The sequence below is a fragment of the Halanaerobium sehlinense genome, assembly GCF_055379485.1.
Window position 1 is genome coordinate 807,400 of sequence record NZ_AP042442.1, and the last position, 57,671, is coordinate 865,070.

59 protein-coding genes (2 of these 59 only partly in view) are annotated in these 57,671 nt (G+C 32.9%); 43 read left to right on the forward strand and 16 right to left on the reverse strand.

Translation table 11 applies throughout. From position 1 onward, the window contains the following. Both ACZ446_RS03910 and ACZ446_RS03915 read left to right on the forward strand, forming a co-directional pair. Positions 1-355: the final stretch of a diacylglycerol/lipid kinase family protein gene (locus ACZ446_RS03910; protein WP_464393830.1), read on the forward strand. It extends 566 nt beyond the left edge of the window; the window shows 355 of its 921 coding nt (coding positions 567-921); its start codon lies beyond the left edge, outside the window; it ends in the stop codon at positions 353-355. 137 nt (positions 356-492) lie between these two features. After that, positions 493-894, forward strand: coding sequence for an arsenate reductase ArsC (locus ACZ446_RS03915; RefSeq protein WP_464393831.1), 402 nt, complete (start codon positions 493-495; stop codon positions 892-894). Between the two features lie 90 nt (positions 895-984). On the opposite strand, the gene ACZ446_RS03920 is transcribed toward ACZ446_RS03915, so the two are convergent. After that, a complete protein-coding gene (locus tag ACZ446_RS03920) occupies positions 985-1,476 on the reverse strand; it encodes a hypothetical protein (protein ID WP_464393832.1) in 492 nt (163 codons plus the stop codon). Between the two features lie 216 nt (positions 1,477-1,692). Here ACZ446_RS03920 and ACZ446_RS03925 point away from each other — a divergent pair, with 216 nt between their 5' ends. From ACZ446_RS03925 to ACZ446_RS03945, 5 genes are all read left to right on the forward strand, one after another. Next, entirely contained in the window at positions 1,693-3,267 is a 1,575-nt protein-coding gene (locus ACZ446_RS03925; protein WP_464393833.1) for a PAS domain S-box protein, read from the forward strand. Between the two features lie 17 nt (positions 3,268-3,284). Beyond that, on the forward strand, positions 3,285-5,054 hold the full coding sequence (locus tag ACZ446_RS03930; RefSeq protein WP_464393834.1) for a flagellar assembly protein A: 1,770 nt from the start codon (positions 3,285-3,287) through the stop codon (positions 5,052-5,054). A gap of 128 nt (positions 5,055-5,182) precedes the next feature. Then, positions 5,183-5,647 carry a S1 RNA-binding domain-containing protein gene (locus ACZ446_RS03935; RefSeq protein WP_464393835.1) on the forward strand — a complete coding sequence of 155 codons (465 nt, stop codon included), beginning with the start codon at positions 5,183-5,185 and terminating at the stop codon, positions 5,645-5,647. A 67-nt stretch (positions 5,648-5,714) separates the two neighbouring features. Continuing rightward, entirely contained in the window at positions 5,715-6,362 is a 648-nt protein-coding gene (locus ACZ446_RS03940) for a DUF3298 and DUF4163 domain-containing protein (protein WP_464393836.1), read from the forward strand. Between the two features lie 193 nt (positions 6,363-6,555). Beyond that, positions 6,556-7,812, forward strand: coding sequence for a Y-family DNA polymerase (locus ACZ446_RS03945; protein ID WP_464393837.1), 1,257 nt, complete (start codon positions 6,556-6,558; stop codon positions 7,810-7,812). Here ACZ446_RS03945 and ACZ446_RS03950 read toward each other — a convergent pair whose 3' ends face one another. After that, positions 7,813-8,142: a YolD-like family protein gene (locus ACZ446_RS03950; protein ID WP_464393838.1), complete on the reverse strand. Its 330-nt coding sequence runs from the start codon at positions 8,140-8,142 to the stop codon at positions 7,813-7,815. A gap of 269 nt (positions 8,143-8,411) precedes the next feature. Between ACZ446_RS03950 and rfbB the strand changes: the two genes are divergently transcribed. The 8 genes from rfbB (at position 8,412) to ACZ446_RS03990 (ending at position 16,177) form a co-directional block, all read left to right on the forward strand. Beyond that, on the forward strand, positions 8,412-9,383 hold the full coding sequence (gene rfbB / locus ACZ446_RS03955; protein WP_464393839.1) for a dTDP-glucose 4,6-dehydratase: 972 nt from the start codon (positions 8,412-8,414) through the stop codon (positions 9,381-9,383). Positions 9,384-9,520: 137 nt separating this feature from the next. Further along, positions 9,521-10,411 carry a LysR family transcriptional regulator gene (locus tag ACZ446_RS03960; protein ID WP_464393840.1) on the forward strand — a complete coding sequence of 297 codons (891 nt, stop codon included), beginning with the start codon at positions 9,521-9,523 and terminating at the stop codon, positions 10,409-10,411. Between the two features lie 18 nt (positions 10,412-10,429). Next, on the forward strand, positions 10,430-11,593 hold the full coding sequence (rffA, locus tag ACZ446_RS03965; protein WP_464393841.1) for a dTDP-4-amino-4,6-dideoxygalactose transaminase: 1,164 nt from the start codon (positions 10,430-10,432) through the stop codon (positions 11,591-11,593). A gap of 3 nt (positions 11,594-11,596) precedes the next feature. After that, positions 11,597-12,346 carry a glycosyltransferase family 2 protein gene (locus tag ACZ446_RS03970; protein WP_464393842.1) on the forward strand — a complete coding sequence of 250 codons (750 nt, stop codon included), beginning with the start codon at positions 11,597-11,599 and terminating at the stop codon, positions 12,344-12,346. 68 nt (positions 12,347-12,414) lie between these two features. After that, complete coding sequence (locus ACZ446_RS03975; RefSeq protein WP_464393843.1) at positions 12,415-13,659, forward strand: ATP-grasp domain-containing protein; 1,245 nt, start codon at positions 12,415-12,417, stop codon at positions 13,657-13,659. 22 nt (positions 13,660-13,681) lie between these two features. Then, positions 13,682-14,653: an ABC transporter substrate-binding protein gene (locus tag ACZ446_RS03980; protein ID WP_464393844.1), complete on the forward strand. Its 972-nt coding sequence runs from the start codon at positions 13,682-13,684 to the stop codon at positions 14,651-14,653. Further along, entirely contained in the window at positions 14,643-15,413 is a 771-nt protein-coding gene (locus ACZ446_RS03985) for an ABC transporter permease (RefSeq protein WP_464393845.1), read from the forward strand. Before ACZ446_RS03980 ends, ACZ446_RS03985 begins: the two co-directional genes overlap by 11 nt. Then, on the forward strand, positions 15,410-16,177 hold the full coding sequence (locus tag ACZ446_RS03990; RefSeq protein WP_464393846.1) for an ABC transporter ATP-binding protein: 768 nt from the start codon (positions 15,410-15,412) through the stop codon (positions 16,175-16,177). The genes ACZ446_RS03985 and ACZ446_RS03990 overlap by 4 nt, the downstream gene beginning before the upstream one ends. Here the strand turns inward: ACZ446_RS03990 and ACZ446_RS03995 are convergent. Beyond that, positions 16,134-17,771 (reverse strand): ArnT family glycosyltransferase, encoded by a 1,638-nt coding sequence (locus ACZ446_RS03995; RefSeq protein WP_464393847.1) that lies wholly within the window; start codon positions 17,769-17,771, stop codon positions 16,134-16,136. The two genes, ACZ446_RS03990 and ACZ446_RS03995, sit on opposite strands and share 44 nt — an antisense overlap. A gap of 287 nt (positions 17,772-18,058) precedes the next feature. Here ACZ446_RS03995 and ACZ446_RS04000 point away from each other — a divergent pair, with 287 nt between their 5' ends. From ACZ446_RS04000 to ACZ446_RS04025, 6 genes are all read left to right on the forward strand, one after another. Beyond that, complete coding sequence (locus ACZ446_RS04000) at positions 18,059-18,979, forward strand: sulfurtransferase (protein WP_464393848.1); 921 nt, start codon at positions 18,059-18,061, stop codon at positions 18,977-18,979. Between the two features lie 149 nt (positions 18,980-19,128). Continuing rightward, positions 19,129-20,031, forward strand: coding sequence for a rhodanese-like domain-containing protein (locus ACZ446_RS04005; RefSeq protein ID WP_464393849.1), 903 nt, complete (start codon positions 19,129-19,131; stop codon positions 20,029-20,031). Positions 20,032-20,445: 414 nt separating this feature from the next. Further along, positions 20,446-21,633 carry a dicarboxylate/amino acid:cation symporter gene (locus ACZ446_RS04010; RefSeq protein WP_464393850.1) on the forward strand — a complete coding sequence of 396 codons (1,188 nt, stop codon included), beginning with the start codon at positions 20,446-20,448 and terminating at the stop codon, positions 21,631-21,633. A 22-nt stretch (positions 21,634-21,655) separates the two neighbouring features. Beyond that, positions 21,656-22,333, forward strand: a complete 678-nt coding sequence (locus ACZ446_RS04015) for a helix-turn-helix transcriptional regulator (protein WP_464393851.1) — start codon at positions 21,656-21,658, stop codon at positions 22,331-22,333. Between the two features lie 75 nt (positions 22,334-22,408). Continuing rightward, positions 22,409-23,623, forward strand: a complete 1,215-nt coding sequence (gene ilvA / locus ACZ446_RS04020) for a threonine ammonia-lyase (protein WP_464393852.1) — start codon at positions 22,409-22,411, stop codon at positions 23,621-23,623. 46 nt (positions 23,624-23,669) lie between these two features. Beyond that, entirely contained in the window at positions 23,670-24,050 is a 381-nt protein-coding gene (locus ACZ446_RS04025; protein ID WP_464393853.1) for a RidA family protein, read from the forward strand. 90 nt (positions 24,051-24,140) lie between these two features. Here ACZ446_RS04025 and ACZ446_RS04030 read toward each other — a convergent pair whose 3' ends face one another. The 6 genes from ACZ446_RS04030 to ACZ446_RS04055 all read right to left on the reverse strand — a co-directional run bounded on the left by ACZ446_RS04030 (position 24,141) and on the right by ACZ446_RS04055 (position 30,859). After that, the gene (locus tag ACZ446_RS04030) at positions 24,141-24,929 is read right to left on the reverse strand and encodes an ABC transporter ATP-binding protein (RefSeq protein WP_464393854.1); all 789 of its coding nucleotides are present in this window, start codon (positions 24,927-24,929) and stop codon (positions 24,141-24,143) included. A gap of 44 nt (positions 24,930-24,973) precedes the next feature. Then, positions 24,974-26,044, reverse strand: coding sequence for a taurine ABC transporter substrate-binding protein (locus ACZ446_RS04035; protein ID WP_464393855.1), 1,071 nt, complete (start codon positions 26,042-26,044; stop codon positions 24,974-24,976). 38 nt (positions 26,045-26,082) lie between these two features. Further along, positions 26,083-26,946, reverse strand: coding sequence for an ABC transporter permease (locus tag ACZ446_RS04040; RefSeq protein WP_464393856.1), 864 nt, complete (start codon positions 26,944-26,946; stop codon positions 26,083-26,085). A gap of 295 nt (positions 26,947-27,241) precedes the next feature. After that, positions 27,242-28,939 (reverse strand): FAD-dependent oxidoreductase, encoded by a 1,698-nt coding sequence (locus ACZ446_RS04045; RefSeq protein ID WP_464393857.1) that lies wholly within the window; start codon positions 28,937-28,939, stop codon positions 27,242-27,244. Positions 28,940-29,020: 81 nt separating this feature from the next. Next, positions 29,021-30,280, reverse strand: coding sequence for a YeeE/YedE family protein (locus ACZ446_RS04050; RefSeq protein WP_464393858.1), 1,260 nt, complete (start codon positions 30,278-30,280; stop codon positions 29,021-29,023). Between the two features lie 327 nt (positions 30,281-30,607). Continuing rightward, positions 30,608-30,859 (reverse strand): hypothetical protein, encoded by a 252-nt coding sequence (locus tag ACZ446_RS04055; protein WP_464393859.1) that lies wholly within the window; start codon positions 30,857-30,859, stop codon positions 30,608-30,610. A gap of 50 nt (positions 30,860-30,909) precedes the next feature. On the opposite strand from ACZ446_RS04055, the gene ACZ446_RS04060 reads away from it, so the two are divergent. Then, positions 30,910-31,071 (forward strand): hypothetical protein, encoded by a 162-nt coding sequence (locus tag ACZ446_RS04060; protein ID WP_464393860.1) that lies wholly within the window; start codon positions 30,910-30,912, stop codon positions 31,069-31,071. A gap of 26 nt (positions 31,072-31,097) precedes the next feature. On the opposite strand, the gene cysK is transcribed toward ACZ446_RS04060, so the two are convergent. The 4 genes from cysK to ACZ446_RS04080 form a co-directional block, all read right to left on the reverse strand. Continuing rightward, positions 31,098-32,015 (reverse strand): cysteine synthase A, encoded by a 918-nt coding sequence (gene cysK / locus ACZ446_RS04065; protein WP_464393861.1) that lies wholly within the window; start codon positions 32,013-32,015, stop codon positions 31,098-31,100. 88 nt (positions 32,016-32,103) lie between these two features. After that, positions 32,104-33,111, reverse strand: a complete 1,008-nt coding sequence (locus ACZ446_RS04070; protein WP_464393862.1) for an aliphatic sulfonate ABC transporter substrate-binding protein — start codon at positions 33,109-33,111, stop codon at positions 32,104-32,106. Between the two features lie 24 nt (positions 33,112-33,135). Next, a complete protein-coding gene (locus ACZ446_RS04075; protein ID WP_464393863.1) occupies positions 33,136-33,894 on the reverse strand; it encodes an ABC transporter permease in 759 nt (252 codons plus the stop codon). Then, positions 33,875-34,666: an ABC transporter ATP-binding protein gene (locus ACZ446_RS04080; protein WP_464393864.1), complete on the reverse strand. Its 792-nt coding sequence runs from the start codon at positions 34,664-34,666 to the stop codon at positions 33,875-33,877. The genes ACZ446_RS04075 and ACZ446_RS04080 overlap by 20 nt, the downstream gene beginning before the upstream one ends. A 191-nt stretch (positions 34,667-34,857) precedes the next feature. On the opposite strand from ACZ446_RS04080, the gene ACZ446_RS04085 reads away from it, so the two are divergent. The 11 genes from ACZ446_RS04085 to ACZ446_RS04135 all read left to right on the forward strand — a co-directional run bounded on the left by ACZ446_RS04085 (position 34,858) and on the right by ACZ446_RS04135 (position 45,335). Beyond that, positions 34,858-35,307, forward strand: a complete 450-nt coding sequence (locus tag ACZ446_RS04085) for an RrF2 family transcriptional regulator (protein ID WP_290766597.1) — start codon at positions 34,858-34,860, stop codon at positions 35,305-35,307. 78 nt (positions 35,308-35,385) lie between these two features. Continuing rightward, positions 35,386-37,320, forward strand: a complete 1,935-nt coding sequence (locus ACZ446_RS04090) for a copper-translocating P-type ATPase (RefSeq protein ID WP_464393865.1) — start codon at positions 35,386-35,388, stop codon at positions 37,318-37,320. Positions 37,321-37,520: 200 nt separating this feature from the next. After that, complete coding sequence (locus tag ACZ446_RS04095; RefSeq protein ID WP_464393866.1) at positions 37,521-39,365, forward strand: heavy metal translocating P-type ATPase; 1,845 nt, start codon at positions 37,521-37,523, stop codon at positions 39,363-39,365. 66 nt (positions 39,366-39,431) lie between these two features. Then, positions 39,432-39,647, forward strand: a complete 216-nt coding sequence (locus ACZ446_RS04100; protein WP_464393867.1) for a cation transporter — start codon at positions 39,432-39,434, stop codon at positions 39,645-39,647. 121 nt (positions 39,648-39,768) lie between these two features. After that, on the forward strand, positions 39,769-40,410 hold the full coding sequence (locus tag ACZ446_RS04105; protein ID WP_464393868.1) for a Crp/Fnr family transcriptional regulator: 642 nt from the start codon (positions 39,769-39,771) through the stop codon (positions 40,408-40,410). A 137-nt stretch (positions 40,411-40,547) separates the two neighbouring features. Then, entirely contained in the window at positions 40,548-41,195 is a 648-nt protein-coding gene (locus tag ACZ446_RS04110) for a class I SAM-dependent methyltransferase (protein ID WP_464393869.1), read from the forward strand. A gap of 82 nt (positions 41,196-41,277) precedes the next feature. Beyond that, positions 41,278-41,487: a heavy-metal-associated domain-containing protein gene (locus ACZ446_RS04115; RefSeq protein ID WP_464393870.1), complete on the forward strand. Its 210-nt coding sequence runs from the start codon at positions 41,278-41,280 to the stop codon at positions 41,485-41,487. Positions 41,488-41,671: 184 nt separating this feature from the next. Then, on the forward strand, positions 41,672-41,800 hold the full coding sequence (locus ACZ446_RS04120) for an LDCC motif putative metal-binding protein (RefSeq protein ID WP_464393871.1): 129 nt from the start codon (positions 41,672-41,674) through the stop codon (positions 41,798-41,800). 72 nt (positions 41,801-41,872) lie between these two features. Next, positions 41,873-44,359 carry a heavy metal translocating P-type ATPase gene (locus ACZ446_RS04125; protein WP_464393872.1) on the forward strand — a complete coding sequence of 829 codons (2,487 nt, stop codon included), beginning with the start codon at positions 41,873-41,875 and terminating at the stop codon, positions 44,357-44,359. A gap of 54 nt (positions 44,360-44,413) precedes the next feature. Continuing rightward, entirely contained in the window at positions 44,414-44,689 is a 276-nt protein-coding gene (locus tag ACZ446_RS04130) for a metal-sensitive transcriptional regulator (RefSeq protein ID WP_089656057.1), read from the forward strand. A gap of 103 nt (positions 44,690-44,792) precedes the next feature. Next, the gene (locus tag ACZ446_RS04135) at positions 44,793-45,335 is read left to right on the forward strand and encodes a hypothetical protein (RefSeq protein WP_464393873.1); all 543 of its coding nucleotides are present in this window, start codon (positions 44,793-44,795) and stop codon (positions 45,333-45,335) included. 90 nt (positions 45,336-45,425) lie between these two features. On the opposite strand, the gene ACZ446_RS04140 is transcribed toward ACZ446_RS04135, so the two are convergent. Continuing rightward, on the reverse strand, positions 45,426-45,863 hold the full coding sequence (locus tag ACZ446_RS04140) for a Dps family protein (protein WP_464393874.1): 438 nt from the start codon (positions 45,861-45,863) through the stop codon (positions 45,426-45,428). A 236-nt stretch (positions 45,864-46,099) separates the two neighbouring features. Between ACZ446_RS04140 and ACZ446_RS04145 the strand changes: the two genes are divergently transcribed. Then, complete coding sequence (locus ACZ446_RS04145) at positions 46,100-47,590, forward strand: TrkH family potassium uptake protein (protein ID WP_464393875.1); 1,491 nt, start codon at positions 46,100-46,102, stop codon at positions 47,588-47,590. 88 nt (positions 47,591-47,678) lie between these two features. Next, on the forward strand, positions 47,679-47,963 hold the full coding sequence (locus ACZ446_RS04150) for an ATP-binding protein (protein WP_464393876.1): 285 nt from the start codon (positions 47,679-47,681) through the stop codon (positions 47,961-47,963). 80 nt (positions 47,964-48,043) lie between these two features. Here ACZ446_RS04150 and htpX read toward each other — a convergent pair whose 3' ends face one another. Next, positions 48,044-48,880 (reverse strand): zinc metalloprotease HtpX, encoded by an 837-nt coding sequence (gene htpX / locus ACZ446_RS04155; RefSeq protein WP_464393877.1) that lies wholly within the window; start codon positions 48,878-48,880, stop codon positions 48,044-48,046. Between the two features lie 209 nt (positions 48,881-49,089). Between htpX and ACZ446_RS04160 the strand changes: the two genes are divergently transcribed. From ACZ446_RS04160 to ACZ446_RS04180, 5 genes are all read left to right on the forward strand, one after another. After that, positions 49,090-49,842: a hypothetical protein gene (locus tag ACZ446_RS04160; RefSeq protein WP_464393878.1), complete on the forward strand. Its 753-nt coding sequence runs from the start codon at positions 49,090-49,092 to the stop codon at positions 49,840-49,842. 34 nt (positions 49,843-49,876) lie between these two features. Next, positions 49,877-50,215, forward strand: a complete 339-nt coding sequence (locus tag ACZ446_RS04165; RefSeq protein ID WP_464393879.1) for a phenylpyruvate tautomerase MIF-related protein — start codon at positions 49,877-49,879, stop codon at positions 50,213-50,215. Between the two features lie 17 nt (positions 50,216-50,232). Beyond that, positions 50,233-51,198, forward strand: a complete 966-nt coding sequence (locus ACZ446_RS04170) for a zinc transporter ZntB (protein WP_464393880.1) — start codon at positions 50,233-50,235, stop codon at positions 51,196-51,198. A 73-nt stretch (positions 51,199-51,271) separates the two neighbouring features. After that, a complete protein-coding gene (locus tag ACZ446_RS04175) occupies positions 51,272-52,702 on the forward strand; it encodes a nicotinate phosphoribosyltransferase (RefSeq protein ID WP_464393881.1) in 1,431 nt (476 codons plus the stop codon). A gap of 48 nt (positions 52,703-52,750) precedes the next feature. Then, entirely contained in the window at positions 52,751-53,836 is a 1,086-nt protein-coding gene (locus ACZ446_RS04180) for an ADP-ribosylglycohydrolase family protein (RefSeq protein WP_464393882.1), read from the forward strand. Between the two features lie 62 nt (positions 53,837-53,898). Here ACZ446_RS04180 and ACZ446_RS04185 read toward each other — a convergent pair whose 3' ends face one another. Next, positions 53,899-54,783, reverse strand: a complete 885-nt coding sequence (locus ACZ446_RS04185; protein WP_464393883.1) for a LysR substrate-binding domain-containing protein — start codon at positions 54,781-54,783, stop codon at positions 53,899-53,901. A 151-nt stretch (positions 54,784-54,934) separates the two neighbouring features. Between ACZ446_RS04185 and ACZ446_RS04190 the strand changes: the two genes are divergently transcribed. The 3 genes from ACZ446_RS04190 to ACZ446_RS04200 all read left to right on the forward strand — a co-directional run. Beyond that, positions 54,935-55,954 carry a YeiH family protein gene (locus ACZ446_RS04190; RefSeq protein WP_464393884.1) on the forward strand — a complete coding sequence of 340 codons (1,020 nt, stop codon included), beginning with the start codon at positions 54,935-54,937 and terminating at the stop codon, positions 55,952-55,954. A gap of 56 nt (positions 55,955-56,010) precedes the next feature. After that, entirely contained in the window at positions 56,011-56,997 is a 987-nt protein-coding gene (locus ACZ446_RS04195; RefSeq protein ID WP_464394371.1) for a YhdH/YhfP family quinone oxidoreductase, read from the forward strand. A 277-nt stretch (positions 56,998-57,274) separates the two neighbouring features. Next, positions 57,275-57,671: the 5' portion of a DUF305 domain-containing protein gene (locus tag ACZ446_RS04200; RefSeq protein ID WP_464393885.1), read on the forward strand. 161 nt of this gene lie beyond the right edge of the window; the window shows 397 of its 558 coding nt (coding positions 1-397); its start codon is at positions 57,275-57,277; the stop codon falls past the right edge of the window.

Here is a 57,671-nt window from a genome sequence, read left to right on the forward strand (position 1 = left end):
TATGAAAATAGAGGCTGATAATGAACTAGTTTATCAGGGGAAAATAAATACTGCAGTCGTAGCCCACGGCATGTATTTTGGTGGAGGAATTAAAGTTGCTCCAGAAGCAGATTTATATGGCAGCAGTTTAAATTTAGTGCTGCTCAAAGACTTTTCTAAATTGGGAATAATACTAAATCTAATTAAAGGCTATCAGGGAAATCACCTTTCACATCCTTTAGTTGAATCACATCAGGCTAAAGAAATTAAAATTACAACAAAAGAGGAAGTAAGGTTAGAATTAGACGGTGAGTCTGTTGGATTTTGTGATGCCTGCTTTAAAATTTCCGATAAAGAAATATCTGTTTTAATTTAATGTTAAATTAATGTTAAATTTGCTTATAACTTTTGACTTAAAAATAATGATGGTATAAGCTTATAAAAGAGTTAACCAGTTTTAAATTTTAATAATAGTCAAAAAGAAATCAGTTTATTAAAAGGGAGAGATAGTTAATGAAATATAAGGTTGCTTTTGTTTGTGTTGGTAATTCTTGCCGCAGTCAGATGGCAGAAGGTTTTGCAAGAGAATATGCCGGAGATATACTAGATGTTTATAGTGCGGGAACTGATCCTTCTTCAGAAGTTAAGCCAAATGCTGTTAAGGCAATGAAAGAAAAAGAAATTGATATCAGTGATCAGTATCCAAAATTATTAGAGGAAATACCTTCCGAGTTAGATATTTTAATTACTATGGGCTGTGGAGTTGAGTGTCCATATATCCCCTGTAAATTTAGAGAAGATTGGGGTTTAGATGATCCTGATGGTCAGCCAATGGAAGTTTTTAGAGAAACCAGAGAAATTATTGATCAAAAAGTTAAAGATTTAATTGAAAAAGTAAGAAATGGTGAAATTTAAAAACAGTGTTTTTTAAATCACATATTGAGTAAAAAAACCGGCCAGAGTATTCTGGCCGGTTAGTTATATGTTTTATTTGTCAAATGACATTTACCAATTATTAACTAAGTTACCTGTTACAGTAGCTCCATTTTCAATAGTAAATGTTTCTTTAGCTGCTTTATTTTCAAAGTACACATTACCTTCAACAGTAAATCCAGTTGTTAATTTGAAATTCTCAGCTGAAACATAAACATCTCCTACAAAGATACCAGCTTTAAATCTTGCATTAGGACTTGCAACAGTAATACTTGGAGCTTCCAGAGTATATCTGTCAGTTACATTATGGTCATCATCCTGGTCATAAAGAGCTAACTTACGGTCAACTTCACCTCTGTTTTCATAAGTACCTTCTAAAACTATCTCTTCATCAACACTTAAGTCTTGCTGAATAATTAAGATCCATGATTCTTCTACAGCTGTCATTAAGCTGTCCTCATCAACAACCCGAGAAGCAGATGAAACTGTGTCCTGAGCACTTACTGTTGGAGCAACTAATAGAGCTGCTACCGCAATCATTAATACAATTGTTTTGATTTTCATAAATAAATCCTCCTTTGAAATATTATTAATTTACTCAACTTAATTATATATTAACATATATGTGAAATTTGTGTCAAGTATTATTAGAAATTTATTTTCATTTTTATAATCTATTTTGATTTTAAAAAGGAAAGCTGTCACGAATATAGAATATAATAATGTAAGATGCCTTTATAAAGATATTTTCAGTATGTAAATTTAATTAGAGGTGATATTGTGGAAAAACTTATAGAAATAACTGAATTAAGAAAAAGATTTAAATTAGAACTGGATATAATAGCTAAATTCTTTTCTACTAAAAAACTAAAAATATCAGTTTTAACTCCAGAAAATGAACTTAAAGTCTTTAAACAGCAGAATGATGATTTTGAGAAAACAGTAAAGAAAATTAAAGTTCCTGAAAGCCTTTATAAAAAGATTTTAGAGAGAGAAGAAACTGAAATCAAAGATATTTTAGCAGACTATTTAAGTGACTTTAAAAATAACTTAGTCTTTTTTAAAGTTGCAGCTGCAGAATATATCTATATTGTATATTTTCCTGTGGAAAAAGAATTAAAAAACCACAATCCTGATTCTATAAATCTTTTTAAAAAACAATTAAAAGCTTTATTGGAAGATATATATATTCATGAAAAAGTAAAAGATAATTTAAGTGAGAAGGATTTAGAAAATAAAGCTTTAAAAAAAGAAAAATATATTACAGCATCTGCTCTGGACTCTGTTCCTGGTAATATTTCTATCCTAGATAAAAATGGAATGATTGTTTATACAAACAGTTCCTGGGATAAGTTTGCAGCAGAGAATGATATTTTACCTCAGAATGTGGGGGTAGGAGAAAACTACCTTGAAGTATGTAAAAAAGCCACAGCAGAAGGTGATTTGCTTTCTACCAGAGCTTATAATGGAATCATTTCAGTTTTAAATGACAATCAGGATAGTTTTGTTATGGATTATCCCTGTCATTCTCCAGTAGAAAAAAGATGGTTTAGAATGTATGTGTCTTCCTTTAAAGGTATAGGTTCATATGAAGTAATGATTTTACATCAGAACATTACCAGAGAAGTTTTAGCTGAAAAAAATTTTGAAGATATTTTAAATAAATTACCAGCAGCTATTTTGAAATTTGATTCTGAAAAAAAGCTTGTCTATTTTAATGAAAAAGCAATGAATCTGCTGAATCTAAATGAAAATAATTTAGGACGTCAGTCTATTGATTTAAAAATAGCAGGTAATAGTGAAGATAGATTTATGGATAAACTTAATTATGCTGCAGATAACAAAAAAAGAATAGAATTTAAAGTATTAATCGAAAATAATAATCTAGCAAGTTATTACAGCAACTATCTGATTCCAGAGTATGAAGAAGATAATTTAAAAACAATTACTTCAATAATTCCAGAAGATGAGTTAAATAAAAAAATAAAAAATAAAAAAATAAAGCAGACAAACCAATATCTTCAATTTTTCAATAATTTTCCCTATGCTTCAGTTTTGCTTAATATTGAAGAAAAAATAATTAATGCTAATAAAGAGTTTTGTTTGCTTTTTGGATATGAACGAGATGAATTAAACAATAAAAAACTTGATGACTTGATAGTTTCTGAAGGTAAAAATGAAACTGCTAGAAAACTATCTCATCTTGTTTTAACTGGAACTCAGGTTGAAAAACAGGTTGTCAGAACAAACTCTCGGGGTGAAAAGCTTAATTTGAAATTGATTGCCTTTCCTGTGCTTTTGAGTAATCAAAAAATGGGTATATTTGCTGTTTATAAAAAAATTAAAAGTTTTTGATTTAGGAGGTGGTTTTTTTGGAAAGTAAAGATGGAATTGTTTGTCTTGAAAACGGTAGTCTGACTATTACCAATCCGGTTGGATTGGGAAGATATCCCCGTATTACCGCCGGTGAAAATGTTGATATATATATTGATGGAAGTAAAGAAAATAACGAAATAGTAGTCAGTCAAGATGTAGAAAATTTAATTGAGTTTAAGATTAATAATACAAGAAAAATAAAAAAACTAGATATAGAAATTACTGAAGATAAACTAAAGTCATTTTTAATAATCAAGCTTATTCCAGAACAGATTTTAGAAATTAAAGATAAAGAGCCAGCAAATCATATTAAAGTTGAAACTAAAAGTAAAGAAAAAGTTTTTCCTAAAGTAAATAAAGAAGAAGTAATTGAACTTTTGAATGAAAATGATATAAATTATGGGATAAAAGATAATTATCTTAGTCGGATCCTTGAAAAAAGTGGAGATTTAAGTGGTAAATATTTAATAGCTGAAGGAAAAAGTGCGGAACCGGGTCAAGACTCCGAAATCATAAAAAGTGAAAAATATAAAAAGAAGAATGAAAACTTATTTAATGTTATTGATTCGATTGACAAAGGAGAAACTATCTGCTACAAAAAAGAAGCAGTTCCAGGAAAAGCGGGGGTTAATGTTTTTTCAGAAAAAATACCTCCTTCCCCTGTTAAAGATTTAAAGCTGAAAGCAGGCAGGAATGTTCAGCTGACACCAGATGGTTTAAAAGCAATTGCTTTAGCAGGAGGTCAGCCCAAATTAATCAGGAAAGCTTCTACTGTAGAGGTACATATTTATAAACAGTATATAATCAAAGGAAATGTAGATAAGTATACCGGTAATATTAAATATGATGGTGATTTACTGGTTAAGGGAGATATTAATGATTATTTTAATGTAGAAGTAGGTAATGATTTAAAAGTTCAGGGGAATGTTGCAAATGCTGAGGTTAAAACTCAAGGAGATCTTTATGTTAACAATAATATTATAGCAAGTAAATTATTTATTGGTAATTATCTGGAGCAGGAAATTGTAGTCTCTCTTAAAAAAATCATTAGCCATTTAGAAAACCTAAAAAAAGCGATGGAAGAAATTCTAGGAGAAGCCAATAAAAGAAAAATGGATATTAAGAATTTTAGAACTGGAAAAGTTCTAAGACTGTTAATTGAAAACAAATTCACTGAACTTAAAAAATTAATTTTAAACACAAAAAAAGGAATAAATAATTGTCAGCAGCTGAAAGAATATTTTGAAAAAATAACACCATATTTTAATAACATGGCTAACTTAGAGCGAATTGAAGATGACAGGATTCTTTATAAATTTAAAGATGATTTAGCAGAATTTATTGATCAGAGTCTAAATCAAAAAGGTATTTTAAATATTTATGCTGGTTATATACAAAATTCCGAGATTAGTATAGGTGGATCAGTAATTATAAATCGCCTTGGTTGTTATAACTCAACTATTAAAGCTAAAAAATCTATAATTGTAAAAAGCAGATCTGGATTTTTAAAAGGCGGCTCTTATCAGGCAGAAGAAATAATTTTTACTCAGGAAGCAGGAAGTAAACTCAGTAAAACATATTTTAGAGTTGGAGAGCAAATATTTATTAAACAGGCACTTGGAACTTTAATAATCAATAGTGATAAAGATCGCCAAATAATTGAAAGGGGAAGAAAAAATATAAATTATAGATTAGACGACTTTGGCCAACTAAAAAGTGTAAGTAATTTACCTAATATTAATCAATATCTTTTGCGGGAAGATTAATGAGAGTTTAAATTTTACTGAACAATTACTTTTTTAATAATTATTGCTCTGGATATGACTATTTTATTAATTCTTCTTTTGTGTTACAATAAATATATAATTAATTAAAGAAAGGTACTGGTGAAATAATGAGAAGTAGTGATATTGATACAACAGGAATCGAAGAAGCCCCAGAAAAAGTAGAGTTTAGTGAGGGTGATAAAGTTAATATTCTAGTTTATAAGTTTACTGATTTGGGGGCAACAGTAATCATAAATGATAAATATTTTGGTTTAGTTTATGAAAATGATGTTTATAAAGATATAACTATTGGAGATCAACTTGATGGTTATATTAAAAAAATTAGAGAAGATAATAAAATTGATGTAAGCTTACGTAAAATTGGTTATGGTAGAATAGAAGATGCAAAAGAAAAAATTCTGGCTAAGCTTAAAGAAAAAAATGGTTCTTTACCATTGAATGATGATAGTTCACCAGAACAAATAAAGAAATCTTTGCAAATTAGTAAAGGCAGCTTTAAAAAGGCTATTGGTGGTTTATATAAAGAAAAGATCATTGATATAACTTCTAAAGGAATTAAATTGAAAAAATAATTACAGAAAAGAGTTGTTAAAGGTGAAGAAAATAGCTTTTTTCTTCAAGTGTAAAAGTATTAAATTTATGATTATTAATTTAGCTATTTTAATTTTACTAATTACTGTTCCAACATCAGCCTTAGAAGTTGTTTCTCTTCCTATTGAAAAAAATGAAGAAGAAATTTATCAAATTAAGGCCGAAATTCCAATTATATTGGATTTAGAACAAAAAAATATTCAGGATAATTATAATAAGATATTTAGAGATAATATTTTTGATTTTATCGAAGATACTTTAGAAATGGCCAGATCCAGTCAGCAAGACTTTGCAGAAGCTGGTTTTTCTAGCCATGAATTTATTGGTAAAGTTGATTTTAGTATAAAAAATGTTCAGGAAATTTTAAGTATAAAATTTAATTATTATCAATATACAGGTGGAGCTCATGGAAACCCTTATAGTCTGAGTTATAATATTGATCTTGAAACTGGAGCAGAATTAGAATTAATAGATTTTTTAAATAGAAAAAATATAGCTTTACTAGAAATAGAAAAAATTATAAGATCTGAAATTGAAAATTATCCTGATAAATATTTTCAAGCAGATTATGGTTTTCAAAATTTAGCAAGCGATCAACATTATTATCTTGAAGATAATGAGTTAGTTGTATATTTTCAACCATATGCTATAGGACCATATTCAACTGGTATTCCAGAATTTAGAATTAAATATTGATTGATTTAACTTCATATTTTAATTTGTGATTATTGAGAGCGGCTTTTTCTGGCTGCTCTTTTCTCTTTGTATATTAAAAAGGTTAATTATATTAAATAGAAAAGAAGCACTCTAACAAACATATGTTTGATAAAAGATAAAAGATATGGTAAAATATATTAAACAAACATTTGTTTAAGTTGGAGGTGGTTTGATGGAGCCTAACTATAATAATGCACCTTCAGATCAAATATTATGTGTTGATATGAAGTCATTTTATGCGAGCATAGAATTAGTAAGGCGAAAAATTCATCCATTAAAAGGATACTTAGCTGTAATTGGTGATAAAAACAAAAAAGGTTCAGTTGTGCTGGCTGCCTCTGCTGCTTTAAAAGAAAAATATGGAATAAAAACTGCTCATCGATTATTTCAAATTCCAGATAAAGATGAGATTATATTGGCAGACGCTAATATGAAACTTTATCTTGATATTTCCATGAAAATAACTGAAATTTTTAATTCTTACTTACCATTAGAAGCTATCCATATTTACTCGATTGATGAAGCCTGGCTTAAACTCAATGGGAGTCAAAAAAAATATGGCAAACCAGCTGAATTAGCATTAAAAATAAAAAAAGAAATCTGGAATAAGTATAGATTGCCCTGCAGTATGGGGATTGGTCCCAATATGTTTATGGCTAAAGTTGCTATGGATACTGAAGGTAAAAAAACAGGCCTCTGCAGCTGGGGGTATGAAGATATTCCTGATAAACTTTGGCCGCTTGAGCTATCAGATTGCTGGGGAATTGGCAGTCGTACTCAAAAGAAGTTAAATAAAATCGGTGTCTATACAGTTGGAGAATTGGCCAAATTACCCCTAAAATATTTAGAAAAGAAATTTGGAATCATCGGTAATCAGCTTTATTATCATGCCTGGGGTATTGATTATTCAGAGGTGGAGGGTCATTTTAACGATCGTAAAAAAGCAGTTGGCCGTGGAATAACTTTATATAATGATTATTCAGAGATAGAGGCTGTCAAAACAGTAATTTTCAATCTAGCAGAAGAGGTTGGCAAAAGAGTCCGTGAAAATAATTTAAAAGGGAGAACTATTTCGCTGGCTCTTAGTTATTCTAAAACAGAATTTAAAAAAGGATTTTCTAGACAGCTAAGTTTGGAAAAAGCAACCGATATGACAAGAGATATTTTTAAAACAGCAGTTAAAATTTTAAATAAACATTACCAGGGCGAAAAAGTAAGAAAAATAAGTCTTTACCTCACAAATTTTATCGAAACTAATTATAGGCAGCTTAATCTATTTAAAGATGATTTAAAAAGATCAGAAATTAATAAACTAAGAGATCAGCTGGCAAAAAAAATGGGAAAAGATGTGCTGTATTATGCCCGTAATTTAGGAGCTGGAAATATTAAAAATAGGATTGAAAATACTATTGGTGGACATAAAAAATAGCTATAAAGTAACTTCAATAATTTGTTCAAAAGCTAAGGCTAGAAACTGATCAGAATTGGTTTTTATTTTAACTTCTTTTTTATATTCCTGAATTTTTAAGATTTTTCCTGTTGTATTTTTTATTTTTTTGTTTTCATAATAAATTATTTTAAGGGTCAAATTTTCGTTTAAAGATTTTTGGATTTTAAAGTTGATATCTGCAAGCTGCTGTTGATCAAGTTCTGGTTTATCTTGATTATTTTCATTTAATTTTAATTCTCTTAATTTTCTTTGGTGTTCAACCAGCATTAAAGAATTCCATTTTTTATTACCTCTGTCTTTTAAATTCATAGTCTCACTCCTTGCTTTTAAATATTTAAAACAATACTGATCTTAAAGGTGTTTACTATTAACCAGCTGCCTCTTTATTTAATTTTAGCATACAAATGTTCGTAAAACAATATCTATTTTTAAATAAAATTCAAATAAATTTCCTCTAAATATATAATTATAAACGAATATGCTATAATAAAGTAAAGAATAAAGTAAAGAAATATTAGATTCGTATTGATTGATTTTTGAACTTAGTTTAATGAGATTTAGAAGAGGAGTTGAATTAGATGAAAATTTTAGTTACTGGTGGTGCAGGTTTTATCGGAAGTAATTTTATTCATTATCAGCTGGAAAATTATAATGATCAGATTATAAACGTTGACAAGCTAAGTTATGCTGGTAATTTAGAGAATTTAAAAAATGTAGAGGATAATTCTAACTACAGTTTTTACAATTTAGATATTTGTAATAAGTCAAAATTAGATAAAATTATGCATCAGGGTATAGATTATATAGTCAATTTTGCGGCTGAATCTCATGTTGACCGGAGTATCGAAGATCCGTCTCTTTTTATTAAAACTAATATTGAAGGCTGTCAAAATTTATTAGATTTAGCACTTAAGTTTGGAGTTAAAAAATTTATTCAGATTTCTACAGATGAAGTTTATGGAAGCTTAGGCGATAAGGGTAAATTTACTGAAAAAAGCAATTTGAATCCATCCAGTCCGTACGCAGCTTCTAAAGCAGCAGCTGATTTATTAGTGCAATCTTATTATAAAACCTATAATTTGCCGGTTAATATTACCCGCTGTTCAAATAATTTTGGAGCCTATCAATTTCCAGAAAAGCTAATCCCACTTTTTATTATCAATGCACTTAAAGGCGAAAAATTGCCTCTTTACGGTGATGGTAGTAATATTAGAGATTGGATTTATGTTAAAGACCACTGTCGTGCTGTAGATTTAGTTATGCGTAGAGCAAATATTGGAGAAGTCTATAATATCGGAGCTAATAATGAAAAAACTAATTTAGAAATTACCAGAAAAATTTTAAAGCTTCTTTCTCAAACAGAGTTATTGATAAAACATGTAGAAGATCGTAGGGGTCATGACTATCGGTATGCAGTTAACAGCAGTAAAATCAAAGAAGATTTAGGCTGGGAACCTGAGTTTGATTTTGAACGTGGGATTAGGAAGACTTTAAACTGGTACCTGGATCATAAAAGCTGGTGGCAGAAGCTAATTGATTCTAAAGATTAACATTAAATTGAGATTGATATTCATTTTTTGTGATTAACACCTTGTCATTTAACTTAATTAATAATATAATTAGTTAAGAACATTAGTTAAAAATAACAGCTATTAACTATATTTATAGACTATGAAAGGGTGTATTTATGCATATTGAAAGCCTTAAATACTTTCAGGAAATAGCAAAGTTAAAAAGCATATCTAAGGTAGCAAATAATTCTCATATTTCTCAACCAGCCTTAAGCCAACAGATTCAAAAGCTTGAAGATTCACTGGGAAATGAGTTATTTATTCGCAGTAACCGAGGAGTAAAACTAACAGAGTCGGGGAAAATAGTATTAAAATATGCAGACAATATAATACGGACTTATAATAAGATGCTTTCCGATTTAAATGATCAGGAAAGTAAAGAAATAAAAATAGAAGGAGAACATACAATTGCTACTTATTGTCTCCCCTGTGCAATTTTAAATATGAACTTTAAATTTCCCAACCACAAGTATAATCTTGTGTCTGCATCTTCTGATAAAATTGAGCAGGATGTTTTAAGCGATATCTGCGAGGTGGGTTTTACAACAAAACCAGCTCAGGCAGAGAATTTGCATTCTGAAGAAGTAATTAACGAAAAAGTTGTATTGATTTCTCCTCCAGCTTTTGATTTACCTGAAAAAGTGAATCTGGAAGAAATTTTAGATCATAAATTTGTAATATTGAAAGAAGACTGCATAATAAAAGAAAACTTTAAAGATGCACTGGAAGATTTGGGGAGAGATTTTTCCGAGATGGAAGTCATATCTCGTTTGGATTCAACCGAAGCAATTAAAACCTTAGTTCGCAAGGGTTATGGGGTTGCTTTTGTACCATATAATGCAGTTAGAGATGAATTTAGTGCTAAGGAAATTAATGTATCAAGAATTAAAGATTATAACCTGGATTATGATATTTATATGATTAATAAAAAAGCAGATTTTTTATCAGATGATGTAAAGGAATTTATAGCAAATTTCAAAAAATTAGGGAAGCATATTTGTTATTAAAGATCGGAGTAATTTTTTATGAGAGAAATAGCTTTTCATAAAACTTATTTAAGCGGTAATGAAAAAGATTATATAGAAGATGCTTTAAAAAAAGACAGTATTAGTGGTGATGGTTTCTACACAAAAAAAGTGAGTGAATTTTTGGAAAATAAATTTAAATTACCTAAAGTTTTAATGACAACTTCTGCCACTCATGCTCTAGAAATGGCGGCTCAGTTAGTTGGACTGCAGGAAGGTGATGAGGTTATAATGCCTTCTTTTGGCTTTAGTTCTACAGCAAATGCAGTAATCAAATGTGGAGCTAAACCAATTTTTGCTGAAATAAAAGCTAATACTTTTAATTTAGATCCTGCTGATTTTAAAGCAAAAATTTCTGACAAAACTAAAGCTGTAATCCCGGTTCATTATGCAGGAATCAGCTGTGAAATGGAATCAATAAAAAAAATAGCTAAAAAAAATAAGATTGTTATAATTGAAGATGCAGCACATGCTGTTAACAGTTTTTATCAGGGTAAAGCGGCAGGGAGTTTTGGGGAATTTGGATGCTACAGCTTTCACGGCAGTAAAAACTTCAGCAGTGGTGAAGGTGGTGCTTTAATAATAAATTCAGAAGATAAGCAGCTGCTTAAAAAAGCAGAGATAATTCGGGAAAAGGGAACAAATCGCTCTAGCTTTTTAAGAGGAGAGATTGCAAAATATAATTGGGTTGGTGAAGGTTCTAGTTACTTACCCTCAGATATCTTAATGGCATTTTTATTAGCCCAATTAGAAAATATGGACGAGATAACTAAAAAAAGAAAAGAAATTTTTGACTTTTATAATTATCATCTCCAAGAATTTTTAGTTGAGGATTTTTTCGATATTATTCCTCAGATACCAGACGATAGGAAGAGTAATTATCATTTATATTATTTAAAGTTTAAAAATCAAAAGATAAGAGATTTTATTCTAAAAAAGCTCAGACAAAGAGGAATAGAAGCTTCTTTTCATTTTCAACCACTACATGCTTCTCCAATGGGAAAAAAGTTAGGCTATCAAAAAGAAGATTTACCTCTTACAAATCAGATAGCAGATTCGATGCTGAGGCTTCCGATTTATCCAGATCTAAGTCAAGTAGATCTAAATTATATTATCAATGAGCTAAAAAATATATTTTTAGAAATAAAGCAGGCAGGTGTTTAGCTGATGGCTGACTTGATTTCTATTGTTGTTCCGGTTTATAATGGCGAAAATTCTCTGGCAGAACTTTATTCAGGCATAAAAAAAACGTCTGCAAAAAATAATTTTGATTTTGAATTGATTTTTGTTGATGATAATAGTCCGGATCAAAGCTATAAAAAAATATTAGAACTGAATAAAAAAGATAGCAGAGTTAAAGGCATTCAACTGGCAGAAAATTTTGGCCAGCAGAATGCTATTTTTTGCGGTTTTAATTATGCGTCTGGAGACTATATTATTACGATGGATGATGATTTACAGCATCGACCTGATGATATTAAATTGCTTTATCAAAAAATTAAAACTGGTTTTGATGTTGTTTATGCAATCCCGGAGACAAGAGAATATACTTTTTATAGAAGTTTGGGTTCAAAATTGACAAATAAACTTTTTGATTTAATCACCCCTAAAAATGAAGAGCTGAGGGTCAGCAGTTTTAGAATAATTAATCGAGAAATAATGGCTAAAATATTAGCATCTGATAAATCATTTATTTATATTTCTGCCATCATTCTTCAGGAAAAGGCAAAAGTGGGGAATATTTTTATCAGGCAGGAACAGCGAAAATATGGAGAATCTAATTATAACTTTATTAAACTTTTTAAATTATTTTTAAAATTATATATCTATTATGGTAAGCTACCACTGTTAAAATATCTGCGCTCTCAATCAAAACAATATTTGATTAAAACCAGTACCTTTGCTGATGAAAATTGAGAAGCAGCCAAAAAATATATCCATGAAACTTTTATTAGAATATTAGAGCAGAAGAAAGAGGTAGATTTATGAGACTTTTAGTTTTGGGTGGGGGTAATGGCCAGTTGAGCTTAATAAAAAAAGCTAAGGAAATGGGTCACCAGGTAGTTGTTTCAGATTATTACCCTGATGCACCTGGCAAAAAAATAGCAGATTTTAGTTCTGAAAGCAGTACTTTTAACATTGAAGATAATCTTGAAACTGCCGAAAAATATCAAATTGATGGAGTTTTAACAGCTGGAACCGATCAACCTGTTTTTACAGCAGCAGTTGTTGCAGAAAAATTAAATTTAAATCAATATATAACTGTGGAAACAGCTAAAGCAGTGACAAATAAAGAAGTGATGAAGAATAAATTTACTGCAGCTGAAACTCCAACAGTTAAATATAGAATTCTGGCTGCTGATTTCTTAGATTCTGATCTGGAAGATTTCAAGCGACCATTTGTTGTTAAACCTCTGGACAGCCAGGGGCAGCGTGGTGTTTTTAAGATTGATTCTATTGAAGAAATTAGAGAAAAATTTAACGAAGTTTTGAGTTTTTCCAGACAGGATAAAATTTTAGTAGAAGAGTATTATAGATCAGATGAGATAACAGTCAGCGGCTGGGTTACAGATTCTAAATTAAAAATATTAACAGTCACTGACCGGGTTCGTTTTGAAGAAGATATTCATATTGGTATCTGTTCATCCCATTTATTTCCTTCTAAATATTTGAAAGAATATTATCTAGATATTAAAAAAATAAGTAAAAAAATAGTTAGTTCATTTGAAATCAAAAATGGGCCAATTTATTTTCAATTTCTTATAGGTAAAGAAGGAATCAAAGTTAATGAAATAGCCTGCAGAATTGGCGGTGCTTATGAAGGTGATTTTATTCCCTATTTAACAGGTGTTGATATTTTAGAATTAATGGTTAATTTAGCAGCTGGGAAAAAAATTGATACTGGTCCACTGGAGGAATATTCTCTTAAAAATAATACTAAATTTTTATCTTCACAGCTATTTTTCGCTGAGCCTGGATTAATAACCCAAATTACTAATTGTGAAGATATTTTGGCTCTGGACGGAGTTTTAAAAGTGGGTTTTAATTATCAAGTTGGGGCTGAAATTCCTAATATTGAAAATGCTACTGCTAGAGCAGGACATTTCATTGTTTCAGCAGCTAGTAAAAACAAGCTCAAAAAAAGGGTGGCTGCAGTCTATGATAAATTAGAAATTAATAATAAAAAAGGAGAAAATTTGATCTTAAGAAAAATTGATGAAAATTTTTAACGTTTAAATCAGGAGTGTAATTATGAAAAAATATATTTCAATTATAATAATTTTATTGTTAACTTTTTTATTTTTAAGCGGCTGTGAAAACAATCAGCTGGCTAAAAAGAATAGGATTGTGATTGCTGAACAATATGGACTTGCATATGCTCCAGTTCAGTTGATAAAAGAATTAAACATTCTGGAGGCTGAACAAAATAATTTAGAGCTCGAATGGAAGCAGTTACCTAATACAGCAGCAATTAGAGAATCAATGCTGGCAGGTGAAGTTGATATTGCTTTTATGGCGATTCCTCCTTTTTTAATTGCTAAAGATAAAGGAATGGACTGGAAAATAATTTCTGGACTTTCCGAAAGCCCCTTAGCTTTAATGACTAACCGAGATTATATTAACTCACTGTCTGATTTTAGAGATCAGGATAAAATTGTTCTACCTCAACCTGGGAGCATTCAACATATTTTACTTTCTATGGCAGCACAGCGTGAATTTAAAAATTCCAATAAATTTGATAATCAACTTTTAACAATGAGCCATCCTGATGCGATGAATGCCTTATTAGCTAAGAGAGAGGTCAGTGCTCATTTTGCTTCACCACCCTATTTATTTCTAGAAACTAAAGCTGGGATGAAAGAAGTTATAAGTGGTAAAGAAGCTTTCGGAGGGGATTTTACTTTTATTATAGGAGTTAGTACCGAAAAATTTTACCAGCAGCAGTCCAAAAATTATCAGCTTTTTTTAGATGCCCTTGAGGAGGCTTTTAGTTTCATCCAGCAGCAGCCAGATCGGTCTGCAGAGATTCTAGCTGGTAATTATGATTTGACTAAAGAAGAAATGAAGGATTATTTAAGCTGGCCCGGGATGAAATTCAGTTCTGAAATAAAGGGCTTAGAAAAATTTATCAATTTTATGAAAAAAGAGGGGTATTTATCTGAAATAAATTATGAAAAAGAAAAGCTGATATTCAAGAAGCCTGTTGATAAAAATGAAAAATAAGTATAAACAGCGTTTGTTTTGGGTAATTGTTTTAGCTATACTCTGGCAGTTAATTGCTTTAAGTGGATTTTTCTCAGAAATGATATTTCCGGGTTTAGACAAAATCATTTTAGCTTTAATTAAATCATTAAAAGATGGATCTTTAATTAAACAGATCTATTTTTCTATTTCAATTATTATTCAGGGATTATTTTTTTCAACCGCAGCAGCTTTAATTTTAGCCCTAACAGCCTATTTCTCTGAAACTGTGGCGGGATTAATCGATACACTCACAGCAATTGCTCATCCACTACCTGGTATTGCTTTAATGCCGTTGATTCTAATCTGGTTTGGTTCAGGTCGGACTGCTATTTTAATTGTAATTATTCATTCAGTTTTATGGCCTTTAATTTTAAATTTAAGAACTGGCTTTAAATCTGTACCCGATATTTATACCTTGATTGCCAAAAATTACCGTTTGAATAGAGCAGAGTTTATGTTTGAAATTTTGATTCCAGCCTCAATGCCTTATTTTATTTCAGGTTTAAAAATAGCCTGGGCCAGATCCTGGAGAGCTCTAATCAGTGCGGAGATGCTTTTTGGTGCTATTAACAGCTTAGGTGGTTTAGGATGGTATATTTTTCAAAAGCGGGTGTTTTTTGATTTACCTGGAGTATTTGCAGGGATTATAGTAATTATAATTATCGGGATTTTAATCGAGGATTTTATTTTCAAAAAATTAGAAGCAAAAACAATACAAAAATGGGGTATGTCAAAATGAGCTCCTATTTAGAACTTGAAAATATAAATAAAAACTTTAAAAGAGGCAGTAATACTAAAACAGCTCTAAAAAATATTAACCTTGAAATTAAAAAGAATGAGTTTTTAACAATCTTAGGACCATCTGGCTGTGGAAAATCTACTTTACTTAAAGTAATTGCAGGTTTTTTAGAAGAAGATAGTGGAGAAATTTTAAAAAATGGTGAAAAAATTAAAAAGTCCGGTTTGGACAGAATTATGCTGTTTCAAGATTTTGAACAGCTTTTTCCCTGGAAAAAATTGATTGATAATGTAGCTTTTGCTGTTAAAGCTGCTGCTAAAAATAAAAATCAGAAATTAACTAAAATTCAAATTGAAGAAAAGTCTTTAAGATATTTAAAAGAAGTTAAATTAGAAAACTATAAGAATTATTATCCACATCAGCTTTCTGGTGGAATGAAGCAGAGAGCAGCTTTAGCCAGAACTTTAGCAGCAGAAGGAGAAATAATGCTGATGGATGAGCCTTTTGGAAGTGTTGACAGCCAGACCAGACATGAACTGCAGCAGCTTTTAAGTGATTTATGGTTAGAAGAAGAAAAAACAATTATCTTTGTAACCCATGATATTAGAGAGGCAGTATTCCTATCCGAGCGAATAGTTTTGATGAAAAATGAACCCGGAGAAATTATTGAAATAGTAAATAATAAGCTGCCTCGTCCCCGCAGACGCAGCAGTCTGGAATTTAATCATTTGTTTGAGAAACTTCAGTCAAGGCTTCAGGCCTAACCTTATAAATCTTAACCCACCAATCCTTTTTTTCGATTTCTCTTACTATTCTAACTGCATATGTTGAATTAGTAAATTCTTTTATTAGTACAGCTTTTTTATCTAAAAAAGTCTGCATTTCTGAATAATAAGGATAGAGATTACCATAGAGAATGTTCCAGCTGGGACGAGTATTATAGATGAAATCCATTTCTTCTGGATAAATAATATATTTTATATTATTTATCGCTATATATTCTGGAAAAGAAATATTATGATCTTTTAAATAATTTAGATTTCTATAATCAAGTAATTTTCCGTTTTCAAAATAATAATCTGTATTTAGATTTGCCAGAACTCTGGCATCTTTAGGAACAACTTCTGCAATTTCCTCCAGGTAATCCTGATAATTATAATGACTATCTGAATTTATTGTTGTTATACTGCTGAAAGATAAAATAATTATCAAAGAGATTATCAAAGTTGATTTTATTTTAAAATCTAAATCCTTAATTAGATTAATGAAAATTAAATAAGAAACTGGAAAAATAAAAATAATAGAAGTCTGATTATATCTGCCAATTATTATCAAAGCTAAATTAACAGCAAATAGACTTAAAAACAAATACAAATTAACTTTATCCCTGTTTTGATTTTGTTTATTGAAAACTTTTATTAGAGAGCCAACTGCTGCAGCAGCAAAAAAAGAAAGCTGAAATTTAATGTGGGGGATATAGTAGGTACCGCTAATTCTATAAAATAATTTTTGATAGAAAAGTTTTAAGTTTTCTATTTTTATTAAAAAGGAATCCATAACTCCAAGAGCAGCACCATAATTGCTGTAATTGCTAATAAAATTAGGGTCAAATTGAAAGCTGAGGTAAATGAAAAGTAGAGCAGAAGATCCAAGAGTTAAAGCAAAACTTAAATAGTTTTGCCAATTAATTTTACTGTCAAAGATCAGCTTATAGGTATAGATAATGATAAAAGGGGATGAGATAATAAAGGAATTAGGATGAATTCCAATAGATATCCCTAAAATTAGGCCTAAATAAATATCTTTTTTAACTGAATAGTTTAATTTAGCTCTGAAATTGTCGTGATCAGAACTAAAGTTAATAGACTCAATATTTTTAAGAAAATAATAAAAAGCAGCTAAAAAAATTAAGACTAAGATAATTTCCTGGCGAGCTAAATGTGAGCTATAAATAAAATGAATATCAGCTGCTAAGATAATTAATGCTCCCAGACTTAAAAATTTGGATTTGCTGATTAAAAATGATATTTTATAAAAGAAAATTAGAGACAGTGTCCCTGCTAATAAAGAGATCAATCGAAAAGTAAATATTTGATAATCAAAAATTTTAATAAAAATTATTTGAAGTAGATGAAAAATTATTTTTACAGCATGGGGATTGCGAGGTGCTAGATCAAAAAAACTTTCAGTAGCTTCCAAATCAGCAGTTTCCATAATCTGTCTTGAAAGCCCACTTAACCAGGCTTCATCAGAATGAATAAAAGGGAAATTTGTAAGAAAAAAGATGTTTATAATAAAAAAGAATATAACAATATGCCACATTTCTATATTTTTAATTTTATTTTTAATTAAATTCATCAAATTAAGGCTCCTCAAAAGAATTATTTTCAGGTTAAACTTAAAAACATTAGGTAATTTTAATAGTATAATTAGTATACCATAATTTTCAAAATCAAGAAAATCAAAAGGACTTTCTAGAAACTTTAAATTAGCAGAACTGATTTGTGAATTTAAAAATGATCTGAAGAATCATTTGATAATTGAATATACTATTAATAAATGTTATAACCATAAAGGCCAGAAGTGTTTTATAATATTAGTAGAGATTGTTCCAATTTTAACAATATACATTTGGAGGTGGAAAGATGAAGAAAAGAGCAAAGGTTTTATTTCTTTTATTAGCTTTTGCGATAATTCTCACAGGCTGTGAAGCAGATATTTCTGTTCCCGGTGAAGTGGGTCAGGATATAATTACAGCAGATGAAGCTTTAAAGATGATTGAAGCTGAAGAGGTAGTTGTAGTTGATACTCAAAAATCCGGTGACTTTGAAGATCAGCACCTGGAGGGTGCAGTAAATATTGCCAGAAATGATATTACAACTTTTGGCCCTTATCCAAATATGCTTGCAGATGCTTCTAAAGTTGAATCTTCATTAGGAGAAAATGGTATCTCAAATCAGTCAAAAGTGTTAATTTATGACAACAATAATAATATGGATGCAGCTCGTTTGTGGTGGACAATGCTGGTCTATGGTCATGATACAGCCAATATGAAGGTAATTAGTGGTGGCTTAAATGCTTTAAAAGAGGCTGGAGCTAATTTTACTTCGGGTGATTATGAAGCTGAAAGTGTTGAATATACAGCAGCAGCCAAGAATGAAGATTTGATTGCCACTAAAGATGATTTGCTGGCACAGGCTAATAATCCCAGTGATGATGTTGCAATTTTAGATGTTAGAACTGCTGAAGAGGTTAGCAAAGGGATTATTCCTGGAGCTATTCATATTAATTATGTAGATAACAATCAGGATAATGGAGAGTTTTATCCACCAAGTTATATCCAGAGATATTATCCAGATAATGATATTACACCAGATAAAGAGGTTATTATGTACTGTCAGACCTCAATTAGAGCAGCACAGAGTTTTATAGCTTTACATAATGCTGGCTATAGAGATCTAAAGCTTTATGATGGGGCCTGGATAGAATGGTCTTCAGATAGTTCAACACCTAAGGCAATGCCCACAGGTGCTCCTGCAGAACCAAGTGCTCAGGATGGCTCCTAAATATTAAGTTTTATTAACTAAATATTAAAGTTCTTAACTTCAGGTTGAGAACTTTTATTTGCAAAGCTTTGTGAAATATATTTTAATGTATTGTATTTTTGCAATCTAGTCTAGAATAATTATTTATCAAAAAATTAGGAGGAATAAGAATGAAAAAAAGAAGAATTTTATTTTCAATGGCAGTAGTTATGATGGCTTTACTGGTAGTTTCCAGTTCAGCACTTGCAGTATCAGATGCAGTAGAGGATGCAGTTAATGGTTATTTTGCCAACCTACCCGAAGATAATGCAATGATTGGTGAAGAGGCTTTTGTTGAAAAATTAAAAGCTGGAGAAGATCTATTTGTTTTAGATATTAGACAGCCTGATGTTTATAATGAAGGCCATGTTAAAGGGGCAGTAAATTTACCATGGGGACCAGATGCAATTGCAGACAACTTAGATAAGTTACCAGCAGATGAAACTATTTATGTTTACTGTTATACAGGTCAGACAGCTAATCAGACTGTAGGACTTTTAAACTTTGCAGGATTTGAGACTAAATCTGTTAGATTTGGCTGGAATCTAGGAATTTCAAGAGTTGAAGGTTATGAAGATATTGTTGAAACTTCAAGTAATGAGTTAGGTGAAGCTACAGATTATGAAATTAATCCAGAAATTAAAACAGCAATAGTAGATTATTACAAAGGACTTGCTGATGTTAGTGACTCAATTTATAAAAACTATAAGATTTCTGAAGATATGTTAAAAATGGCTTTAGATTCTGATGCAGATATGATGGTAGTATCTGTTAGACAGGCAAGTGATTATGCTGAAGGACATATTGAAGGTGCAGTTAATATTCCATGGGGTGCTGGAATGGAGCAGTATTTTGGACAACTGCCACAGGATAAAAAATTAGTTGTTTACTGTTATACAGGTCAGACAGCGGGTCAAACAGTAGCCGGACTAAGAATGTTAGGTTATGATGCAGTATCACTTAATGGTGGTATGGGTACTCCTATGAATGAGCCTTATGGTTGGTCTAACAAAGGTTATGAAGTAGTTCAGTAAAAGAATTTAAATATTAATAGATATTTAGAAATATTAAGGGAGCCATTTTGGCTCCTTTTATTTTTATTTTAAAGTATTTATTAAAAATTTTTAATAATAGCTTGACAAAATGTTGAAATAGTTTTAAAATATAAACAAGGATTATTTATTCGATTCTCAATTTTAATTTTTATAATAAGTTTTTGTAATAATTTTTATTGCAAAAATATAAGCTATATAAGGTCGGGGAAAGCTGATTATCAAATTTATAGATGGAGGGAGGTAGGAGTACAAATATAAGTACATAAGTTTATTATTAGTTAAGTGATAAAGTCAGCTGAGCTGTGAGGAACAATGATATTATTAATCTATTACTTATTGAATACTTATCGAAAGTTACAAAAATTAAAAAACAAAACTAGGGAGTGCTTTTAAATGTTAAAAAAAATAGGGTTAGTTCCACGGCTATTATTAGGTATTATTTCTGGTATTTTAATTGGAATGTTCCTTCCTGAAACAGTTTCAAGATTACTTTATACATTTACACATATTTTTGGGGAATTTTTAAATTACATAGTTCCATTTGTAATTCTAGCTTTCATTATTCCTGGTATTGCAGAACTTGGTAATAAAGCAGGAAGACTTTTGGGTTCTACTGTTTTGATTGCCTATGGTTCTACAATTACTGCAGGAACAATTGCTTACTTAATTGGAAGTAGAATTGTACCAGCAATTGTTAAAAGTGCAAATGTTGCTAATCCAGAAGAGGGTGGATTAGAGCCATTTTTAACTCTTGAAATTCCAGCACTACTTGGAGTTATGACAGCACTTGTTACCGCCTTTGTTATTGGTATGGGAATAAATCATATCAGACATAATGGTGACCATCAGAATCTATATGGATTTATGACAGAGTTTAGAGATATTATTGTACTTGTTATTGAAAATGTTATTATTCCATTCTTACCATTCCATATTGCTGGTGTTTTTGCAAACATGGCTTTTTCAGGAACTGCATTTGAAACATTAAATGTATTCGGAAAAGTATTTGCATTAATTATTGCTATGCATCTTGGATATTTAGTAATCCTTTATATGATTGCTGGTAGTGTGTCCGGTAAAAATCCATTTAAAAGTCTTAAGAATATGATTCCTGCTTATACAACTGCAATTGGTACAATGTCTAGTGCAGCAACTATTCCTGTAACACTGAAAAGTGCTAAGAAGAATAATATTACAGAAAAAATTGCTGACTTTGTAATTCCCTTATGTGCAACTGTACACCTTGCAGGTAGCACAATTACTTTAACAACCTGTGCAATTGCTGTTGTTCTGATTCAGGGTGGAACACCAACTTTTGGCGCGTTTTTCCACTTCATTTTAATGCTAGGTGTAACAATGGTTGCCGCACCTGGAGTTCCAGGTGGAGCAGTTATGGCAGCCTTAGGTTTATTAACATCTATTCTAGGGTTTGGTGAAGGTGCAACTGCTTTAATGATTGGACTATATCTAGCACAGGATAGTTTTGGTACAGCTTGTAATGTTACTGGTGATGGAGCTATTGCCATTTTAGTTGATGCAATCGGCAAAAAAACTGGATCTATTAAAGAGGAAGCTGCATAAAGAAAGCGTTGGAGGCTAATCAATGAGAATTTCAGTAGATGAAAAGAGAAAATTACATCCTTATCTTGATAATATGAAATCAGTTGCAGAAGGTATATTTAGATTTCTTGGTAAAGAGGCTGAAGTAGTACTTCACGACTTAAGTCAGCCAGAAAGTTCCATAGTCTTTATTGCTGGTGAATTAACCGAAAGAGAAATTGGTGGACCGATTACAGACGTTGCATTAAAAAGATTAAGAGATAAAAATAATCCTGATGATGTATTAAATTACAAAAATGAGCTGAAAGATGGAAGGATATTAAAATCTTCCACCATGTTTGTAACAGACGATGATGGTCAGGTATTAGGTTGTCTCTGTGTTAATTATAATATTACTAATCTGTATTTGGCCGAAAATACTATCAAAAACTTCTGCGCCTTAGATAATAAGGGCTCTGATTCTGAAAGTGCAGGAGCCCAAACAGAAATCTTTGCTGATGACATAAATGATGTAATGGAAACAATGCTAAACAACGCAATTGGAGAAGTAGAGAAGCCAATTCCTTATATGGAGAAGGATGATAAGATAAAAGTTATTGGATATCTGGACCAAAAAGGAGCATTTATGATTAAAGGTGCTGTAGATCATGCAGCAGAAAAATTAAACGTTTCTAGATACACTATTTATAATTATTTAAAAGAGGTTGAAAAAAATAAATAGTTAAGTTTGAAATATTAATTAAATCTTTAATCATATATTAGATTCAATTTATGATAATTACTAAGGAGGAAAAGGATGGCTTTAGTTACTCTAGATGATATTACAAAAGCTCGTGAAAAACTTAAAGATGTTGCTATAAAAACTGATTTAGATTGGTCAAGAACTTTTAGTAAAATGAGTGGTAATGAGGTTTATTTGAAACTTGAAAATTTACAGAGAACCGGTTCCTTTAAAATAAGAGGAGCATATAATAAAATAAGTAATTTAACTGAAGCAGAAAAGAAAAATGGTGTAGTTGCTGCTTCAGCTGGAAACCATGCTCAGGGAGTTGCTCTGGCAGCTACTCAGATGGGTATAAAATCTACAATTGTGATGCCAGAGGGTGCACCAATTGGTAAAATCAATGCCACTCAGGGTTATGGTGCAGATGTTATTTTAAGTGGAGAGAGCTATGATGAAGCTCATGCAGAAGAAGAAAGATTTGCTGAAGAGCATGGAGCTACAATTGTGCCTGCATTTAATGATCCGGATGTAATTGCGGGTCAGGGTACAATAGGTCTCGAAATATTAGAAGATCTGCCAGATGTAGATGTTGTGATTACGCCTGTAGGTGGAGGAGGATTACTTTCTGGAGTAGCAGTTGCTCTTAAAGAATCTAATCCTAATATAGAGGTTATAGGAGTTGAAGCTGCAAATGCAGCCTGTATGGCTGAGTCTATGAAGCAGGGATGTCTTGCAAATTTAGATAAAGTCGATACAATAGCTGATGGGATTGCAGTAAAATGTCCTGGTGATATGACATATGAAATAATTTCTGAATATGTTGATCATATCGTGACAGTTGAAGAAGAAGAGATTGCGCATGCAATATCTCTACTTATGGAAAGAGCCAAACTAATTGTTGAAGGAGCAGGTGCTACAACCCTGGCAGCAGTATTAAATGATAAGATTAATATTCAGGGTAAAAAAGTCGCTGTTGTTTTAAGTGGTGGTAATATTGATCTTGATATGGTATCTACAATTATTGATAGGGGTATGATTAAGGCTGGAAGAAGAATTAGCTTTGAAACTTCTCTCTTCGATAAACCTGGTGCTTTAAGAGATTTGCTTGATGTAATTAGTAAAACAGGTGCAAATGTGATTTCAGTTGCACATGATCGATTAGCTCCAGATATTGCCTTAAAACATGCTCAGGTTCAGGTTACTTTAGAAACAAAAAATGAAGAACATGTTAGAGAGATTACTGAAACATTAGAAAAAAATAATTATCAGATTAAACGTATTAGATAATCCAAAAAACAAACTATAAATTAATTAATAATAGGAGGAATATAAAATGGCAAAAGAAATAATTCATACAGATCAGGCACCAGCAGCAGTAGGTGCTTATTCACAAGCAGTTAAAGCAGGGGATACAGTTTACTTATCTGGACAGATTGCTATTGATCCAGAAACACAAGAAATCATAGAAGGTGGAGTTGAAAAGCAGGCAAAAAGAGTTTTAGAAAACTTGAAAGCAGTTCTAGCTGCAGCAGATTGCACCTTTAAAGATGTTGTTAAATCTGAGATTTTCCTTGATGATATCAATGATTTTTCTGCAGTAAATGATATTTATGCAGAATATTTTCAGGAAGATCCACCTGCAAGAGCATGTGTTGAAGTAGGCAGCTTACCAAAAGGTGTTGCTGTTGAAATTTCACTTGTTGCAGTAAAGTAAAAAATATAGTAAAAACATAATTAGAAAGCCCCTATGTCTTATAAGACATAGGGGCTTTCATTTTGGATATCTAAATTCTAATTCTAAAATTTAATCAATCTGGCTGTGTATAATATCCATAATTTCATTTTTAACTTCAAAATAATCTTTTTGATAAATAACCTCTTTAGAACCTTTTTCAAAGATTTGATCTGTAAAGTCGACATTAAAAATTTTAATTATTTCTCCTGGCTGTTTTGACATAACTACAACTCGGTTAGCTAAAAGTAAAGCTTCATCTACATCATGGGTAATAAAAAATATTGTTGTATTATTTTCTTCCCAGATATTTCTAATTAAATTCTGCATATTTTCTCTTGTTAAAGCATCAAGAGCTCCAAAAGGTTCATCCATTAAAACTACCTGCGGATAATTAGCCAGTACTCTGGCAATTGCTACCCTTTGTTTCATACCACCAGATAGTTCAAAAGTATAATTATCACCAAAACCACTTAAATTAACTTCATTTAAAAAATATTTTCGGATTTCTTTAATTTTTTCTTTAGATAAATCTCGCATTTTTGGTCCAAATTCTACATTTTCATTTACAGTCATCCAGGGATAAAGCGTAGGGGACTGAAAAACTACTCCTCGATGCCAGTCAGGTCCATCAACCTCTTTTTCCTGCATTAAAACTCTGCCTGATGTAGGTTCCACATAACCGGCTATAGTTTTAAGCAGAGAACTTTTCCCACATCCTGATGGCCCTAAAACACAGATGAACTCACCCCGGTTAATTTCTAAATTAATATTTTTTAGAGCAAGAGTTGAGTTAACATTTTCTCCATATTCTAAACTCATATTTTCAATTTTGATTAAGCATTCTTTTTGAGAAGACATAAATATAATCCTTCCTTAATCAGGTTTGCTGATCAGACAGTTATTTAATAGTTATTTTTCTCATTTTCTAAAGACATTTTTATATATTCGGGATTTACATATTCATTAAATGCTGCTTGAGAAGGAGATTCTTCAATAGAACCCTGGTCCTGTAAAAAATCAGAAGTATCTTTCATTATTTTAGCAAAATTACCTGGTTCAGCTGTGGTTCCAAAAAAGTCAGGACCTAAAAGTTCTTCGCGGGAAATCCATTCTGTACCCCGCATTTGATGCAGCGCAACTTCTGGTTCAAGACCTAATTCCTCACCAGCAATTTCTGCAGCTCTTTCTGGATCAGTTTTATAAATATCTGCTGCTTGAGAAAGAGCAGAAATGAAATCAGCAACTAATTCGGGATATTTTTCGGAAAAGCCTTTGCGGACAATGTCCACATTTGCAGTAATATATCCTTTTTCAGCCATCTCTTTGCTGTCTATCAGAACAGAACCGTTTTTTAAAAGTTGGGCTAAAGTTGGCTGCCAGCTGTAAGCTGCCTGGATATCTCCACGCTCCCAGGCTGCAACTATTTCAGCAGTCTGCATATCCAAAAGCTGAACATCATTTTCTATTCCTGCTTCCTTTAGTACATTTAAAAGAACATAGTGAGAGGTAGAAGCAAAAGGAACAGCGATTCTCTCTCCAACTAAATCTTCTACTTTTTCAATACCGGAGCCATTTTTTACTGCTAAGGCTTCGTTTTCGCCTAGAACTTCATGAATCCAGATCAATTCTACATTTAGTTCACGGGCCAGAGCAGTAATTGCATTTGTATTTCCCATAGTTGCAAAGTCAATACTACCTGAAGCTAAGGCCTGATTTGCTTCAACACCTGAATCAAAAACGCGGGTATTAACTTTAATTCCACGGTCAGTAAAATAATCATCAAAATAACCTTCAGCAATTGCTATAGTTTCATCATTTGGCACTCTTAAAATACCAAAATTAATTTCCTCCGGTAAAGCTTCATTATTCCCAGATTGAGTACCAGTATCTTGTTGGCTGCCACAGGCGGTTAATGTTAAAGCTAAAGCAGTAATTAATAATAGTAATAATATTTTTTTAAACTTTTTTTTCATTATATTTACCTCCTATTTTTTAACGTACTGTAAATTTATTAAACATGACCCTTCCAGAAAATTATTTTTCTTTCTAAAAATCGTAAGCCGGCATCGATAATAACTCCTGTAATTCCCATGATTATGATTCCAACAAAGATTACATCACTTTTTAGAAAATTAGAGGCATCTAAAACCATCCAGCCAATACCAGAGGTAGCTGCAACCATTTCGGAAGAAACAAGAGTTGTATAAGCAACTCCAAAGGCTGTTCGAATTCCAGTGAAGATTTCTGGTAATGAAGCAGGAAGTACAATCTTAAAGAAGACATCCTTTTGAGCAGCTCCCAGTGATTTAGCACTCAAAACAAAGTCCTGATTTAACTTTCTAACCGCCGAAACACAGGCTATATAAATAGGAGCAAAGGCTGCCAAAAACAACAGTATTTGTTTTGAAGCATCATCAATACCAAACCAGAGAACCAAAAGAGTATAATAGGCAAGTGGTGGAAGTGGACGATAAAATTCCACTACTGAGTCAATTATAGCTTCAATTTTATTAAAATATCCACTCAAAAGACCCAGCGGTACTGCTGAAAAAATTGCAAAAAATAAAGCAACAAATAAGCGTTTAAAACTGGCACCTAAATGTACCCAGAGAGGGACCCCATTATAACCATTTTCTAATATTCTAAGAAAAGCATTCCAGACCCTTGCTGGTCCTGGCAGCAAAGTAGGAGTGAATATTCCTAGTTTAGTAATTACATACCATAAAATGAAGATAGAAGACCAGGTTAAAAAGGTTAGAGCTCTTTCAGTTTTTGTTTTTTTATTTTTATCTGATTCGCGACTAATTTTTGGGCTAGAACTTTGTGAAGCATTAGATTTTTCATTTTTGTCATTTGGATTATTATCTAAAGCCATTTTTTACACGTCCTTATAATTGAAGCATCTTTTTGAACATAAGTTAACTATCACACAATCAAAGATATCATATTTACTTTAAATTATCAATTTAACATTACAATTTAAGAAATTTAAAATTATAATAAATGATTAAAAAGACCATCAAGTTTATACCTGATGGCCTAAATGGAATACCGGGTGCCTGGATTAATTTGCCGGGTTTCATTAATTTTAAAATTTTAACTTGTAAATTTTAGCTATTTGAAACCAGGTCAATTGAAAATATACTCAAGTAACCGGTAATTCTAAAATTTTACTCAAAGTTATACTCAGTTACAATTTTATCACGATCAGTAGTTTGATCTAAGAAATATTCGTAACAGCAGATTCCTAAGAATGAACCAGATACATTTGTTACATTGTCAAAACCTCGTCCCTGTAGTGCCAGAACTGCATTATAGCTTCTCTGACCAGAACGGCAGTGTAAGTAAACAGGTTGATCTTTAGGGATTTCATCTGTCCTTTCTCTTAGTTCACTTAAAGGAATATTAACTGAGTTAACTAAATGCCCCATTTCATATTCTTCTTTTTCACGAACATCAACTATAAAAGCATCATTTTCCACTAATTCTCTGACCTTTGTAACAGGTACCTGGTTATAGCGGTTATTGATAATATTTGTTGCAACCAGACTTGCCTGATTAACAGCGTTTCTTGGGGTAGAGAATAGAGGTGCATAAGCTAACTCTGATTCTGTTAAGTCTTCTACTGTAGCATCCATCAAAATTGCGGTAGCCATAACATCGATTCTCTTATCAACATTTCCTTTTCCAACAGCCTGAGCTCCAAGGATTTTTCCGGTTGGCACTTCATAAATTAATTTAAAATGTAAAGGATTAGCATCAGGCATTAATCCAACTTTATCTGTTGGAATTACATAAACAAAATCATAGGAAATACCAGCTTCTTTTAGTTGTTTTTCATTTAAACCAGTTGCAGCTGCATTATAATCAAAAGCTCTAATTACTGATGTTCCAATAACTCCATTATTTTTATTAGGAATATTATACATATGGTTTGCTGCAGCACGAGCCTGTCGCTGAGCTGGTCCGGCAAGAGGTAATCTTGTTTTAGAACGTGCAATTTTAGAGTAAACTTCAATTACATCTCCTACAGCGTAAATATCAGGGTCACTTGTTACATAGTTGTGGTTAACTTCAATTCCACCTGTTTCTCCAATTTTAAGACCGGCCTCTTCAGCTAATTCAGTTTCTGGACTAACTCCGATTGCTAAAACTACTGCTTCAGCATCTAATTTTTTACCTGATTTTAAAACAACGTGGTCATCATTAACTTCAGTTAATGGGTCTGAAAGAACAACATTAACTCCATTATCATGAAGTTCTTTTTGAATAATCTGAGCCATATCAAAATCAAATGGATTAAGAACTTGATCCAATGCTTCAACTAAAGCCACATTTTTATCAGAGTGGATAAAGTTTTCAGCAATTTCAACTCCAATATAACCGGCACCAATTACTGCCACATTTTCAATTTTATTTTTCTTGACATATTTATTTAATTTATCAATATCATCAACATTTCTGATAGTAAAGACATTATCATTGTTGACTCCTTTGATACTGCCGGGTTTAATTGGGTTAGCACCAGGAGAGAGCATTAATTTGTCATATGCCTCAGTATATGTTTCACCAGTTTCTAAATTTTTAACTTCAATTGTTTTTTCTTCTCTATTAATTTTTGTTACTTCACTGTTAACGCGAGCATCAATATTATACTGTTCCGCAAATTTAGAAGGACACATTAAAACTAAGTCATCACAATCTCTAACAATCCCACTTAAATGATAAGGTAAAGAACAGTTAGAAAATGAAACATGTGAACCACGCTCAAACATAATAACTTCTGCGTCTTCATCAAGTCTTCTAACTCGAGCTGCTGTACCAGCACCACCAGCTACTCCCCCAACGATTAAAACTTTTTTACTCATATTCTATTCCTCCTGTAAATTTTGTATTATAAATCATTCTTTCGGCCACTAAAAAATGACTAAAAGAATATGTTGCTTACTTTAATATATTTTTTCACTAAATTTATTACTAATTACTCCTCCAATAATCATAAAGACAAGGAAAACCCAGCCTGAAAGAGAGAAGTTCGAAATTGGTGTGTATAAGGCTCCAACATTACATCCCTGAGCAAGACGTGTTCCAAACCCCATTGACAGTCCTCCAAGAGCATACATTAGCCCCTGTTTTTTACTGATATGAAGTTCAGAATTGAAAAACTCCATAAACTTACCTGCAGTTAAAAGATAAATTACTGCTCCAATTAGAATACCAAAGTTTTGAACTGAAATTTGGTGTTCAAAAAATGGAGTAGCAAAAGTTTCAGCTGACAGTTTAGTAAATTCGGACAGACTTTGGGCAGAAACTCCAAATAGCATTAATATTTTCCCAAACCAGATACCATAAGGTTGAGAAACTCCCCAACCATATCCAGTTACTCCCATTAGAATAGTAACAATAATTGCTAGGGCTATTCCTCCCTGCTTTAATGTCCAGGGTTTTTCAAATAAGTGATAATATGTGTCCGCACTAAATAGTTTGAAATTCTTTAAATCCATTGGTTCTAGATTTTCCTGAATTCTTTCAATCTCTAAACCGCTGTACTCACCAGTTTTTTTCTTATGTTTTTCATACATGTAAGATAATATAGTAAAGAGAAGACAGAGTGCACCAAGTGCAAGTAATCCACCTAAGTAACCTTCAAAGCCATCTCCCTGGAATAAATCAGGTAAGAATACTCCTCCCATAGTCCTGTAGCCAATATAACTACTGAACCAGGAATCCTGGACCCAGCTAGCTGTATTTTGAATTGGGAAACCAATGAATACACCAAACATAAAGAATACCAAAGTTGTAAAAGCACGCGGAAGAGCTTGAGGTAAATCAGTGAGCACCCCACTTGCACAGCAGACGGAAATAGACATTCCAAATCCAAATAAAAAACCACCCAGCATTAGTCCAATGTTTATTGGTTTAATCCAGAGATTATAACTTGCAGGATCTTTACCAAATAAAAATGCTGTCATTAAAGCGGCTGTGATAAAGAACATAAACATCAAAGTCCGCATTAATTTTGTAGATCCAGTCCTGTAAGCTCTATTTACACTTCCAGCAAATCCAGTATAAGCTCGTGCCAAAGCATAGCCAAACCCTGCACCGGCTAATAATCTAAAAAATAAAAGATCTGTTTTCAACCAGAATTTAGCTGCTGCAAGAACTATAATTATAGCTATAAATCCTATTATTTTTTCAAAATTTTTCATAAAAAAATTCCTCCTCATATTTTTGATTATTAAATAACTTTGTTCTAAAATTCGCAAATAAGTGCAAAAAACTATGTATATTCTAAACTGTAATGCTTATTTTATCTAAAAGTTATTTATAATATTATTCACAATCATCTACAATAATTATATACTATTTATTATTAATACTAAAATAATAATATCTTATGTTGGATAACTTTATTTTATATAAGATTTTAGGATTACAAGTTAGATGTTTAGAGAAAGTATTAGGAGTTAAACTAATTCTAAATTAGTAAATAAATTCATAGCTGAAATAAAGGGTGGATTAGCCAGTATAGAGGCTTATATTTTAAATGAAAAGATCAAAAAGACCCAGCTTTTTTCTCTATCTTTTGCAGTTATTGGAGCTTTATTTGTAATCAAACCAAGTTTTGGCGATGAGATGATACCTGCTTTAATTGCATTGAGTGCGGGAATATTATCTGGTATATCATATACCCTTTTAAGACACTTAAGAAAAAGTAAATCATCAGAGACTATTGTACTTGCATTCTGTACCACTTCAACCCTGGCAACCTTACCTTTTCTTTTCACAGGGAAATTTGTTGTTCCAGATCTGCAGGAAGTTTTAGCTCTTTTTGCACTTGGAATATTTGCAGTATTACTTCAGTGTTTTTGGAGGGGCAGCGATAATTCTGGCAGGATTTATTAACTTTTATGCATCAAGGCTGCGTAAAGCTGCTAAGGTTTCAACAGCTAGTGAACGGGAAAAGACTTCCAAAAGAAGAGCAACTAAGGCCTCTTAATTGAGGCCCTGTAATTTAGTATATATTTAACTGAAAAATTCTCCGCCAAGATATCTCTGACCAGTGTCTGCAGCAATAGCAAGAACCTTTTTTCCCGGTCCTAAATCTTTAGCTACTTTTAGAGCTGTCCAAACTGCTGCACCAGAAGAAGGGCCAAGCAAAAGGCCTTCCTCAGCTGCCAGTTTTCTGGTGGTTTCTATTACTTCCTGGTCAGAAATATGATAGATTTTATCATAAACAGAACTGTCGAGTGTTTGGGGGATGAAACCTGGTCCTGTACCGGGTATTTTATGTGGACCTGGTTGTCCTCCAGCTAGAACAGGAGAGTTTTCTGATTCAACAGTGTATATTTTTAATTCGGGCAATTTTTCTTTTAGTTTATTTCCGGTGCCAGAAATCGTTCCACCTGTACCAGCTGAGGCTATAAAGGCATCCAGCTGACCATTCATTTGCTCTAATATTTCTAAAGCAGTTGTTCTCTGGTGGACAGCAGGATTTGCCGGGTTTTCAAATTGATTAGGGATAAAAGAATTTTTTATTTTCTTTTTTAGTTCATGTGCTCTGTCAATTGCTCCCTGCATCATTTTTTGAGCAGGAGTAAGTACTACCTCAGCCCCATAGGCCTTTAAGATATTTATTCTTTCCTGAGAAGCACTATCAGGCATAATTATAATACATCTATAACCTCTTGCAGCAGCAATCATTGCCAGTCCAATCCCGGTATTGCCGCTGGTAGGTTCTATTATTGTCCCTCCATTATTAAGTTTTCCGGTTTTTTCGGCTTCCTCTACCATATTTAAAGCAGGACGATCCTTTACACTGCCGCTGGGATTAAAATACTCTAATTTAACATAAACATCCGCATCATTTTTATTAGTAAGTTTTTGTAATTTAACAACCGGTGTTTCACCAATTAATTCTGTTATATTATTAACTACTTTCATTTTTATCCTTCCTAACATATTAAGATTATTTATCCAAAGTCTTGTTACAAATCTATTATCTCAAAATAAGGTATTAATAACAAATAATTTATTGGATGACTCTATTTAAATATGAGATATCTATAAATCCGTTTAAATCAGAGTCTCCTTTAATAAAGCCAAGTTCTGCAGAAAGATCGGCCAGTTTTTGGACTACAGAACTATCAAGTGCAGAAGTGATATTGGTTCTCTGCATAGAACGTTCAATTATTTCCTGAGATAATTCCTGTCGGGTTATCTCTTTGATCTGCTGCTGAATAATTTTGCTGCTCTGAACTGGATTATTATTTATATATTCAACTGTTTTCTGGTGTGCCTGAAGAAAGTTATCAATTAATTCTGCATTATTATTGATAAACTCACTGCTTGATACAACTAAGGTGGCAGGAAGCTTACCATCCCAGGGCATCTGATCCCAGTCAACAACTACTTTAGAATTAAGATCTGCTTCCATTCTTGCAGCCCAGGGCTCAGAAACAACTGCAGCATCAAGCTGATTGGTAGCAAATAGACCAACCATTGTTGCTGGCTTTTGAGCCCGGTGGTCAATACTTCCTCCCCGGCGATTTGTATTTAAGTTGTGATCTTTAATTAACTGTCTAAAAAGCAGGTCATGAGTACAGCCAAGGGCAGGAGTTGCAATAATTTTATCTTTTAAATCTGTTACAGAATTATATTCAAAATCACTGCGGGTAACTAAAACTGTTCCACCGGTACTTGCACTGGCCAGGGCTTTTACATCTGCCCCCTGCAGATAGCGGTTAATTGCTGGCCCGGGTCCCACATAGCCGAGATCAATTTGATTTGTAGCCAGAGCATCCATAAAAAGAGACCCGTTAGGAAAAATTCTGGTGTTGACCTTGATACCATTTAACTGGTCTATAAATATATTTTCACTAACTCCAACTATTGCCGGTGCATGAGTGATATTGGGGAAGTATCCGATAGTTATTTCTTTAATCTCAGAAGCTGCTGCCCCCGTTCCGGCGGCTGTAATAATTAATAAACTAAGTACTGTTAGGATTAAAATGCTAAATTTTAGATTCTTTTTTTTCATAATTTGAATTCTCCTTTTCAAAAATTATTTGCTGTTTAGCCCCCAGCGGTTGAGGACTACTGTTTCTAACTTTTTAAATAAAAAATTGTCTGTCAGATAACCAATTGATCCAATGAGTAAAATAACTGTAATTACCAAACTCATATTACCCATATCTCTACCCCACATTAAAATCTGTCCGAGACCATCACCACTTCCAATTAGTTCTCCGGCCATTAAAGCCCGCCAGGAAAAAGCCCAGGAAAGACGCATTCCGGTTATTAAATGAGGAACAGCTGCCGGTAGAATTACCTTCCAGAAAAGTTGAATCTTATTAACTCCCATTGTTTTAGCGGCCTTAATTAAAACAGGCTGAACATTTTTGATACCTGTACTGGCGTTAATTACCATATTCCAGGTACCACCAAGAACTACTACAAAAATAATTGCTTTTTCTCCCATTGAAAACCAGAGTAGAGCCAGTGGAAGCCAGACCACACTTGGTACACTCTGCAGGGCGAGTATATAAGGTCCAATTGTATCTTCAATCAGCTGGAAACTGGCAATTAGAACGCCCAGCATCAGACCAAAGAGAAGAGAAATACTGTAACCTATCAGTAGTCTTTTAAAACTTGCTGTAATTGCAAAAATAAATGTCCCATCTCTAAAACCTTCAATTAAAGTTGTTAAGACCATTACAGGAGAAGGAAAGAGAAAATTAGGCCAGATATTTAACTGAAATAAAAACTGCCAGATTGCCAGAATAAATAAAATAAAAATTGATTTAGGTAGCAATTTTTTCATAATTTTTTTCACCCTGTATTCCGATTTCTTTTTTTAGTAAATCTAAAATTTTATTTTCTATTCTGATTAAAGAAGGATTTTCCCTATCTCGTGGTTGAGGAATAGTAATTTTAAACTCTTCAATAATTCTTCCCGGCTTGCTGCCAAAAACAATAATGCGGTCAGAAAGTTTAACAGCTTCTCTAATATTATGAGTGACAAAGACAATAGTTTTTTCTGTATCCTGCCAGAGCTTTATTAGCTGCTGATGGAGCATTAATCTTGTCTGTTCATCTAAAGCTCCAAATGGCTCATCCATTAATAGAATTTCTGGATCTAATACAAGTGCTCTGGTAATTGCTACTCGCTGTTTCATTCCTCCAGAAAGTTGGTGGGGATAAGAGTCCTTAAAATCTTTAAGCTGGACTGCTTCTAAATGTTTTAAAGCTTTTTGGTATGCTTTTTCTTTACCAATTTTTTTGATTTTAAGTCCAAAAAGGACATTTTCTATAACTGTAAGCCAGGGAAATAAAGCAGCTTCCTGAAAGACCATAACTCTATCATTTCCTGGATGCTCGATCATTTTATTTTTGAGCATTACCTGCCCGGAAGAAGCAGGGATTAGACCTGCTAAAATATTTAAGAGAGTCGATTTGCCACAGCCTGAGGGACCAATAAAACTAATAAATTCTTTATCTTTAATTCTTAGATTAATATCCTTTAAAACTTCCAACTGATTTCCATTTTCCTGTTTGAAATTCTTATTAAGATCTTTAATATTAAGTAAATTCATTTTCTCACTCCTAATCTACGGTAAGTCTATAGGAATTAACATGTATGCTGTCTAAATTATATATAGGGAACTTCAATTTGTCAAGGCCAATTTGCTTTTGATTTCCTGCTGTAGTAAAATTTTATTAGTAAAATAATTTACATAAAAGTCTGATTATTTCTTTTATACTAATTTAAGAGGTGTTTATAAAAATGGAAATTTCAACTCAAGGAAGATATGGTGTTAGGGCTTTAATAGATCTGGCAGTAAATGCGAATTCTGGAGCGGTTTCACTGCGTGAAATATCAGAAAGACAGAATATATCAGAAAGATATTTAGAACAAATTTTTGCAGTTTTAAAAAAGGATGGCTTAATCAGAAGTGTTAGGGGTGCTCATGGTGGTTATTTGTTAAATAGAGCACCTGAGGAAATAAGCATGGCTGATATTTTGAAAATTTTAGAGGGTAAAATAGCTCCAGAAATTCAGATTGAAAATGAAAATAGTGAGGAAGCTGTTTTTCAATCTGTAGCTCAGGAGGTCTGGCTGAAGCTAGAATCCAGGATGCAGAAGTTAATGGAATCAATTACCCTTGCTGATTTAAGTCAGCGTGTTGTGGAAGTTCAAAAAGAAAAAGGAGAAGGGCATATGTATTATATATAATTTGACTCAATTAATTCCGAGTGTTATACTATGATTAAGATACATTACAGGGGTATAGTAAACTGAGGAGGTATTAAAATGGATCATCAGAAAATGCTGGAGGATTTTAAAAAACGTTTTAAAATATCTTTATTGATAACAGTTCCAATTTTAGTGCTTTCACCTATGATTCAGAGCTTTTTTGGTTATACATTTGAATTTGCAGGTAGTAATTATTTAATGTTTATCCTGTCTACAATAATATTCTTTTATGGTGGTTGGCCCTTTTTAACAGGCCTCAAAGATGAGTTAAGTGATAAAAATCCAGGTATGATGACTTTAATTGCCCTGGCAATTTCTGTTGCTTATTTTTACAGTTCAGCAGTTGTTTTTGGTCTGGAAGGTAGATTCTTCTTCTGGGAACTGGCAACTTTAATCGTAATTATGCTTTTAGGACACTGGATTGAAATGCGTTCAGTTATGGGAGCCTCTCAAGCGCTAGAAGAACTAGCTAAGTTGATGCCTGATCAGGCTCATAAAATTGTCGATGGAGAGGTAAAGGAAGTTAAAATAAAAGAGCTTAAAGAAGGCGATCAGGTTCTTGTCAAACCTGGAGAAAAGATTCCTGCTGATGGTGTAATTTATGAAGGAAATTCTTATATAGATGAATCAATGTTAACAGGGGAGTCAGAACCTGTAGAAAGAAAAGAAGAAGATGAAGTAATTGGTGGTTCGGTTAATGGAGATAGTTCAATCAAGATTAAAATAGAAAAAGCAGGAGATGAAAGTTATTTATCTCAGGTTATAGAGATGGTAAAGGAATCTCAGGCAGCAAAGTCAAAAACTCAAAACTTTGCCGACCGAGCAGCTTTCTGGCTGACCTTGATTGCTATTACTGCAGGTACTATAACTTTTGGCAGCTGGTTTTATATCACTGGCGATCTAGCTTTTGCGATTGAAAGAATGGCAACAGTTATGGTTATTACCTGTCCTCATGCTCTTGGACTTGCAATTCCACTGGTAGTTGCAGTTTCAACAACTTTATCTGCGAAAAATGGTCTTTTAATCCGCAACCGAACAGCTTTTGAGAATGCCCGCAAGATTGATACGGTGTTATTTGATAAAACTGGAACCTTAACTGAAGGTGAATTTGGAGTTGAGGCAGTAGAAACTTTTTCTGATGAATACAATAAGCAGGATATTCTGCAGAAAGCAGCCTCTTTAGAACAGGAATCAGAACATCCAATTGCAAATGGAATAGTAAAAAAAGCTGAGGCTGATCAAGTTGAACTGCTGAAAGTTGATGATTTTGAAATTATGAAAGGTAAAGGTGTAATTGGAAAGATTAATGGTACTGATCTGAAAGCTGTTTCTCCCGGTTATCTGGAAAATAATGAAATAGAAATACCTGAGGATGCTTTAAAAGAAGGTCCATTTACAGAAGTATTTGTCTTAGAAGCGGATAATTTAATTGGAATGATTAGACTGGCCGATCAGATTAGAGAAAGTTCTTATGAGACTGTTCAGAAACTTAAGGATAAAGGCATCAAAGTTAAGATGCTGACCGGAGATAATCAAAAAACTGCAGAATATGTAAGTAATGAGCTAGGCTTAACTGACTTTTTTGCTGAAGTTTTACCTGACCAGAAGCAGCAAAAAGTAGAGGAGCTGCAGGCAGAGGGTGACTTTGTTGCGATGACTGGTGATGGAGTAAATGATGCACCTGCACTTGCCAAAGCAGATATTGGGATTGCCATTGGATCCGGGACAGATGTTGCCGCCGAAACAGCAGATATAATTCTAGTTGAAAGTGATCCCATGGATGTACTAAAGCTGATTGATTTTGGTAGTTTGACATTTAAAAAGATGCTGCAGAATCTTTTCTGGGCCACCGGCTATAATGCCTTTGCAATTCCACTAGCTGCAGGAGTTCTGGCAGGTTTTGGTATTATGATTTCTCCTGCTGTTGGAGCTGTCTTAATGTCAATGAGTACGGTTATAGTAGCAATTAATGCTAAGATGTTAAAGTTTTAAATTCTGTTCTAACTGATAAATTGTTTTCAGAAAAAGCTAATAATAAGAATTTAATATTAATAGATTATTACCTCAGGTAACTTCAAAAACTTGTATTTTGAAGCTGGCTGAGGTTTTTTTTGCAAAAAATGATTTATATCATAGCTGTCTCTTTAATAAATAGTTATACTGGTGGTACAAGGTAATCAGGGAGGTTGGTTATGATGAAAAAGAAATCAAAAATCGTTATTATATCAGGAATATTAATCGGATTAGGCTGGTTAAGTAATTTTTTGAACTTTGATCCACTAATATTTAATACAGCAATGGTGGCAGCAGCAGTTGTAGCAGGTTATCAGGTGGCAATTAGTGCCTATAATACTTTAAAGATGAAGGTGATCAGTATTAATTTACTGGTGACAATTGCTGCACTAGGGGCAGTAATTATCGGAGAGTACTGGGAGGCTGCGGCGGTTACCTTTCTCTTTGCCTTTGGCTCTTACTTAGAAAGCAGAACAACAGCTAAGGCCAGAAATGCAATCAGAGATTTAATGGATCTGGCTCCTAATCTGGCGACAGTGATTAGAGATGGTAAAGAAAAGGAGATTGCTGCCGAAGAAGTAGAAATTGAAGAAAAAGTAATTGTTAGACCAGGAGAAAAAATTCCGGTTGATGGTACAGTAATTAAAGGTAAGAGTGAAGTTAACCAGGCGGCCATTACAGGTGAATCAGTACCGGTTCGTAAAGAAAAAGGAGATGAAGTGTTTAGTGGAACCATTAATCAGAATGGCTATCTGGAAATAAAGACTGAAAAAGTTGGAGATGATACTACTTTTGGCAGGATTATAGAATTGGTGGAGGAAGCTCAAGAAGAAAAAGCTCCCACTCAAAAGTTAATGGAGCGCTTTTCTAAGTACTACACTCCTGGTATTATTCTACTTTCAGTGATTTCCTATTTTTTCAGCGGCAGCATCCGGCTTTCTCTAACTTTACTGGTAATCGGATGTCCGGGAGCACTGGTTATTTCAACTCCAATTTCCATTGTAGCAGGAATTGGTAATGGTGCTAAAAATGGAATTCTGATCAAGGGAGGTGAGTATTTAGAAAAATCAGGTGAAATTGATATGCTTGCTTTTGATAAAACTGGAACCTTAAGTAAAGGAGAAGCAGAAGTTGATCAGATCATAACTTATAATAAAAGCGAAACGGAAGTGTTAGGGCTGGCTGCAGCTGCAGAATTTAATTCTGAGCATCATCTGGCCCGGGCCATCAAAAAGAAAGCAGAAAAGACACTGGAAGCTGAAATCAATTCTCCAGTAAGTTTTGAAACTCATACCGGTAAAGGTGTAAGTGCCAGAATCGATGGCAGAGAAATTGTGATTGGAAACAGTAGATTGTTTAACGAGCAGGGAATTGAAATTCCAGAAAAAATTGAAAAAAATAAGAATGAATTAGAAAAAATGGGTAAGACAGTTGTAGTTGTAGCAGAAGATGAGAAAATTGTAGCTCTAATTTCTATTGCTGATCGCCCCAGAGAAAACGCCTATCAGATTGTGAAAAAACTAAAGCAGGTTGGCATCAAAAAAGTAGTAATGTTAACTGGAGATAATGAGAGAATCGCAGAATCTGTTGCTGAAGAACTAAATCTTGATGGTTATAAAGCAGAATTATTACCTGAAGATAAAGTAAAGGCAGTAGAGGAATATCAAAAAGAAGGTTATAAAGTAGCAATGGTAGGAGATGGAATAAATGACACACCTTCTCTGGTAACAGCCGATATTGGAATTGCAATGGGGGCAGCCGGTACAGATGCTGCTATAGATACAGCAGATATTACTCTTATGGCAGATAATTTAGATAAACTTCCATATGCAATTGGTCTCAGCAAAGCAGCAAATAGAAATATAAAACAAAATGTAGTATTTGCTGTTCTGGTAGTTTTTGCCTTATTGGCAGGGGTTTTAGGTCAGAAAGTATTTTTGGCTTCTGGAATGCTGGTTCATGAGTTAAGTGTCTTAATTGTAATCTTTAATGCTATGCGTTTACTGAGATATGATGTAGCGTAAACAAATAATTTTAGTTTAAATATTTTTTAAAACTAAGTAAATAATAAAATTTGGAGGTCGGAAAAAATGGAAAAAATTAAACTTTATTTAGAAGAACTGAGCTGTCCTGACTGTGCAAATAAGGTAGAAAAGGTTTTAAATAAAACTGAAGGAGTCAAAAAAGCTGATGTTCATTATACAACCAGTAAAGCTAATGTAGAATACGATCCAGAAAAAATAGAAGTATCAGGTTTAAAAAAAGCAGTAGCAAAAACAGGATATAAGGTAGAAGGGACTAAATAATAAATAAAGGGTATCTGTTTTCTGTCTAAAATATAATTAAAAATTATAATAAATGGAGAAAGCAGGTAACTAATTAATATTAAAGGGTGATAGTATGGAAAACTGTGAGCATGAGGCATGTGTGAGAAAAGTACCAATTTTTTCTGATCTGGAGCAGGAGAAAATAACTAAATTAAATAATCTGGTTAAACAGAAAGAATTTAAAAAAGGTGAATTGATCTATCTGGAAGGAGAAGTTGGGAAAAATATTTATATTATTGAGTCCGGTCTGGTTAAATTATATCGCAGTAATGAAGCAGGAAACCAGTATATCTTAAGATTATTAAAAGAGGGAGATTTTTTTGGAGAGCTGGTATTATTTAAAAAAGAAAAGTTAAGCAGTAGTGCAGAAGCTGTCAGTGACTGTACTATCTGCTTTCTTCCTAAAGACAAACTGGAAAATTTAATTAAATCATCTTCAGAACTTTCCTATAAAATCCTGTCAGCAATTACCAGCCGCTTAAATAAAACAGAAAACAAGCTGCAGTCTCTAGCTCTTGAAGATGCAAAGGAAAAAACAATGCGTCTGCTGCTGGAGCTGGCTAAGGAGAGTGGAATTAATAGGAAAAACGGTGTTTTAGTTGAGTTACCCTTAAGTCGTGATGGCCTAGCAAATCTGATTGGAACAACTCAGGAAACATTAAGTAGAAAATTATCTGAATTACAGCAGGAAGGTATTATTTCAATCCAGGGACAAAAAAAGATTTTAATAAAAAATGATTAAATTAGATATTGCAAAATTTTTAAGATGCTTTTTCCTGTCGGGATAAGCATCTTTTTTTGACAGTTTTAATCCTGAGTGTTATACTATGCTTAAGATACTAAATAGGGGTATATAGTATTTTAATGAGGAGTTTTAAAATGAGTAAAAATAATGAGATTAAAAAAAGATATAATCGTGTTGCTCCAGTTTATGATTCTCTTGAATATCTGATGGAAAAAGGGAAAATGGGAGATTGGCGCCAGAAGCTCTGGCAGAAAGTAAATGATAGAATTAGTCAACTCAATGCAAATAATGATCACCTTAGATTACTGGAAGCTGGAGTTGGAAGTGGTAAAAATATTGAGTACTACCCGGATGATATTGAAATCTTTGCCATAGATTTTAGCCCCAGAATGATTAAAGAAGCAGAGAAAAAAGCTGATAAATATAATAAAAGGGTAAATCTAATTGAAATGGACATTCAGGATCTGAATTTTGAAGATAATTACTTTGATTTGATTGTCACCAGCTGTGTTTTCTGCTCGGTTCCAGATCCTGTTAAGGGATTAAGTGAGTTAAAAAGAGTTTTAAAAGAAGATGGACGAATCTTGATGCTGGAGCATATGCGGAGTCGGAATGAACTGGTAGGAAAATTTATGGACTGGTTTAACTGGGTCAGCCTCTACACCTGGGGTGCTAACATTAACCGCAGAACAATAGAAAATATTGAAAAAGCAGATCTTAAAATGGTTGAAGTAAATGATTTAATGTCTGATATTATAAAAGAAATTGAACTCAAAAAATGATTTAAACTTGACAAAAGAAATAAGGAATGCTATTATTATTTATACCCCCTACATGTATAATGTATAAAGGAGATGTTAAAATATGAAAAAAACAATTATCATAGAAGGAATGTCCTGTTCACATTGTGAAATGCATACTAAAGAGGAATTAGAAAAAATTGATGGTGTTGTTTCTGCAGCAGCTGATGCTGATAAAGGTGAGGCAGTTGTAGAATTAGAAAAAGAAGTAGCAGAATCTGAATTTAAAGCAGCGGTTGAAGAAGCTGGCTATGATTATATAAAAACTGTCTAAATTTAAAAAATTTTAATTAAAATATACACTGTAGGGGTATATTTTATAAATCATTAAATTCTTATCTGGAAGCTAAATCAGGATTTGATCCAACTATTAAAAGGATAATTAATTAGTACTAGAATATTATCAATTTTTTTGATCCATAAATTTATTTAAATAAACTATAAACGAGGTGTATATAATGGCTCAATCTCAAAGCTGGTGGAAGAAATTTGTTGATAAACTGGCTTCGGCTAATGAAAAGCAGTATGGGGATGATGTACCGGACTGCTGTGGAGATGGAAAAACTAAAAAAGAAAATGGGAAGTAATTTATAGATTAATTTTTAAATACAAAAGACTTAAATAAAAATAATTGTATCTAATTATGGAGGTGCACGATAATGGCAGAAAAGAAAATTACTTTAAAGATAACAGATATGAGCTGTGCAAGCTGTGCTCAGGCAGTAGAAAAAGGATTAAAAAAGGCTGATGGTGTCAGTGAAGCTCAGGTCAATTTTGCTGCTGAAAAAGCTTATATAACATTTAATCCTAATCAAAGCAGCCGAGAAAAATTGGTTGAAGTAGTTAAGAACACAGGTTATGGTGTTAAAGAGGAAAAAGAAAAGTTAAGTTTTGAAATAGATGGAATGACTTGTGCCAGCTGTTCGGCAGCTGTAGAAAAAGCTTTAAACAAAAGTGAAGGTGTTTATGAAGCCAATGTAAATATAGCTACAGAAAAAGGGACAGTAGAGTATAACCCGGAAATTTTAAGTAAAAATGATTTTCGTGAGATTGTAAAGAATTCTGGTTATGAATTAAGTCGTTTTGAAGATGAAGAGGTAGAGAAAAGCGGTGAGAGTACTGAAGATGAACTTAGTGATGACATGAAAAAGGTAAAAGAAGCCAAAAAGAAGATGTGGGGAACTTGGGCCTTTACAATCCCAATTATGCTCTGGATGATTCCAGAAATGTTCTTTGGTATTGCCTGGCCTAATATGCAGATTTTTAATTTAGGAATGATTGTTTTAGCAATTCCTCCACTTTTTGTTTTCGGACGCAAAACTTTTATCACTGCCTATAGAGCAGTCAGCCACGGTAGTGCCAATATGGATGTTTTAATTGCAATGGGTACTGGAGCTGCTTTTGTAACCGGTCCGGCTGTATTTTTTACTCCGATTGCTAATTATGCCGGAGTTTCAGCTATGATTATGGCTTTTCACCTAACAGGACGTTATATTGAAGAAACAGCCAAAGGTAGAGCTTCACAGGCTATTCGAAAACTGCTGGAACTGGGAGCTAAGACAGCAACAATCATTGAAAACGGGCAAGAAAAAGAAATTTCTATTGAAGATGTGCAGCCCGGAGATATTATGCTGGTTAAACCGGGAGAGAAAATTCCAACAGATGGCGAGATTGTTGAAGGTAAAACTACTGTAGATGAATCAATGGCAACTGGAGAATCAATGCCTGTTGAAAGAAAAGAAGGCGATGAAGTAATTGGAGCAACAGTTAATCAAAATGGATTGATAAAGGTTAAAGCTACAAAGGTTGGTAAAGATACATTCCTATCACAGGTAGTAAAAATGGTCGAAGAAGCTCAGGGAACAAAAGTTCCCATTCAGGAATTTGCTGATAAAATAACTGGAATCTTTGTGCCAACTGTCTTGATTATAGCAGTTTCAACTTTTATATTATGGTTGATTTTTCCTGAGTCATTAAGAGAAGTTGGTTTCTGGGCACAGAGCTTTTTACCCTGGGTTGATCCAACTCTAGGAACCTTTACTCTGGCAATTTTTGCAACAATTGCTGTACTGGTAATTGCCTGTCCCTGTGCTTTAGGGCTTGCAACTCCAACTGCATTAATGGTAGGAAGCGGAATTGGAGCTGAAAATGGAGTTCTAATCCGTAAAGGAGAAGCAATCCAGACAATGAAAGATGTGCACACAATTGTTTTTGATAAAACTGGAACTATAACTAAGGGTAAGCCTGAAGTAACAGATCTAACTGCAGCTGAAAATAGTACAGAAGATGAACTTCTGCAGCTGGCAGCAAGTGTAGAAGCTGGATCTGAACATCCTTTAGGAGAGGCAATAGTCCGAGGAGCTAAAGATAGAGAAATTGATATTAAGGAAATCAGCAAATTTAACTCGGTTACAGGCAAAGGAGTTAAAGCAGAAGTTGACGGAAAAGAAGTACTGGTCGGCAGCAGAAAATTAATGGAAGAAGCAGGTATATATACAGCTGATTTTGAAGCAGAACTAAAAAGGCTGGAAAATGAGGCCAAAACTGCAATGTTAGCTGCAGCCGATGGTAAGATGCTTGGGATTGTTGCCGTAGCAGATGCTCTAAAAGAAGATTCAGTTAAAGCAATTGCTGAACTGAAAAAGTTGGGACTTAAGACAGCAATGATCACTGGAGATAATCAAAGAACCGCTGAAGCTATAGCCAGAGAAGTAGGAATAGACCATGTAGTAGCAGAAGTTCTTCCAGATGGTAAGGTAGATAAAGTTAAAGAACTGCAGTCTAAATTCGGAGTTATCGCAATGGTTGGTGATGGAATAAATGATGCGCCAGCCTTAACTCAGGCTAATGTCGGTATTGCAATTGGTACAGGTACTGATATTGCAATTGAGTCTTCAGATATAACACTTGTTAGAGGAGATTTGTCCTCCGTAATTACAGCAGTTAAACTTTCACGAGCAACCTTTAAGAAGATCAAACAGAATTTATTCTGGGCTTTCTTTTATAATTTGATTGCTATTCCGGTAGCAATTTTAGGATTGTTACATCCTGTAATTGCTGAGATGGCAATGGCTACAAGTTCAATAAGTGTTGTTACAAACGCTAACCTTTTAAGAAGAGAAAATGTTCAGGCTGACTATAAATAAAATTAAAATATGTTTTCAAATATGATATAATGTAAAAGAGAGAGGAGTGATGTAATGAATTCCTTATGTGATCTGGATAAAAAAGAGTTAATAACTCGTTTAAGAAGAATAGAAGGTCAGGTTCGTGGACTGCAGCGAATGGTAGATGAAGAAAAATATTGTGTTGATATTCTGCATCAGATAAATGCTGTTCAGGGTGGACTCAAAAAAGTTGGGCTTAAGATTCTTGATAAACATGTTCACGGTTGTGTTCAGAGAGCGGTAAAAAATGAAGAGGGCGATGAAATTATTGATGAGCTAATGGATGTACTGGCTAAGTTTACTGATTAAGTTAAATGAAGATCTTAAATTTGAACTCAAAGCATTATATAAGATTATGAATAAAAGATAAATCTTTAGTTTGTCTATGGCATTACAAAGGAGGATTATCAAAATGAAGAGGAAGGTAATTTTAGCTTTAATTGCTGTTTTGTCAATTTTTATACTGGCAGCATGCTCTGGAGCTGGGGAACAAGAAGTAGCTCAGGAAACTGAAACTGCTGATACTGTAACCACAGCCTCAATTGTTGCAGATGAAGAAGCATTTGTTAATGCAGTAAGTGCTGACGGTTATTGGCTTGTCGCAACTTTAAATGATTTAACTTTTGAAGAAGCAATAACAGTTGAAGGAGAATTCTATGATGGTGGAGATTCTGAAAATGATCTCTACAGAAAAATTGCAGCATATGCTCAGGATGATCAGCGAAATATTACAGATAGATATACTATAACAGCTCCTGAGATGGTTATTAAAAGTCCTAATACTCGTTTCCAGGCTGGAACTTTTGTAGGAGATATTATTGTTGAGGCAGATGGATTTACACTTTATGATGCAGCTGTCGAAGGTAATATTTATTTTACTAATGAAGAATATCAGGATTCAGCGGAAATAACTGATGATAGTGAAGTTAGTGGAGTCATAGAAGTTAGAAACTAATTATAGCTTAAGTTAAAAGTTTTATAAGTCAAACACATAGAAAAAGCCAGGGTATATACCCTGGCTTTGATGATTTTATTTTCAATTATTTTACTTAGCTAAAATAGCTCTTAAGAACCAGATGTTTTGGCTGTAGCCAGCTACATGATCTTCAAAGGCCCCAACAACTTCGAAGTCACCAGCTTCATCAGCCTCGTTTCTGATTTCTGTAGCTAATTTTTTCATTTCTTTTAGATCAGCCTGAACTACATTTAATACTTCATCTACACCATACTTTTTAGAATCTAATTCTTCAATAGTTGCAGCTTCAGCATAATCATTTAGCTTCACTAATGGAAATTCACCTTTCATCTTCATGATTTCTGCAACTTCATCATATTTTTCAAAGAAATTATCATAAAGTTCTTCAGTAAAGTTGTGAACCTGCATAAACTGCTTACCTTCTACATTCCAATGTAAGTTGTGTAACTTTGTGTTTAATACCGCTAAGTTTGCTAAATAAGTGTTCATTTTTTCGTAATTTTTCATTTTGAATTCCTCCTGTTAATTTTAATTATTAGTAATGATTACTATTATCATTTTCTCTACACTTAACATGATATTCTATTTAGGTAGTTTTGTCAAGGTAATATTTTGTCTAATTTTGTAGATTTAAAAATTGTAAAATAGTTTACAAAAATAAAAGGAGTTTTTCTTTAAAATAGCAGGGTTTGCTGTTTTAAATTTCTAATAGTATAATTAAAATAAGAGATAGGGGGAGGCAGATGATAAAATCAACGAGACTTAATACAATTTTATATTATTTAAGTTATCTTTTATTTATACTAGCTCCAATTTTAACTATTCCATTAATTTTATCATTAATATATGTCGAAGGTAATCAACTATACAAAGGTTATTATTTTTCATTATTATTTTCTCTTTTAACAGCATTTGTTTTTAGGTCTTTAACTAATAAGAAGAATTTAAAAATTAATTTAACAACTGCCATGCTTTTGTGTGCTTTAAGCTGGATTATAATATCTTTATTTGGAGCTTTCCCCTTTATTATTGGGATCGATAAGAGTTTTATTGATGCTTTTTTTGAATCAACTGCCGGCTTTACTTCTGCTGGTTTGACAGTATTTACAGGTCTTAATTTTATGCCTAAGTCAATAATTTTTTGGCGCAGCTTAATGCAGTTTTTAGGTGGCCTTGGAATTTTAACTTTTTTCTTATTAATTTCAACCAGAGCTGGAGGAGAGGCCTGGCAATTTTTTAGTGCTGAGGGACATAAATTTAATGTATCTCATCCGGTACCCAATATCTTTAGAACTGTTAAAATTCTATGGATGATTTATATTTTTTTCATTTTGGCTGAAACAATTTTACTTAAATTTTTGGGTTTATCATTATTTGATGCACTAACCCACAGTTTTACTACAATTTCAACAGGTGGCTTTTCACATTATGATCAGAGTATTGCTTATTTTGCTCTTAATGGCTATCAGAACTACATAGCAATTGAATATGTTATTACTTTTTTTATGTTTTTAGGTGGGGTTAATTTTTTGCTTCATTATAGATTATTTACCGGAAATTATAAAAGCGTTTTAGATAATGGGGAGCTTAGAACGTATACTAAAATTATACTTTATTCGGCCGTCATACTTTCAGCTGTGATTATCATTTTAAATACAGCAGCTGCTAGTTCAGCTGAAGAAATATTTAGAAAAAGTCTTTTTCAGCTTACAGCAATTTTAACCACAACTGGTTTTAGCACGGAAAATATAGCTTCCAGCTTTTTTCCAGCAGCCGCCAAAATGTTATTCTTAGTTTTAATGTTAATTGGTGGTAGTGTAGGTTCAACTTCTGGCGGAATAAAAGTTATGCGGGTTAAAATATTGGCAGGACTTTTTAAACGAGATATTAAAAAGATTTACTATCCAGCTCATTCTGTTTTACCAGTTACAGTTGATAAACAAATTTTAGATAAAGATGAAGTGTTTAAGTTAAGTGGTATTTTTGCTTTTTGGTTATTTTTAATTGCAGTAGGAGGAATAATAATAGCTCTTTTTTCTAACTTAACTGCCTGGGAATCGTTTACAACAATGTTTTCAGCCTTAGGTAATATTGGCCCATCTTTTATTACAACAGAACAGCTGGCAGCTGCATCACCAGTAACTAAAATTGTGAGTATTATTGGTATGATTGCCGGCAGATTAGAAATAATACCTCTAATCATTTTACTTAATCCTAGGGCCTGGAAATCTTAAATAACTGTAGTTGTGTGATAAACATCACATCATTAAAGAAAAATTTCTCATATAATATAATTAAATAATTAAAATAAAGGAGAAGATCATGCAGTTAAAAAAATATATTACTATTGATCAAAGTAAATGCAATGGATGTGGGAAATGTATAACTCCCTGTACTAAGGGTGGAATAAAAATTAAAAGTGGTAAGGCAGTACTGGCTGCTGAATCATTTTGTGGTTCTTTTATTAACTGTATCAAAAAATGTCCAAGAGAAGCGATAACTATTCAAAGACGAAAATTATCTCAGGCTGAATTAGATAATGAAATAGCACCAAACGCAGGCTGTTTTTTCAGCGGCCGTTATGATGTAAATCACTGGTTTGAATAATTAAAAAAAGCCAGAAATTATCCACTTACATAGAGAACTTCTGACTCTTAATTAATATTTTATTAAAAGACTGTGCTGGTTTATTTTAACTGGCGCAGTTTTTTGATTCTTTCTTCTGTTGGAGGGTGTGAGCTAAATAACTTTGCCATACCTTCACTAGAAAGTGGGTTTAAAATGAACATATGAGCTGCAGCTTCATTTACCTGCATTGGCTGTCCCTGCAGACTGTATCGTTCCATTTTTTCTAAAGCACTAGCTAAACCCTCAGGGTTACCAGAAATTTTTCCACCAGTTTCATCAGCAATATATTCTCTTGAGCGGGAAATTGCCATTTTGATTAAAATAGCTGCGAGAGGTGCAAAAATAATAGCAACTAGCTGCAGTATGGCCCCAGCTCCATTATTATTGCGTCGGCCGCCAAAGATCATTCTAAATCTTCCCATTCTGGCCAAAAAGGCAAGTGCTCCAGCCATTACTGCTGCCATAGTGCTGATTAAAGTATCTCTATTTTTAACGTGGGCCAGCTCATGGGCAATAACCCCTTCTAATTCATCTTCATTTAATAAGCGAATTAATCCCTGAGTAACTGCAACTGCAGCGTGTTCTGGATTTCTTCCTGTTGCAAAAGCATTTGGCTGATTTGTTGGAGTTAAATAAATTTTTGGCATTGGCAGCTCAGCATTTTTCGTGAGCTTCCTTACTATTTGATAAATTTCTGGTGCTTCATTTTCATTTAAAGGCCTTGATTTAGTCATTTTAATTGCCAACTTGTCACTATTCCAGTAACTGATAAAGTTTATTGCAAGGGCAAAAATAAAGGCCATTACAATTCCATCCTCACCGGCGATCATTCCTCCAAAGAACATGAATACAATTATTAAAGTAAACATTAATAAAAATGTTTTTGTACGGTGCATTAAATCTCCTCCTTAAAGTAAAATATCTCTATTTCTAATTCAATTCTACAGCATTATTATACCTTATACAAATTAGAATTTGATGAGAAATCAGGACATTCAAATAGAGGATTTTTTCTGTTTTTGTTTAAATATTGTTATAATAAGAAAATTAATATATTAGATTTAATTATCTTACTATAAAAAGTTTTGCTAAAGGAGGTTAAATTTTGGATGCGACAACGATAACAATTATATTTATTGTTCTTTCAGCACTGCTGGCAGTTGTTTTAAGAAAAATCAAAAAAGATAAATGCCTTAAAGATTTTAGAGATGATATCGTCACTATAGAACTTTTAAATGGTCAGCAATATAAAGGAGAATTGAATTTAAAAAGCTCAGGTTTAAAATTTAACTATCCAGAAATGATTCAGGATGAACAGAATTTGAAATTTTTAAGTTTTCTGCTTTATAAAAATGAATATCCAGATATTCAGGCAGTTGTTCGTTATCACAAAGATCTAACTGCAGAAGGAAAAAAATTGAGAGAAGAAGATTTCAAGAAAACTTTTCATCCTTCACGCTGGCGCAAAATTAGACGTTCACTGATCAATTTTTTTAAAATTATCAAAGATGCTGTAATTGAAATTATTAATTTAATGACCAGCCACCTCTCTAAAACAACGCCAGTTGGGGCAGCAATCAGCAGTAACGATAGAGAAGTTAACAAAATGAAAAATGATCTTTATGGTCTGGTAGAAACTTCTTATGAACCACTGCTTGAGGATTATATAGGAGAAAGAGTAATTTTAGAACTAAAAAGGGGAAGCGAATGGGTTAAATATAATGGGGTATTAAAAGATTATACAGCAGAGTTTATTGAGCTGATCGATGTAGATTATGCTCCAGAAACAAGCGGCAGGATTGATGCGGATTTAATAGTTTTAAGAAAATATGGGATAGTTCGCAATTTAAGCAAATAGAGCTATTTCAAATACAAAAAGGAGAATGATTTTAATGCCATTTATTAAGATTCAGACCAACCAGAAGGTAGAAAAAGAGGAAAAATTATTAAAAAAATTATCAGCTGAGATGGCTGATCAGATTGGTAAACCAGAGTCCTATATTATGACAGCTTTGACAGCTAATTTGAAGATGACTTTTGGGGGCAGTACAGAAAAAACAGCTTTTGTTGAGGTAAAAAGTATTGGTTTAAAGCAGTCAATGACTGAAGAACTTTCTCAATTCATCTGTAAATTTCTTGAACAAGAACTGGAAATTGATCAGGATAGAATCTACATTGAATTTGTGGATGCTCCAGGTGCCATGTGGGGCTGGGATGGAGGCACCTTTTAGTTTGAGGGGAGGTATTTATGGCTGCACTGATTACAGGTTATTATATAGAAAAAGATTATATTAAAAAAATTGAAAATTTGTCAGAAGAAATTTCTAATAAAAATGAAGGCTCTTTTAGCTGGTATCACCTCAATGTACTGGAGATAGAAGCTAAAGACTGGTTAAAAGAAAAAAGTGGATTATCTGATATTGTAATTAAAGAACTGATTTCTGAAGAAACCAGACCCCGCGTTTTAAAAGATGAAGCTGGGATTTTACTTAATCTTAGGGGCCTAAATTTAAACCCAGATTCAGATGAAGAAGATATGGTTTCTCTGCACATGTGGATTGAGCCCGGCAGAATAATTACTACCCGCAGTGAAAGAGTCTTTACCATTGATGATATTGATAAAAGTTATCAGAATGGAGATGGACCGCGGACAACTGCTGATTTTTTAATTAAGGTGCTTGATGGTGTAATTGATCGGATCAGTGATTATATTTATAAAATTGAAGAAGAAATTGATGAGATGGAAGAAGAAGTTTTAACAGCAGAAAGAGCTAAACTGCGCTCAATGATTTCGGAGAAAAGAAGAGAAGCAGTTATCATCAGGCGTTATATAGTACCTCAAAGAGAGTCGATGGCTCGTCTTTACAAAGAAAAAATTGGCTGGCTCGATGAAGATGACAAGGAATATATCTATGAATTTTCTAACCGTTCAATTCGACAGATTGAAGAACTGGATACTATAAGAGATCGGGCAGCTTTAGTCCAGGAAGAATTAAACAACAAGATTAACGATCAGATGAATAGGACAATGTATATTCTTTCTATTGTCGGTAGTATTTTTTTACCCCTGGGCTTTTTAACCGGATTATTTGGAATTAATATTGGTGGTATGCCGGGGACTAATAACAATGCAGCTTTTGGAATTTTTTCGGTTCTAATGCTGGTGATTATTGGAATTGAATACTGGTTATTTAAACGGAATGACTGGATTTAAGAGGGATAAGATGATAAAATTTATAAATGGTAAATATATAAGTTAAAATTTATTAAGGTTGGTGTTTATTATAATGAGAGATTTAAGTCTTTTAACAGATTTTTATCAGCTAACAATGGCTCAGGGATACTGTGAAAAAGGAAAAACAGAGCAGGCAGTATTTGATCTTTTTTACAGAGAAAACCCCAGTGGTAATGGTTATGCAGTTTTTGCAGGTTTAGAGCAGATTATTGAATTCATAGAAAATTTAAAGTTTAAAGAAGATGATATTGAATATTTAAGGGAACAAGGTTTTAAGGAAAGATTTTTAGATTATCTGAAAGATTTTAAATTTACAGGTGATATTTATTCAGTACCAGAGGGTAGTGTTGTTTTTCCAAAAGAACCTTTACTTAAGGTAGAAGCACCTATTCTACAGGCTCAATTGTTAGAAACTCCACTTTTGAATTTTATTAATCACCAGGCATTAATTGCTACCAAAGCTGCCAGGATTAGTGAGGCAGCTCAGGGAAAAAATGTGTTAGAATTTGGACTAAGGAGGGCTCATGGTCCTGATGCTGGCATATATGGAGCCAGGGCTGCAGTCATCGGCGGCTGTTCTGGGACTTCTAATGTTTTAACTGGTAAAAAATTTGGAGTTAAGGTCAGCGGCACTCATGCCCACAGCTGGGTAATGAGTTTTGAAAGTGAATTAGAAGCTTTTAGAACGTATGTAGATAATTTTCCCGATAGTGCTATACTTTTGGTTGACACTTATGACACCTTGAAATCAGGAGTTCCTAATGCAATTAAAGTTTTTAAAGAGATGAAGGAAAAAGGGATCAATTCAAATTTATTAGGTATTAGACTGGACAGTGGGGATTTAGCCTATCTTTCAAAAGAGGCTCGTAAAATGTTGGATGAGGCTGGTTTAGAAGATGCTGTAATAGTTGCTTCTAATAACCTTGATGAAGATATTATAACCTCACTTAATCTGCAGGGAGCCAAAATTGATCTCTATGGTGTGGGAACAAAACTGATTACCTCTTATGACTGTCCGGCTTTTGGTGCAGTTTATAAGATGAGTGAATATAATGGTCAGCCGAAAATTAAGCTTTCTGATAATATTGAAAAAATGACAAATCCGGGTAATAAAAAGTTATTAAGAATTTATGATAAAAAATCTGGAGAAATTAGAGCAGATTTGATTGCTCTTAAAGAGGAAAAAATTACTGCAGACAGAGATTTGGTTTTATTTGATGCTAGAGACACCTGGAAAACTACTACTCTTAAAAAAGGTAATTACCAGATTAGAGAAATGATGGAGTTAATTTTTGAAGATGGCAAATTAGTTTATGACTCTCCTTCTGTTGCTGAAATTAAGGAATATGCAGAAAGAGAAAAAGATAGTCTTGGAGCAGAATATAAAAGATTAACAAATCCTCATATAATGAAAGTAGATCTCTCAGATGAGTTGTATGATTTAAAACAAAAACTGATCAAGGAAAACAAGATTGAAAAATAAAAATTTTGATCTCAACTGTAAGCTAATATAAAGAGGGAGGCCACAATAATGATTAGCAAAAAAGAAAGTGCAAAAGGTGCGTTGATGGGAGCTTTCATCGGAGAGGCTCTTGGTGTTGGACCTCACTGGTATTATGATCTGGAAGAAATGCGGGCTGAGTATAGTGATTGGATTAATGATTATACCGAACCTAAAACTGACAGATATCATGGGGGACTTAAGGCTGGAGAAATATCTCAGGCCGGGATTCTGCTAAAGATGATGTCTGAACATTTAATTAAAAATGATGGCTATGATCAGGCTGCTTTTTGTAAAATGATGGACGAAGATTTTTTGCCTAAAATCTCTGGGAAGGCGATGGCTGGCCCGGGAGGATATACAAGCCAGTCGATGCGGCACCTCTGGCGTGCCAGAGTAAAAAATGAGCTTCCCTGGGATCAGGTTGCTGGTAATGCCGATACTACTGAAGCGATTGAAAGAAATATTGCTATGGCAATTTTTTATGCAGAAGATCTTAAAGCTCTGAGCCTGAATATTACTGATAATACAGCTTTGACCCAGGCAGATAATTTGATTGGATCATTAACAGTAGCTTATAGTTCAGTCCTCGCTCTTTTAGTCCAGGGAGAAAAACTTGATCCAGAAATTTCTAAAAAACTTATGCGGGCTGTCGATAGAGGGGAATTACCTTTCCATAAGGTGACTTCTGATAATTTAAATCCACCTGCTAAGGATGATAATACAGTTAAAGAATCTGACCTCTATGGTGAGGGGATGTTTGCCTCTCCTGATGGGCTGCTTTCTCCTTCTTATATGGCTCGTGCAGCTGAGGATCAGGATATAGAAATTGAACCTGCCTGGAAGGCATCAATTGTTTATGGTATGCCCTGTGCAATTTATCATATGCTGCCTGCTGTCTATTATCTATCAGCCAGATTTAAAGATGATTTTGAAGCTGGAGTGCTCAATGCCCTCAATGGTGGTGGCCAGAATCAGGTTAGAACAATGCTGACTGGAGCTTTAATTGGAGCTCAGGTTGGTTTATCAGGTATCCCTGATAGATTTATTGAAGGACTACAGCAGAAAGATGAACTGCTAAGTTTAGCGGAAACACTTGCAGAAAAAATTAAATAAACAAATTTAATCTTAAAGCTGTTTTGATGTTTTTTAAAATTATCAGAACAGCTTTATTAGTTTTATTTCCTCAAATTAATAAAAAGCTCAAAATATTTACGGTATTCTTCTGCAAAAACACTGTCTTTTAAGTAAACAAAGTTGAATTCTCGCTTGATGTTAAAATCCATAATATTTAAAACTGATATTCTATCAGCAGCTAAATCATTTTTAGCTGCTGCCTGGTAGATAAAAGAAATACCCTTATCTTCTGCAACCAGTTCCTTAATAGCATTTAGGTTGCCAATTTCTATTTTACTGGCAAAACTTTTTGGATTTAAATTATTTGTATAAAGAATCTGTTCTAAGATTTCTCTGGTTCCGGAACCACTTTCTCGCAAAATTAAGCGTGAATTTAAGAGTTCATCCATTTTTAATTGCTGCCGACTTAATTTTGAGTTAGCTGAACAGATTCCAATAAATTTTTCCTTACTGAAAAGATGATGCCCAAACTTAGTCTTGTCAAAAAAGCCTTCTAAAACTGCAAAATTTATCTCTCCTGCTTTCAATTTTTCCAGCAGTGTTGCTGTGTTTTCGACCAGCATGTCAAAACTTAAGTCGGGACTCTTTTTCATTACCTGATTTAAAACATCAGGCATCACAAACTCGCCAATTGAGAGTGTTGCTCCAAATCTTATTTTTTGTTTAGGAGTTTTTTTGCTGATAGTTTTTGCTATTTCCTTACTATCTGCAATCATTCTCTCAGTATATTGATATAGTTTTTTACCTGCCTCTGTTATGTTCAGCTTTTTTCTGCTGTAATTAAATAATTTTACCTCATAATATTCTTCCAAATATTTAATGTGCTGGCTGACAGTTGGCTGTGTAATATGAAGTTTTTCAGCAGTTTTAGTATAATTTCTGATCTGGCAGAGCTCTAAAAAAGTTTGATGCCTAAAATCTATCATTTTTTATCTTACCTCCTAAATATCTAAAAAAGATATAATTATTAAACAGTTAACTATAATTTAAAATTATTGATTTATAAAATATTATAATTTTATTTTATCTATAATCTATTATAAAATCAAGATTACAAACATAAGGAGGAAGATAAAGATGAATAAATTGAGTGATTACTTAGCAGGAATCATCCTTACAATTTTATTAGCTTTGACTGCTAAGTCTTTAAGCAGCTACATACCAATGCATTTAATCAGCGGCAGTGTTCTGGCACTTATGCTGGGGATGCTGTTAAATCCAATTATTAGAGAAATACCTATTTTCAACAGTGGTATTAATTTTGTTTCAAAGAAGATATTAAAATCAGGAATTGTGCTGATGGGACTTACTTTAAGTTTTTCTCAGGTCTTATCTGTCGGAGGTTATTCATTAATTGTGATGACTTTTACTCTGCTGACAGCTTTTGGAGGGGGATATTTATTTGGTCGTCTTTTTAACATGAACTGGAAACTTTCGAGTTTGATTTCAGCAGGCACAGGTGTCTGTGGTGGTTCTGCAATAGCTGCAGTAGCACCAACAATTGAGGCAGAAAACAGCGATATAGCCTATGCTATTTCGGCAACCTTTATTTTTGATGTACTGATGGTAATTTTATTTCCAATTGCAGGCAGATATTTTGGTATGAGTGATTTAGGCTTTGGTCTCTGGGCGGGAACTGCAGTTAATGATACATCTTCTGTTGTTGCAGCTGGTTATGCTTTTTCTGATGCAGCAGGTGCCTTTGCTGTGATAGTAAAACTGACCCGAACTCTTTCAATAGTTCCAATAGTAATGATTTTTTCTTATATTAATGCCAGAGAAAATAAAAGACTCGGTCGGAATAAAAAAGAACAGGAAGAAAAAGTTGAAATTAAAAATATTTTTCCATACTTCATTTTATTATTCTTAATGATGGTTGCAGTAAAAAGTACAGGTTTTATTTCAGCTGATTTAAGTGGCAATATTGCTACAATATCAAAATTCATGATGATTATGGCTTTAGGAGCAATTGGTTTAACTACTAATTTTGGTGAGGTTTCTGAATCTGGTATCAAGCCAATGTTCCATGGATTTATTATATCTTCACTGGTTGTAATAGTTTCTTTCACAGTTCAATTATTTATTGGCCAGCTATAAACTTTTATTTTTAAATAATATCTGTTAAGATGAAGTCAAAGGAAGTGATAGTTAATATGGATAATAAAAAGTTTAAAGCATTGAAAGTAAGTGAAGTTAATGGAGAATATATAAGAGAGATTGTTGAAAAAGAGATCAAAGATCTGCCAGGAGGTGAACTAATAGTTAATGTTAAATATTCTTCTTTAAATTATAAGGATGCTCTTTCTGCAGCCGGAAATAAAGGAGTTACCCGAGAATATCCTCACACTCCCGGTATTGATGCAGCTGGTATAGTTGTAGAAGATCAGAGTGGAACATATAATGAAGGTGATAAGGTTATTGTTACCGGCTATGATTTAGGAATGAATACAGCTGGTGGATTTGAAGAATATATTAGAATACCAGCAGATTGGGCAGTAAAATTACCGGATAACCTGAGTTTAAAAGAAAGTATGATCTATGGCACTGCAGGATTTACAGCTGCTATGTCAGTTTATAAACTTTTAGAAGCAAATATTAAGGGTTTAGATATTCTGGTTACTGGTGCTTCCGGTGGAGTTGGAAGTTTTGCCTCTGCTATTTTAGCAAAGCTCGGTTATAATGTTACAGCAGCTACAGGTAAAACTGAGGCAGCAGCTTATTTTAATAAATTAGGAGTAAAAAATATTATTGATAGAAAAGAAGTTGATGATGATTCTGGCAAAATGCTTTTGAGAGAAAAATGGGATGGAGTTATTGATACAGTAGGAGGAAACATGCTGTCTACAGCAATTAAATCCACCAGCTATGATGGAGCGGTGACCTGCTGCGGAAATGTAGCTTCTGCAAAATTAGATTTAAATGTCTATCCTTTTATTTTAAGAGGAGTCAGCTTAATTGGTATAGATTCAGTCCAGTGTGAAAGAAAATTAAGAGAAGATATCTGGCAGAAAATTGCCTCAGACTGGAAAATAGAACAGCTTGCTGATTTTTCTACAGAAATAATTTTAGATAATTTAAACGATCAGATTGAGAAAATGCTGGCTGGAAATTCTAAAGGAAGAGTAGTTGTTAAACTATAATTTTTAACAAACCAAATAATTTTTTTAAGATGAGCAGCTGTTTTTGCAGCTGCTCTTTTTTTTACCAAAGACTAAAATTGTTTTAAAAAATTCATAGTTTCTTCATATTTATGTATTATAATTGTTTTAGATTAAGAAAGATAGGACGGGAAAAGTTTATATTTAACAATCACGATATTTTGTTGACAGTTTTAATTCTGAGTGTTATACTATGTTTAAGATACCTAATAGGGGTATAGAAAAAGTTTGATTTAAGTTTACAAGGAGGGTAATTGAAATGAAAAAAAATATAATAATTACTTTAATTATACTAACAGTTATTGGTGTGGGCGCTAATTTAGTCTTTGCTCAACCTGGATTTGGACCTGGAATGATGGGTATGGGTCCAGGTATGATGGAATCAGTAAACAGTGAGTATGAGTTTTTAGTAAAAATGATACCTCACCATGAAGAAGCAGTTTATAATGCTAAAATATTACGAGATAATACCAATCGAGAAGAAATGAGAGAATTTGCAAAAGATATTATAGAAGTTCAAACTCAAGAAATTGAAGAAATGGAAAAGTATTTAGCTGAGTGGTATCCAGATAGAACAAATAATTATCAGTATCAGCCAATGATGGGGGATTATCAGGGCTTATCAGGCGAGGAACTGGATTATGAATTTCTACAGG

What these genes read in the sequence shown, in the direction of transcription:
- ACZ446_RS03935 (WP_464393835.1), top strand. Translation starts at nt 5,183, where the DNA reads ATGAGAAGTAGTGATATTGATACAACAGGAATCGAAGAAGCCCCAGAA.
- ACZ446_RS04010 (WP_464393850.1), top strand. Translation starts at nt 20,446, where the DNA reads ATGTTAAAAAAAATAGGGTTAGTTCCACGGCTATTATTAGGTATTATT.
- ACZ446_RS04035 (WP_464393855.1), bottom strand. Translation starts at nt 26,044, where the DNA reads ATGAAAAAAAAGTTTAAAAAAATATTATTACTATTATTAATTACTGCT.
- ACZ446_RS04180 (WP_464393882.1), top strand. Translation starts at nt 52,751, where the DNA reads ATGATTAGCAAAAAAGAAAGTGCAAAAGGTGCGTTGATGGGAGCTTTC.
- ACZ446_RS03995 (WP_464393847.1), bottom strand. Translation starts at nt 17,771, where the DNA reads ATGAATTTAATTAAAAATAAAATTAAAAATATAGAAATGTGGCATATT.
- ACZ446_RS04030 (WP_464393854.1), bottom strand. Translation starts at nt 24,929, where the DNA reads ATGTCTTCTCAAAAAGAATGCTTAATCAAAATTGAAAATATGAGTTTA.
- ACZ446_RS03960 (WP_464393840.1), top strand. Translation starts at nt 9,521, where the DNA reads ATGCATATTGAAAGCCTTAAATACTTTCAGGAAATAGCAAAGTTAAAA.
- ACZ446_RS03970 (WP_464393842.1), top strand. Translation starts at nt 11,597, where the DNA reads ATGGCTGACTTGATTTCTATTGTTGTTCCGGTTTATAATGGCGAAAAT.
- ACZ446_RS04100 (WP_464393867.1), top strand. Translation starts at nt 39,432, where the DNA reads ATGGAAAAAATTAAACTTTATTTAGAAGAACTGAGCTGTCCTGACTGT.
- ACZ446_RS04185 (WP_464393883.1), bottom strand. Translation starts at nt 54,783, where the DNA reads ATGATAGATTTTAGGCATCAAACTTTTTTAGAGCTCTGCCAGATCAGA.
- ACZ446_RS03915 (WP_464393831.1), top strand. Translation starts at nt 493, where the DNA reads ATGAAATATAAGGTTGCTTTTGTTTGTGTTGGTAATTCTTGCCGCAGT.
- ACZ446_RS04095 (WP_464393866.1), top strand. Translation starts at nt 37,521, where the DNA reads ATGATGAAAAAGAAATCAAAAATCGTTATTATATCAGGAATATTAATC.
- ACZ446_RS04150 (WP_464393876.1), top strand. Translation starts at nt 47,679, where the DNA reads ATGCAGTTAAAAAAATATATTACTATTGATCAAAGTAAATGCAATGGA.
- ACZ446_RS03945 (WP_464393837.1), top strand. Translation starts at nt 6,556, where the DNA reads ATGGAGCCTAACTATAATAATGCACCTTCAGATCAAATATTATGTGTT.
- cysK (WP_464393861.1), bottom strand. Translation starts at nt 32,015, where the DNA reads ATGAAAGTAGTTAATAATATAACAGAATTAATTGGTGAAACACCGGTT.
- rfbB (WP_464393839.1), top strand. Translation starts at nt 8,412, where the DNA reads ATGAAAATTTTAGTTACTGGTGGTGCAGGTTTTATCGGAAGTAATTTT.
- ACZ446_RS03985 (WP_464393845.1), top strand. Translation starts at nt 14,643, where the DNA reads ATGAAAAATAAGTATAAACAGCGTTTGTTTTGGGTAATTGTTTTAGCT.
- ACZ446_RS03990 (WP_464393846.1), top strand. Translation starts at nt 15,410, where the DNA reads ATGAGCTCCTATTTAGAACTTGAAAATATAAATAAAAACTTTAAAAGA.
- ACZ446_RS04050 (WP_464393858.1), bottom strand. Translation starts at nt 30,280, where the DNA reads ATGAAAAATTTTGAAAAAATAATAGGATTTATAGCTATAATTATAGTT.
- ACZ446_RS04120 (WP_464393871.1), top strand. Translation starts at nt 41,672, where the DNA reads ATGGCTCAATCTCAAAGCTGGTGGAAGAAATTTGTTGATAAACTGGCT.
- ACZ446_RS04005 (WP_464393849.1), top strand. Translation starts at nt 19,129, where the DNA reads ATGAAAAAAAGAAGAATTTTATTTTCAATGGCAGTAGTTATGATGGCT.
- ACZ446_RS03950 (WP_464393838.1), bottom strand. Translation starts at nt 8,142, where the DNA reads ATGAATTTAAAAGACAGAGGTAATAAAAAATGGAATTCTTTAATGCTG.
- htpX (WP_464393877.1), bottom strand. Translation starts at nt 48,880, where the DNA reads ATGCACCGTACAAAAACATTTTTATTAATGTTTACTTTAATAATTGTA.
- ACZ446_RS03980 (WP_464393844.1), top strand. Translation starts at nt 13,682, where the DNA reads ATGAAAAAATATATTTCAATTATAATAATTTTATTGTTAACTTTTTTA.
- ACZ446_RS04085 (WP_290766597.1), top strand. Translation starts at nt 34,858, where the DNA reads ATGGAAATTTCAACTCAAGGAAGATATGGTGTTAGGGCTTTAATAGAT.
- ACZ446_RS04175 (WP_464393881.1), top strand. Translation starts at nt 51,272, where the DNA reads ATGAGAGATTTAAGTCTTTTAACAGATTTTTATCAGCTAACAATGGCT.
- ACZ446_RS04115 (WP_464393870.1), top strand. Translation starts at nt 41,278, where the DNA reads ATGAAAAAAACAATTATCATAGAAGGAATGTCCTGTTCACATTGTGAA.
- ACZ446_RS04000 (WP_464393848.1), top strand. Translation starts at nt 18,059, where the DNA reads ATGAAGAAAAGAGCAAAGGTTTTATTTCTTTTATTAGCTTTTGCGATA.
- ACZ446_RS04110 (WP_464393869.1), top strand. Translation starts at nt 40,548, where the DNA reads ATGAGTAAAAATAATGAGATTAAAAAAAGATATAATCGTGTTGCTCCA.
- ACZ446_RS03975 (WP_464393843.1), top strand. Translation starts at nt 12,415, where the DNA reads ATGAGACTTTTAGTTTTGGGTGGGGGTAATGGCCAGTTGAGCTTAATA.
- ACZ446_RS04130 (WP_089656057.1), top strand. Translation starts at nt 44,414, where the DNA reads ATGAATTCCTTATGTGATCTGGATAAAAAAGAGTTAATAACTCGTTTA.
- ACZ446_RS04165 (WP_464393879.1), top strand. Translation starts at nt 49,877, where the DNA reads ATGCCATTTATTAAGATTCAGACCAACCAGAAGGTAGAAAAAGAGGAA.
- ACZ446_RS04040 (WP_464393856.1), bottom strand. Translation starts at nt 26,946, where the DNA reads ATGGCTTTAGATAATAATCCAAATGACAAAAATGAAAAATCTAATGCT.
- rffA (WP_464393841.1), top strand. Translation starts at nt 10,430, where the DNA reads ATGAGAGAAATAGCTTTTCATAAAACTTATTTAAGCGGTAATGAAAAA.
- ACZ446_RS04140 (WP_464393874.1), bottom strand. Translation starts at nt 45,863, where the DNA reads ATGAAAAATTACGAAAAAATGAACACTTATTTAGCAAACTTAGCGGTA.
- ACZ446_RS04070 (WP_464393862.1), bottom strand. Translation starts at nt 33,111, where the DNA reads ATGAAAAAAAAGAATCTAAAATTTAGCATTTTAATCCTAACAGTACTT.
- ACZ446_RS04075 (WP_464393863.1), bottom strand. Translation starts at nt 33,894, where the DNA reads ATGAAAAAATTGCTACCTAAATCAATTTTTATTTTATTTATTCTGGCA.
- ACZ446_RS03920 (WP_464393832.1), bottom strand. Translation starts at nt 1,476, where the DNA reads ATGAAAATCAAAACAATTGTATTAATGATTGCGGTAGCAGCTCTATTA.
- ACZ446_RS04015 (WP_464393851.1), top strand. Translation starts at nt 21,656, where the DNA reads ATGAGAATTTCAGTAGATGAAAAGAGAAAATTACATCCTTATCTTGAT.
- ACZ446_RS04090 (WP_464393865.1), top strand. Translation starts at nt 35,386, where the DNA reads ATGGATCATCAGAAAATGCTGGAGGATTTTAAAAAACGTTTTAAAATA.
- ACZ446_RS03940 (WP_464393836.1), top strand. Translation starts at nt 5,715, where the DNA reads ATGATTATTAATTTAGCTATTTTAATTTTACTAATTACTGTTCCAACA.
- ACZ446_RS04145 (WP_464393875.1), top strand. Translation starts at nt 46,100, where the DNA reads ATGATAAAATCAACGAGACTTAATACAATTTTATATTATTTAAGTTAT.
- ACZ446_RS04170 (WP_464393880.1), top strand. Translation starts at nt 50,233, where the DNA reads ATGGCTGCACTGATTACAGGTTATTATATAGAAAAAGATTATATTAAA.
- ACZ446_RS04135 (WP_464393873.1), top strand. Translation starts at nt 44,793, where the DNA reads ATGAAGAGGAAGGTAATTTTAGCTTTAATTGCTGTTTTGTCAATTTTT.
- ACZ446_RS04025 (WP_464393853.1), top strand. Translation starts at nt 23,670, where the DNA reads ATGGCAAAAGAAATAATTCATACAGATCAGGCACCAGCAGCAGTAGGT.
- ACZ446_RS04195 (WP_464394371.1), top strand. Translation starts at nt 56,011, where the DNA reads ATGGATAATAAAAAGTTTAAAGCATTGAAAGTAAGTGAAGTTAATGGA.
- ACZ446_RS04125 (WP_464393872.1), top strand. Translation starts at nt 41,873, where the DNA reads ATGGCAGAAAAGAAAATTACTTTAAAGATAACAGATATGAGCTGTGCA.
- ACZ446_RS04045 (WP_464393857.1), bottom strand. Translation starts at nt 28,939, where the DNA reads ATGAGTAAAAAAGTTTTAATCGTTGGGGGAGTAGCTGGTGGTGCTGGT.
- ACZ446_RS04080 (WP_464393864.1), bottom strand. Translation starts at nt 34,666, where the DNA reads ATGAATTTACTTAATATTAAAGATCTTAATAAGAATTTCAAACAGGAA.
- ACZ446_RS04190 (WP_464393884.1), top strand. Translation starts at nt 54,935, where the DNA reads ATGAATAAATTGAGTGATTACTTAGCAGGAATCATCCTTACAATTTTA.
- ilvA (WP_464393852.1), top strand. Translation starts at nt 22,409, where the DNA reads ATGGCTTTAGTTACTCTAGATGATATTACAAAAGCTCGTGAAAAACTT.